The sequence below is a fragment of the Klebsiella sp. CSG-1 genome (assembly GCF_056521145.1).
The window spans coordinates 1-57,671 of record NZ_JBWNLD010000004.1; the positions used below are offsets into that span (position 1 = coordinate 1).

At 56.1% G+C, this 57,671-nt stretch carries 50 protein-coding genes, 4 pseudogenes and 1 riboswitch (1 of these 55 running past the window's edge); of the genes and pseudogenes, 16 read left to right on the forward strand and 38 right to left on the reverse strand.

What is annotated here, in order from left to right:
- Positions 1–391: 391 nt before the first annotated feature.
- Entirely contained in the window at positions 392–1,408 is a 1,017-nt protein-coding gene (locus tag AC007G_RS11020) for an alpha/beta hydrolase (RefSeq protein ID WP_208324748.1), read from the reverse strand.
- Positions 1,409–1,580: 172 nt separating this feature from the next.
- Positions 1,581–2,420, reverse strand: coding sequence for an SDR family oxidoreductase (locus AC007G_RS11025; protein ID WP_032696187.1), 840 nt, complete (start codon positions 2,418–2,420; stop codon positions 1,581–1,583).
- A 382-nt stretch (positions 2,421–2,802) separates the two neighbouring features.
- Between AC007G_RS11025 and AC007G_RS11030 the strand changes: the two genes are divergently transcribed.
- Positions 2,803–3,156, forward strand: a complete 354-nt coding sequence (locus AC007G_RS11030) for a winged helix-turn-helix transcriptional regulator (protein WP_032696367.1) — start codon at positions 2,803–2,805, stop codon at positions 3,154–3,156.
- Positions 3,157–3,393: 237 nt separating this feature from the next.
- Here AC007G_RS11030 and AC007G_RS11035 read toward each other — a convergent pair whose 3' ends face one another.
- From AC007G_RS11035 to AC007G_RS11060, 6 genes are all read right to left on the reverse strand, one after another.
- Positions 3,394–4,122 carry an SDR family NAD(P)-dependent oxidoreductase gene (locus AC007G_RS11035; RefSeq protein WP_047664899.1) on the reverse strand — a complete coding sequence of 243 codons (729 nt, stop codon included), beginning with the start codon at positions 4,120–4,122 and terminating at the stop codon, positions 3,394–3,396.
- A gap of 148 nt (positions 4,123–4,270) precedes the next feature.
- Positions 4,271–4,720: a YhbP family protein gene (locus tag AC007G_RS11040; protein ID WP_032699839.1), complete on the reverse strand. Its 450-nt coding sequence runs from the start codon at positions 4,718–4,720 to the stop codon at positions 4,271–4,273.
- A 9-nt stretch (positions 4,721–4,729) separates the two neighbouring features.
- Positions 4,730–5,317, reverse strand: a complete 588-nt coding sequence (gene idi, locus AC007G_RS11045) for an isopentenyl-diphosphate Delta-isomerase (RefSeq protein ID WP_132467476.1) — start codon at positions 5,315–5,317, stop codon at positions 4,730–4,732.
- A 52-nt stretch (positions 5,318–5,369) separates the two neighbouring features.
- Positions 5,370–6,086, reverse strand: a complete 717-nt coding sequence (locus tag AC007G_RS11050) for a DUF554 domain-containing protein (protein ID WP_032696191.1) — start codon at positions 6,084–6,086, stop codon at positions 5,370–5,372.
- 9 nt (positions 6,087–6,095) lie between these two features.
- Positions 6,096–6,704 (reverse strand): UbiX family flavin prenyltransferase, encoded by a 609-nt coding sequence (locus AC007G_RS11055; RefSeq protein ID WP_032687711.1) that lies wholly within the window; start codon positions 6,702–6,704, stop codon positions 6,096–6,098.
- An 11-nt stretch (positions 6,705–6,715) separates the two neighbouring features.
- A complete protein-coding gene (locus AC007G_RS11060) occupies positions 6,716–8,209 on the reverse strand; it encodes a UbiD family decarboxylase (RefSeq protein ID WP_032687712.1) in 1,494 nt (497 codons plus the stop codon).
- A 264-nt stretch (positions 8,210–8,473) separates the two neighbouring features.
- Here AC007G_RS11060 and AC007G_RS11065 point away from each other — a divergent pair, with 264 nt between their 5' ends.
- From AC007G_RS11065 to AC007G_RS11075, 3 genes and pseudogenes are all read left to right on the forward strand, one after another.
- On the forward strand, positions 8,474–9,373 hold the full coding sequence (locus AC007G_RS11065) for a LysR family transcriptional regulator (RefSeq protein ID WP_032687713.1): 900 nt from the start codon (positions 8,474–8,476) through the stop codon (positions 9,371–9,373).
- A 38-nt stretch (positions 9,374–9,411) separates the two neighbouring features.
- Positions 9,412–9,561, forward strand: a pseudogene (locus AC007G_RS11070) (ubiquinol oxidase subunit II); the annotation flags it as partial.
- A gap of 47 nt (positions 9,562–9,608) precedes the next feature.
- Positions 9,609–9,716, forward strand: a complete 108-nt coding sequence (locus tag AC007G_RS11075; protein WP_376768087.1) for a DUF2474 family protein — start codon at positions 9,609–9,611, stop codon at positions 9,714–9,716.
- Positions 9,717–9,787: 71 nt separating this feature from the next.
- Here the strand turns inward: AC007G_RS11075 and AC007G_RS11080 are convergent, their stop codons facing one another.
- Together AC007G_RS11080 and AC007G_RS11085 are read right to left on the reverse strand one after the other, a co-directional pair.
- A complete protein-coding gene (locus AC007G_RS11080) occupies positions 9,788–10,357 on the reverse strand; it encodes an HdeD family acid-resistance protein (protein ID WP_032687714.1) in 570 nt (189 codons plus the stop codon).
- Between the two features lie 369 nt (positions 10,358–10,726).
- Positions 10,727–11,872, reverse strand: a complete 1,146-nt coding sequence (locus AC007G_RS11085; protein WP_158491140.1) for a mechanosensitive ion channel family protein — start codon at positions 11,870–11,872, stop codon at positions 10,727–10,729.
- A 108-nt stretch (positions 11,873–11,980) separates the two neighbouring features.
- Between AC007G_RS11085 and AC007G_RS11090 the strand changes: the two are divergent.
- Positions 11,981–12,391: pseudogene (locus tag AC007G_RS11090) on the forward strand (sigma-70 family RNA polymerase sigma factor); the annotation flags it as partial.
- Between the two features lie 116 nt (positions 12,392–12,507).
- Here the strand turns inward: AC007G_RS11090 and ivy are convergent.
- Positions 12,508–12,954, reverse strand: a complete 447-nt coding sequence (gene ivy, locus AC007G_RS11095) for an Ivy family C-type lysozyme inhibitor (protein ID WP_131055467.1) — start codon at positions 12,952–12,954, stop codon at positions 12,508–12,510.
- A 440-nt stretch (positions 12,955–13,394) separates the two neighbouring features.
- Here ivy and AC007G_RS11100 point away from each other — a divergent pair, with 440 nt between their 5' ends.
- Positions 13,395–15,830, forward strand: coding sequence for a glucose/quinate/shikimate family membrane-bound PQQ-dependent dehydrogenase (locus tag AC007G_RS11100; RefSeq protein WP_142630648.1), 2,436 nt, complete (start codon positions 13,395–13,397; stop codon positions 15,828–15,830).
- 261 nt (positions 15,831–16,091) lie between these two features.
- Here the strand turns inward: AC007G_RS11100 and AC007G_RS11105 are convergent, their stop codons facing one another.
- From AC007G_RS11105 to AC007G_RS11125, 5 genes are all read right to left on the reverse strand, one after another.
- Positions 16,092–16,481, reverse strand: a complete 390-nt coding sequence (locus AC007G_RS11105) for a VOC family protein (protein WP_032687717.1) — start codon at positions 16,479–16,481, stop codon at positions 16,092–16,094.
- Between the two features lies 1 nt (position 16,482).
- Complete coding sequence (fucP, locus tag AC007G_RS11110; protein ID WP_142630647.1) at positions 16,483–17,817, reverse strand: L-fucose:H+ symporter permease; 1,335 nt, start codon at positions 17,815–17,817, stop codon at positions 16,483–16,485.
- 36 nt (positions 17,818–17,853) lie between these two features.
- Positions 17,854–18,795 (reverse strand): ribokinase, encoded by a 942-nt coding sequence (locus tag AC007G_RS11115; RefSeq protein ID WP_047664895.1) that lies wholly within the window; start codon positions 18,793–18,795, stop codon positions 17,854–17,856.
- A gap of 11 nt (positions 18,796–18,806) precedes the next feature.
- A complete protein-coding gene (alsE, locus tag AC007G_RS11120; RefSeq protein ID WP_142630646.1) occupies positions 18,807–19,496 on the reverse strand; it encodes a D-allulose 6-phosphate 3-epimerase in 690 nt (229 codons plus the stop codon).
- Between the two features lie 121 nt (positions 19,497–19,617).
- Positions 19,618–20,418 (reverse strand): DeoR/GlpR family DNA-binding transcription regulator, encoded by an 801-nt coding sequence (locus AC007G_RS11125; RefSeq protein ID WP_142630645.1) that lies wholly within the window; start codon positions 20,416–20,418, stop codon positions 19,618–19,620.
- Between the two features lie 401 nt (positions 20,419–20,819).
- On the opposite strand from AC007G_RS11125, the gene deoC reads away from it, so the two are divergent.
- The 3 genes from deoC to AC007G_RS11140 all read left to right on the forward strand — a co-directional run bounded on the left by deoC (position 20,820) and on the right by AC007G_RS11140 (position 23,934).
- The gene (gene deoC / locus AC007G_RS11130; protein ID WP_046852505.1) at positions 20,820–21,533 is read left to right on the forward strand and encodes a deoxyribose-phosphate aldolase; all 714 of its coding nucleotides are present in this window, start codon (positions 20,820–20,822) and stop codon (positions 21,531–21,533) included.
- Between the two features lie 54 nt (positions 21,534–21,587).
- The gene (locus AC007G_RS11135; protein WP_447823149.1) at positions 21,588–23,093 is read left to right on the forward strand and encodes a xylulokinase; all 1,506 of its coding nucleotides are present in this window, start codon (positions 21,588–21,590) and stop codon (positions 23,091–23,093) included.
- A gap of 67 nt (positions 23,094–23,160) precedes the next feature.
- Positions 23,161–23,934: a DeoR/GlpR family DNA-binding transcription regulator gene (locus AC007G_RS11140; RefSeq protein WP_032687725.1), complete on the forward strand. Its 774-nt coding sequence runs from the start codon at positions 23,161–23,163 to the stop codon at positions 23,932–23,934.
- A gap of 75 nt (positions 23,935–24,009) precedes the next feature.
- Here the strand turns inward: AC007G_RS11140 and AC007G_RS11145 are convergent, their stop codons facing one another.
- The 6 genes from AC007G_RS11145 to AC007G_RS11170 all read right to left on the reverse strand — a co-directional run bounded on the left by AC007G_RS11145 (position 24,010) and on the right by AC007G_RS11170 (position 30,103).
- Complete coding sequence (locus AC007G_RS11145) at positions 24,010–24,888, reverse strand: NAD(P)-dependent oxidoreductase (RefSeq protein ID WP_032696201.1); 879 nt, start codon at positions 24,886–24,888, stop codon at positions 24,010–24,012.
- A gap of 260 nt (positions 24,889–25,148) precedes the next feature.
- The gene (locus AC007G_RS11150; protein WP_142630643.1) at positions 25,149–25,865 is read right to left on the reverse strand and encodes an ABC transporter ATP-binding protein; all 717 of its coding nucleotides are present in this window, start codon (positions 25,863–25,865) and stop codon (positions 25,149–25,151) included.
- The gene (locus tag AC007G_RS11155) at positions 25,862–26,737 is read right to left on the reverse strand and encodes an ABC transporter ATP-binding protein (RefSeq protein WP_142630642.1); all 876 of its coding nucleotides are present in this window, start codon (positions 26,735–26,737) and stop codon (positions 25,862–25,864) included. Before AC007G_RS11155 ends, AC007G_RS11150 begins: the two co-directional genes overlap by 4 nt.
- Complete coding sequence (gene livM / locus AC007G_RS11160) at positions 26,734–28,020, reverse strand: high-affinity branched-chain amino acid ABC transporter permease LivM (protein WP_032696203.1); 1,287 nt, start codon at positions 28,018–28,020, stop codon at positions 26,734–26,736. The genes AC007G_RS11155 and livM overlap by 4 nt, the downstream gene beginning before the upstream one ends.
- Before the next feature lie 10 nt (positions 28,021–28,030).
- The gene (locus AC007G_RS11165) at positions 28,031–28,945 is read right to left on the reverse strand and encodes an ABC transporter permease subunit (protein ID WP_142630641.1); all 915 of its coding nucleotides are present in this window, start codon (positions 28,943–28,945) and stop codon (positions 28,031–28,033) included.
- Between the two features lie 99 nt (positions 28,946–29,044).
- A complete protein-coding gene (locus tag AC007G_RS11170; RefSeq protein WP_185935635.1) occupies positions 29,045–30,103 on the reverse strand; it encodes a branched-chain amino acid ABC transporter substrate-binding protein in 1,059 nt (352 codons plus the stop codon).
- 712 nt (positions 30,104–30,815) lie between these two features.
- On the opposite strand from AC007G_RS11170, the gene AC007G_RS11175 reads away from it, so the two are divergent.
- Positions 30,816–32,222, forward strand: a complete 1,407-nt coding sequence (locus tag AC007G_RS11175; RefSeq protein WP_032699891.1) for a glycoside hydrolase family 10-like protein — start codon at positions 30,816–30,818, stop codon at positions 32,220–32,222.
- Here AC007G_RS11175 and AC007G_RS11180 read toward each other — a convergent pair.
- The 10 genes from AC007G_RS11180 to AC007G_RS11225 all read right to left on the reverse strand — a co-directional run bounded on the left by AC007G_RS11180 (position 32,155) and on the right by AC007G_RS11225 (position 41,626).
- Positions 32,155–33,486: a type II toxin-antitoxin system HipA family toxin gene (locus AC007G_RS11180; RefSeq protein WP_046852509.1), complete on the reverse strand. Its 1,332-nt coding sequence runs from the start codon at positions 33,484–33,486 to the stop codon at positions 32,155–32,157. The genes AC007G_RS11175 and AC007G_RS11180 overlap by 68 nt on opposite strands.
- Positions 33,486–33,758, reverse strand: a complete 273-nt coding sequence (hipB, locus tag AC007G_RS11185) for a type II toxin-antitoxin system antitoxin HipB (protein WP_032696205.1) — start codon at positions 33,756–33,758, stop codon at positions 33,486–33,488. Before hipB ends, AC007G_RS11180 begins: the two co-directional genes overlap by 1 nt.
- Before the next feature lie 203 nt (positions 33,759–33,961).
- Positions 33,962–34,516: an RNA polymerase sigma factor gene (locus AC007G_RS11190; protein WP_133959562.1), complete on the reverse strand. Its 555-nt coding sequence runs from the start codon at positions 34,514–34,516 to the stop codon at positions 33,962–33,964.
- 5 nt (positions 34,517–34,521) lie between these two features.
- Positions 34,522–34,947 carry a hypothetical protein gene (locus AC007G_RS11195; protein WP_032687741.1) on the reverse strand — a complete coding sequence of 142 codons (426 nt, stop codon included), beginning with the start codon at positions 34,945–34,947 and terminating at the stop codon, positions 34,522–34,524.
- A gap of 132 nt (positions 34,948–35,079) precedes the next feature.
- Positions 35,080–36,033: a hypothetical protein gene (locus AC007G_RS11200; RefSeq protein WP_112150610.1), complete on the reverse strand. Its 954-nt coding sequence runs from the start codon at positions 36,031–36,033 to the stop codon at positions 35,080–35,082.
- A gap of 215 nt (positions 36,034–36,248) precedes the next feature.
- Complete coding sequence (locus AC007G_RS11205) at positions 36,249–36,881, reverse strand: class I SAM-dependent DNA methyltransferase (RefSeq protein ID WP_032699859.1); 633 nt, start codon at positions 36,879–36,881, stop codon at positions 36,249–36,251.
- 19 nt (positions 36,882–36,900) lie between these two features.
- Positions 36,901–38,142: a GGDEF domain-containing protein gene (locus AC007G_RS11210; RefSeq protein WP_142630639.1), complete on the reverse strand. Its 1,242-nt coding sequence runs from the start codon at positions 38,140–38,142 to the stop codon at positions 36,901–36,903.
- Between the two features lie 220 nt (positions 38,143–38,362).
- Entirely contained in the window at positions 38,363–39,469 is a 1,107-nt protein-coding gene (locus AC007G_RS11215; protein WP_032687746.1) for a DUF4056 domain-containing protein, read from the reverse strand.
- A gap of 52 nt (positions 39,470–39,521) precedes the next feature.
- Positions 39,522–40,481 (reverse strand): porin family protein, encoded by a 960-nt coding sequence (locus AC007G_RS11220; RefSeq protein WP_032687747.1) that lies wholly within the window; start codon positions 40,479–40,481, stop codon positions 39,522–39,524.
- A gap of 17 nt (positions 40,482–40,498) precedes the next feature.
- Complete coding sequence (locus tag AC007G_RS11225; protein WP_142630638.1) at positions 40,499–41,626, reverse strand: BamA/TamA family outer membrane protein; 1,128 nt, start codon at positions 41,624–41,626, stop codon at positions 40,499–40,501.
- A 293-nt stretch (positions 41,627–41,919) separates the two neighbouring features.
- Positions 41,920–42,021, forward strand: a riboswitch (TPP riboswitch).
- Positions 42,022–42,087: 66 nt separating this feature from the next.
- Between AC007G_RS11225 and AC007G_RS11230 the strand changes: the two genes are divergently transcribed.
- The 6 genes from AC007G_RS11230 to AC007G_RS11255 all read left to right on the forward strand — a co-directional run bounded on the left by AC007G_RS11230 (position 42,088) and on the right by AC007G_RS11255 (position 48,370).
- Positions 42,088–42,780, forward strand: a complete 693-nt coding sequence (locus tag AC007G_RS11230) for a TenA family protein (protein ID WP_032696212.1) — start codon at positions 42,088–42,090, stop codon at positions 42,778–42,780.
- The gene (locus AC007G_RS11235) at positions 42,777–43,505 is read left to right on the forward strand and encodes an ABC transporter ATP-binding protein (RefSeq protein ID WP_142630637.1); all 729 of its coding nucleotides are present in this window, start codon (positions 42,777–42,779) and stop codon (positions 43,503–43,505) included. The genes AC007G_RS11230 and AC007G_RS11235 overlap by 4 nt, the downstream gene beginning before the upstream one ends.
- Positions 43,502–44,242, forward strand: coding sequence for an ABC transporter permease (locus AC007G_RS11240; RefSeq protein WP_032687751.1), 741 nt, complete (start codon positions 43,502–43,504; stop codon positions 44,240–44,242). The genes AC007G_RS11235 and AC007G_RS11240 overlap by 4 nt, the downstream gene beginning before the upstream one ends.
- Positions 44,243–44,251: 9 nt before the next feature.
- Positions 44,252–45,187, forward strand: coding sequence for an ABC transporter substrate-binding protein (locus AC007G_RS11245; protein WP_032687753.1), 936 nt, complete (start codon positions 44,252–44,254; stop codon positions 45,185–45,187).
- Between the two features lie 306 nt (positions 45,188–45,493).
- The gene (locus AC007G_RS11250; protein ID WP_015584344.1) at positions 45,494–46,879 is read left to right on the forward strand and encodes a diaminobutyrate--2-oxoglutarate transaminase; all 1,386 of its coding nucleotides are present in this window, start codon (positions 45,494–45,496) and stop codon (positions 46,877–46,879) included.
- A gap of 9 nt (positions 46,880–46,888) precedes the next feature.
- Positions 46,889–48,370, forward strand: a complete 1,482-nt coding sequence (locus tag AC007G_RS11255) for a pyridoxal phosphate-dependent decarboxylase family protein (protein WP_162180095.1) — start codon at positions 46,889–46,891, stop codon at positions 48,368–48,370.
- Positions 48,371–48,593: 223 nt separating this feature from the next.
- Here AC007G_RS11255 and AC007G_RS11260 read toward each other — a convergent pair.
- The 6 genes and pseudogenes from AC007G_RS11260 to uca form a co-directional block, all read right to left on the reverse strand.
- A pseudogene (locus AC007G_RS11260) lies at positions 48,594–48,707 on the reverse strand (cytochrome c biogenesis protein DipZ); the annotation flags it as partial.
- A gap of 1 nt (position 48,708) precedes the next feature.
- Positions 48,709–49,251 (reverse strand): annotated as a pseudogene (locus tag AC007G_RS11265) (alpha/beta fold hydrolase); the annotation flags it as partial.
- Positions 49,252–49,412: 161 nt separating this feature from the next.
- Positions 49,413–50,177, reverse strand: coding sequence for a glutamine amidotransferase (locus AC007G_RS11270; protein WP_099973197.1), 765 nt, complete (start codon positions 50,175–50,177; stop codon positions 49,413–49,415).
- Positions 50,178–50,351: 174 nt separating this feature from the next.
- Positions 50,352–52,274, reverse strand: coding sequence for a penicillin-binding protein 2 (gene mrdA, locus AC007G_RS11275; protein ID WP_166673299.1), 1,923 nt, complete (start codon positions 52,272–52,274; stop codon positions 50,352–50,354).
- Between the two features lie 222 nt (positions 52,275–52,496).
- Positions 52,497–54,296 (reverse strand): allophanate hydrolase, encoded by a 1,800-nt coding sequence (gene atzF, locus AC007G_RS11280; RefSeq protein ID WP_142630636.1) that lies wholly within the window; start codon positions 54,294–54,296, stop codon positions 52,497–52,499.
- Positions 54,293–57,671, reverse strand: the 3' portion of a protein-coding gene (gene uca / locus AC007G_RS11285) for an urea carboxylase (RefSeq protein WP_180888510.1). Its footprint extends 227 nt past the window's final position; 3,379 of the gene's 3,606 nt are visible here — the last part of the coding sequence; the start codon falls outside the window, past its right edge — the gene reads right to left on this strand; its stop codon occupies positions 54,293–54,295. Before uca ends, atzF begins: the two co-directional genes overlap by 4 nt.

Sequence of the window (57,671 nt, forward strand, 5' to 3'; positions counted from 1 at the left end):
AATCGTTTCATTTGAATCAGTTCCTGAAGCGAACATTCAGAACACTCAACAAGCCCAGTGGAGGCCGCAAGACATTTCAACCGTTAGGCGAACCAACCAGACTCAGCACATCCAGATTCTGCGAGAACAAGGATGCCCACAAATCACTGGATTCTGCCTTAATCCATGTTGGTGCGCATAATGTATATTATGTTAAATGGTATCTGGAGGACACTGAGTGCATCACCACACGTAGACCTGCCTCGGTCATATACATCCCCTTCCTTCAATTAGTTATCACAGGTTTCCATTATCTTCAGGAGCTCAGGCGCCAGCATGCTTTGCTGCCGGGCACCTGAAACGAAATCTTTGCCGCGGTGTTCACGTACCTGGCTTAAAACCGTTAAGAGAGTTAACGCTTCAGATGTTTCTCGAGAAACTGGAAAACTTGATCCAAATTCTCTTTCGCCTCAAATTCGGCTGTACCGTGTCCTGCTCCCTGGAGCTGAACGTAGGTAACTTTATCTTCACCAATCACGGCTTGTAACGCTTTCGCAAAATTTTCGCTTTGTTGGGTTGGCACGATTGGATCTTCCGAACCGTTCATCAGGAAAAATGGCACGCTATCCTTTGAAATATAGCTTTGTGGATTAGCAAATCTAACTAAATGAGGAATTTTACTGATTTGCATCCCCATATATTGTGACTCGCCCGAATCCGCAGCATTGTGAATTTGCAACGACTTTTTACCACTTTCCTTGAATTGGGCGTCCATAGCACTAAAGTCGGTCGGGCCAAAGAAACTGACTACGGCATTCACGCGGCTGCTTTGCTTTGCATTGCCCAGGCTTAAATCTTCCAGCACAGGGATGCCTGCCGTTGTACCAAGCATTGAGGCTAAATTGGCCCCTGCAGAATCGCCCCACGCCACCACCCGATGAGGATCTAAGCCATATTTTTCCGCATTCGCTTTTATAAAACGCACCGCGGCCTTAACATCGTATACTGCCGCAGGGAAAGTCGCCTCGCCAGCCAGGCGATAGTTGATTGACACGACGGCGTAGCCGCGTTTTAGCCCTGTCATCGGAGCATCTACTTCGCTAGTGCCTTTATCGCCGAAAATGAAACCACCGCCGTGAATGGCGATGATAACCGGATATGGCGCCTTGCCTTCACTGGGTAAGTAAATATCTAACTTTTGTGCGTTTGACTGAGTCGCATAAGGTATATCAAGCCATTTATAAGTAACCCCCTGCGTGTTCACCCGAGGCATTTTGCTCATCATTTCACGCAATGAATCCATATTGGCAGACTGTTCTCTTGCCATAACATTCATACTCCCAAACGCTAATATCCCAACGGTAAACAAGGTCGCTAACTTTTTCATTGCATTGTTTCTCAATTTTACCACCTGTAATCGTTGTTCCATGTTGCCTCCTTTTTTATATTTGGAGCTGGTCATCAGGATAATCAGCTGTTGGCAACCGGTAATTTTTTTGGAAAAGTCAGAGGGAGGCGCCCAAATACGGACTTCGAGTCGTGTATTACCAGTGACATTCAAACAATAAAAAAAGGCGTGCAGAACACGCCTGAAAATAAAATTAAAGCGCTGCTTTTACCGCTACGGCTAAATCTTGTGTTGGGCGACCGAGCAAACGAGAAAGTGTTTTGTCGGTTGAGAATAAGGCCCCTTTTGAGGCATCAACATCCGCCTGAGCAAGTAAGTGTGCCAGTCCTTCTGGCAAACCTGCATTTAACAACGCGCTTTCGTAATCTGCAGCGGGAATATCCACGTAAGGGATCTCTTTACCCGCTTGTTTGCTGATTTCTGCTGCTAATTCTGTAAGGGTGTAAGCGTTGTCACCTGCCAGTTCGTAAGTTTGGTTATCGTGCCCTTCGCCGAATGCCACATTTGCTGCGGCTTCCGCATAATCAGCACGCAATGCTGAAGCAATTTTTCCATCTTTTGCCGAACCGTAAAATGCATTTAATGCTAATGCCGCTGGCACAGAAGCGGTATAGTTTTCGGTGTACCAGCCGTTACGTAAAATAGTATAGGTTAACCCTGATGCTTTTAAGGCCTGCTCGGTAGCAATGTGTTCATCTGCTAATAAGCCAACGGTATTTCCACTGGTTGCACCGAGCAAACTGGTGTAGATAATATGCCTTACACCCGCTTTTTTCGCCGATTCGATCACGTTTTTATGTTGTACTTCACGCTGGCCTACCTCGCTACTTGAGACTAAAAGTAGTGTGTCCACACCCTGCAGGGCCTCTACTTGACCTTCAACTTTTGAATAATCAAATGCCCGCGCTTCCGCCCCTGAAATTTTTGCCGGGTTACGTACCAGGGCGATCGCATTTGCCCCTTTTTCTTGCAGTTTTGCCAGAGCGATTGCGCCGAATTGACCTGTTGCACCTGTTACTGCGATAGTTTTCATTATGTATTCCTTTGAAAAGTATGTTGAATTTCGACCATGGTTGCCGAATCGTTCGGCCTTGATGTGATTCATTATAGGTTAAAACTTACTTTTAGGAAGTACGTACAAAAATGTAAGTATGTGATTAAGTTATCATTATTTTTTAACTTATTGATTTTTAAATAAAATAAAAGTGAGTTTGTTTTATATGAAGCGGAGAAATAGCATCATCAACAGCCCGATCTGGCAATTTTTTTGCATTTTTGGTTGTAGGAGAGACTTAAATTCACTAAACTTACTTTTAGTAAGTGTTTATGTTAAATAGGTTCTATAAATGCACGATCGGCTGGATCAAACTGCGTTGCGCGAGAAAATTCCTGAAGAATTTTTTGTAGAAGACAGAATGCTGGGCAATGTGTTGCTTTCACAATGTCCTTCCCGTGAAATTTTGCACCAAATAACGGGCAAATGGGGATTGCTTGTAATGTTAGTGCTGAAAAATGGCACGAAACGCTTTGGCGAACTTCGCCGGGAGGTGCAAGGCGTGAGCGAACGAATGTTGACCCAAACGCTACAACAGCTTGAAGAAAATAAAATGTTGCTGCGAAAATCGTTCAACACCGTCCCGCCCCACGTTGAATATACCCTCACGCCACTTGGCGAAGAGGCTGCGGGTAAAATTAAAGAACTCGTGGATTGGCTACAATTTAATATTGGAGATATTCTGGTTAATAAAATGACATTAGAGAAGCAGTAAGATCTGCAATGCTTCCCGGCGAGGCCTTGATTTGGCGTCATTCTGTTAAGGCCCCCTCACCGCTATTTTTTCACGGCGGCTTCAAATTATTCGGCAAAGATTAATCCTTGAGTAACGCGTCGGCCGTCGCTGGAAAGAACCGCTTCCGGCAGCGTCACACCGCCGGACTTGAACGCGATATGCGCTGATATTGCTCAGGGAACGCCAGGGCTCCCGTTCTAACACTAGCCAGAAAAATTAACCGAGCATGATCCCGCCATCCACCGCTAGCTGCTGTCCGGTCACAAAATCATTTTTCATCAGGAACAAATAGGCAGACGCCAGCTCGTCAATTTCAGCCGTACGCCCCAGTGGAATAACGCTGGCGAAATGCTGGCGGGTATTATCCACTTGCTCTCTGGACTGTTCTCGCCAGAAAGGGGTAACGGTCCAGGTGGGCGCGACCGCATTAACCCTCCCCTCAGGCGCCATTTCCGCTGCCAGCCCCTGCACCAGTGCCTGGATACCGAGATTACCAACATAGCTCGCACAGGCATGCTGCGCCCGGCCACCGGTACCGGATGTAAAGATCAGCGAACCACCGGAACGGAGCTTCTTGGCAGCCAGCTTCCCGATCACTACGTTGGTAAGAAATTTAGAGTGAATGACATGCTCGATAGTCTCCATGCTTGCTGCCAGAAAACCGCCGCCCATGGCGTCTCCAACCATCGAAACCAGATGATCAAATGGCGCAAGCTTAGCGAAGCAGGCTTGCAATGCATCATGATCGTGGGCATCGCAAGCTAGCGTTTCACACACCTTTATATTCTGCGCTTTCAGCATAGCGCGCGCCTCATCCAGCCGTTGTTGGCTACGCCCCATCAGAGTCAGTCTGGCTCCTTCCAGGCCAGCGCGCTGTGCTATCGCAAAGCCGATACCAGAACTTCCGCCAACGATCAGCAAATGTTTATTCTGCAATTCCGCCATGTTTATTCCTTTTCATTCGTTAATGCTTCGACAGCAGCCTGCTGCTATCAGCGTATCATTCGCGCCATGAGCGCCGTTGACGCCCACCGCCCCAATCACTTCATGACCAGACCCTTTCGTGCGTACAGGTTGTCATCCGCTCTCCTCTCTAATTTGCTGATGAAGAGGGATCGCCGTCGCGTCGCCAGGACAGTTTTTTGCCGAAGCCAAGCCTATTATCAGTGAATTTCATCTCATCAATGTCGATGGCCCACACCGGGGCGGACATGACGCGTGCTGCCGGAAAGCGTTGGTAATAGCGTTTACGGGCGTCCTCGCCCTCCTGACTTTGCAACAGGCGAAGTTCGCCACGAAATTGCAGGCCGCGAATGTGGATAACCGTCTGCGACTGGTCGCTGACGGTACCCGCGACCAGAGTCCGTTTACCCGCCATCCGACCATGTCGTGACGCGGGACTGGTTAAAAGGTAAAAAGCGACTGCGCCGGGGTCAAAGACATAGAAAGCGTTGGCGCACCACAGCGATACGCCGTCGCTAACGCAGTACGCCACGACATGCTGAACCTTCAGCCACTCGCTGATGCGAGAGAATATCTCCATGGCTTTTCCTTATGCCGTTAGCACCGGCGAGTAAGCGGACAGCTGCGAAGCATATTGCCTGAACCGGTCAATATTCCCAGGCGCACACAGTTGCATCACCAGCCATGGACTAAACAGTTCAGGGAGGCTGTCCACGGCCGCGCTAAGTGCCGCAAGCGGCACCCAACGAGCATCCATAACTTCGCTCTGACGAAGCGTAAGCGATGTGGTGACCCGGGCGGCATAGACCGGACAATATTCATTTTCAACAATGCCTGACGGATCGGTCGCACAGTAACCGAAGGTCTCGTCAACGAGCGTAATCCCCTCCACCTCTACCCCAACTTCATAGCGGCAGCGTCGGCGAATTGCGCTCTCGAATGACTCCTGCCACTGCGGGTGGCCGCAGACTGAGTTGGTCCATACGCCAGGCCAGGCTTTCTTATCAAGCGAACGTCGCGTCAGCAGGCAGTCGCCGTCGGAGTTGAATAGCCATGTTGAGAACGCGAGATGCCGCGGGGTGTGCTCATGATGAGCGACCCGTTTCTGTAACGTGCCGACAGGGTTCTGTTCCTCGTCCAGCAATACAACATGTTCATAAGCAGAGCGTAATGTCATTGTTTCACCTCAAGCAGCACAATGCCCGGCATACGCCGGGCAACGGCAGGCGCTAACCAATGAGATGGGCCCATAGCCAGGAGAATGGCATCACCAACACCAGCGCGGGTAGCATGTTGGCGACCGGGAACATCTTGATATTGCAGATACGTAAACCGGTCGCAACCATTAACAGGCCGCCGGCACAGGAGAAATCCGCCATCATATCCGCCGAGAGCAGCGGCAGGATCATCGTGGCCAGCATCGCGAGCGCCACCTGGATAACTATCAGCGGTAAACCGATAGTCATCACCGCAAACCCCAGCATGGTGGCGAAAATCCCGGCGGTGAAGAGATCGAGGACCGTCTTGATATAGAGAATCGACGGGTCGCCGGTCATGCCTTCATGCATAGCGCCGAAAATACCCGTACCGCTGGCGCAAAACAGTACAAGGATCGCCACAAACTTCTCGGTGAACGCCTCCTGGGTTAATCCCTTCACCGGCGGTAAAAAAGCGTTGATAACTGAACGGGTGGAACCGGCCACCTTGCCGATGCCTCTTTCGACATAAAGGATTTCACCAATAGCGGTGCCGATGATCATCGCCAGTACGACGGCAGGCATAAACGTCACTTTAATGACCAGATTGATCCCAAGGCCAACCGAACATAGCCCAAAAATAAGCGGTAGCGAGGTTTTTACCCTCTCCGAAATAGCACTGCTGGCAAGGGCGCCGAGCAGGCCGCCCACGATGACAGCGCCACCGTTAACATAGGGTCCAATTAACATATTATTTCCTCAGAGCGTGACAGGAACGACGCTCTCCGGCTGTGCGGGTAGCCCCTCTTCCCCCCAACGAGGAATGGCGCGGACATCCAGGCCGAACAGATCCAGCGCGCGCGCCACGCTATGAGTGATAATCTCATCCGGGGTCTGCGGGCGTTGATAGAGCGCGGGCACCGGTGGAAAGATGATCCCTCCCATCTCCGTCACCAGCTGCATATTACGTATGTGGCTCAGGTTGAGCGGCGTCTCACGCGCCATCAGCACCAGTCGGCGGCGCTCCTTGAGGACCACATCTGCCGCGCGCGTAAGCAGATTGTCCGTCATACTGTGGGCAATACAGCCAAGCGAGCGCATGGAACAAGGAGCTACGAGCATGCCAAGCGTCTTAAACGAGCCGCTGGAGATCGCGGCGCCCAGATTACCAGGAGAATGGACCACATCCGCCATCGCCGTGACATCCGCAAGCCGATAGTCCGTTTCCAGTTCGCAGGTTTTTTCCGCGCCTTTCGACATGACAAGATGCACTTCAAGCCCGCGGCCCTGAAGTAACTCCAGCGCCCTGACGCCATACTGAAAACCCGACGCGCCGCTGATGCCGACGATAATGCGTTGTGTGGCCATGCTTTACTCCTTTATTCGAAATCCGGCAGAAAACGTTTCACGTCCACTTCTTTAAAATGAGAACGTTCAAAATGCGCTTTCAGATGGAACGGCACGGTACAGTCGAAAATCGTTTTGCATGACATACCGTCCTGGGTAATTGACGGGCTGTAACCTGCCGCCTGGGACGGGTCGAGCGGATGACAACGTACGCCAGGAATAAAGAGAGTATCCACATCCCCCTGATACCGGGTCTGCATTGCCCACATCACGTCATCGCTGTCAAAAATGTCCACATCCTCGTCGACCAGAATCACATGCTTGAGCTCCGGGAAAGCGGAGAAAGCAAGTAGCGCAGCCTGGCGCTGGCGCCCTTCGTCAGTAGGCGCTGATTTTTTAAACTGCATGATCGCCAGCAGCTTACCGCCGCCTGCCGAGTGGGCGAAAACGTTCAGCAGTTTGCCCGGCATTGCGCGCTCAACCATTTCCAGAATGCTCGCTTCGGTCGGGATACCGGCCATGTTGACGTGCTCTTCGCCGGGACCCACTGTCGTCCGCCAGATTGGATTGCGGCGATGAGTGACGGCTTTGACCTTGATAACAGGCAGCGCCGCTTTGGCTTCGCCGGTATAGCCCGGGAATTCCGGCATGGCTTTACCGGTGTTGGTATTCTGATCTTCACGTACCCGAACATGGGGCAATAGTTCACCTTCAATAACAATTTCCGCATGGGCGATAGCGCGTTCATTGATGGTTTTACACTTCACCATTTCCACCGCATGACCGCGCAGGGAGCCTGCGATACTCAGTTCATCAAAACCCAGCGGCGTGGTAGGCGGTTCAAAACAGGCGGCTACTTCAATTGCCGGGTCAACGCCGATGCTGATAGAGATCGGCAATGGCTTGCCTGCGGCTTCCGCTTTCATGCGGAACGCGTCTATATGGCGTCCCGGCGTCAGCCACATGGATAGCTCATCCCGGCTCTGAATACACAGGCGGTGAATGGTAATATCCGACTCACCGGTTTGTGGATCGGAGGCGTAACATAACCCCATGGTAATATACGGGCCGGCATCCTCTTCGGTATTGGTCGGCGCGGGAAGCAGCGTACGAAGGTCAAAGTCAGGTTGGTCAGCATAGTGCACCACTTCCTGACAGATGGCGTTCCCCTCGACCAGAATCGGATCGATTGGCGTCTGTACCGAGTTTTTCAGCAGCTGGCCCAGTTTTTCCGGCGCGCAGTTCAGAAATTGGCCGACGCGTTTACGTGAGCCGTTGATACCGATAGCCACCCGGGTCTGTGGAAAACCTTTAATGGTATTGAACATCATCACCGGGCCGTTTTTACGCGTCGGACGCTCGCAGGTGCCGCCCGCGCCCACATAGCGATAAACCCCGGACAACTCCGCCTGCGGATCGACTTCGACGCTGGTTTCGACATATTCACCTGGCGTACGCTGCAGCAGTTCCAGCGCGGAGCGCAAATCATGGATGGTGTTTTCTTTTTCTGGAGGGATATTTTCCATCAGTAAAACCTCTTATGCATAATAAATGTTGCGGTGCAAAAAATATAAAACATTAATAATATGATGGACAAATACCATTTATGTCATAACGGCCACACTAAAATGGTATGCATTATTTTAATTAACATTAAATGGATATTTGTTTAACAAAAAAGACAATGGCATACGCTCTGTAATTATATCCCTGTGCGACTTAAGTTTATTGACATCCCGCCCTAACCCTCCTATAACTCGCAAAGCAGTGACTATCAAGGTAAGTATCAGATGGACTTAAAACGCATAAAGTATTTCTGCAAAGTCATCGAGCACGGCTCGATCAGCGAGGCTGCGCGCCAGTTGAATATGGCCCAGCCGCCGCTCAGTAAGCGCATTCAGGAGCTGGAGGACGAGCTTGGCGCGCAGCTGCTGGTCCGCAGCAGAAACGGCGTGGAAATAACCACTGCCGGTAATTACTTTTATCACCGCGCATGCCAGATCCTCAATCAGCTTGAAGATACCGTTCGGGAGACGGTAAAAATAGCCCAGCGGGAAAATGCTTTTATCCGTATAGGACTGACTCATTTATTTCAATCTTATTTCCAGCCGCTTATTCTGGAGTTATATCGCCGCAATCCAGATATTGAATTACGTATTACCGTTTCGGACTCCAGTAATTTAGAATCTTTTCTTCATGATGGTCTCATTGATATCGCTTTTATGCAGCGGCCGCACCCGGATGACGCTTTTCAGTGCCATGAATTTCCTCCGGTAGCAACGGTGGCGGTGATTAATAAAAAAATATTACCGGTTGCGCCGCACGAACCGCTGGCGATATCGCAGCTGGCGTCAATGCCGCTGGTTCTGCTAAGGCGCTACGAGGGGACAGGAATATACGAGAAATTTGTCGACCTGTTTTCGGAAAACGGGAAATATCCTAACATTATCATGCATATCACCCAGCCTAAAGCGATCATTGATTGTCTGGAATCGGGTCTGGAAGCGGTCTCGCTGTTACCCGCTTCCGAGGTGGATGCCCGACGTCTGGAAAAGTGTTTCGTCATTCCACTGGCCCCTTCCCCTGATATTTTCTTTCCGGCAATGGTCAAAATGTCGGCAATGTCAGAGATTAGCGAGATAACGGATATCCTGCGTGACGGCCTGATCATGGGTCAGCCCACCGCCTAAGCCGTTTTGCGGAAAAATATTCTTCACCCGTCCGCAGCGCCTATAACCGCCGGGCAAGCGATGGTCCCTTTATGCTGACCCTCGGGTTGATTTTCCCTGGTTTTACCGACCTCGGGATTAGCATCTGGCCAAATATGACTCCGCCGTCGATCTCTGTCTGGCTGGCCGCCTCTCCGCGGCAAAATCAAACCTGATGAGGCTACCATTGAGGCATACATTAACGGAGAACACGGCTATGAACAGCAAAAACGAGACGCCTCGTCTGTTCTGGAAAAAGCGGATGTGGATGGTCATTATCAGGGCGGCCAGCGTGCTGGCGCCAGGAGTAGTGGCGATGCTGTAAGCTGCTGATGGCCGCCGCCGGTAAGAACAGACCGGGCTACCCAGCTGGCCCGGTCTTTTTACCCGCCGCGCTTAACCGCGTTTAAACAGGCGGGCGGCCTGGAACAAGCCGAAAGAACTCACCAGCATCTCAATCCCCACAATTGCGGTAACCAGCGTCACCGAAGCTTCCGGCCCTGAACCGATCAGCGTCCAGGCGATGACCAGATCGAGAATACCGATGACAAACTGCAGCCAGTTTCCCGGTAGCCCGCGATGTACATACCCCGCGACCAGGCGCGCGATACCGCCAAAAGCAAACAGCACCGCCAGATAAACGGCCAGCGCCAGAATCCCCGCCAGCGGGCTGGTGATAAAAACATAGCCAAAGAGTAGATAGGCGATACCGAGCAGAATACCGCCGATCGTGGGCCAGGTGTTTTGCGCACGGTTGGCAAACATACCAACAACTAATCCCGCGCCGCTCAGCATTAGCAGGACGCCGACGAAAATGCTCAGTACGGTCCCGGTGGCAAATGGATTGATCAGGCACATCAGTCCGCCAACCAGTAACAGGAAGGCAACGACCAGCAAAACCCCGCGCTGTTTTTTGAGGATCTCTTCACTCAGAAGTTGAGGAGTACGACGGTCAAAATTTAGCATAATGTATCTCCATGATTGGCTCTCCCTATCCGCTGGCCGCCTCGGAATGAGGGGCCGAAGAGCGTGGTTATGTCAGATTAAAATAACGATCGGGTTGATATGTATCGGTGGTAAAGGTTTCTGTCGGGTCATATGCAAAAAATTACGTTCGATGGCGTTGCTGATAACGTTGAGCGGCAGGTCGTTAGGATCGATGCCAAAATTTTTTAACGTCCTTAAACAAGACTTCTTTTTATATTACTGACCCGATGACCGGTGCGCCGGGCCTGTTTTGCGCCCCCGGCAAGCGGGCATTTCACCCTCCTGACTTGCCGCAGGTGAAATCAGCTTTAAGCGTAGCAGAAGGAGTAATAACGGGATGCTATGCGCTCATGAAAGCTGATGGATCTTCAGATCAAACAACGAGATGATGCCCATCAGGTGAGAAAAGATCTCACTCTGTAGTTGCTCATAGGCGACCCACTCGGTTTGGCTGGCAAAGGCATAGAACTCGACCGGCAAACCGTAGGTGGTGGACGGTAGCTGTCTGACCATCAGCGTCATGTCCGTTCTGATAGCTGGATGCTGCGCCAGCCAGGCTTTAGCGTATTCCTGAAACAATTCGATATTGGTTTTCGCCGCTGAGTCAGCGGCCATCAGCGACGCTAATGCGTCATGATTAACGATTGCCTGTTTCCCCTCAGGGGTCAGGATGCGTACCGTGGCGATATCGACATTAATCGTACGCTGGATGCGCCTGGCGCCATGCTCCACCATATAGCGCCAGTTTTTAAACGAGCCGGAAACCAGGGTATAGGTCGGAATAGTGGTGATGGTATTGTCAAAATTAAGCACCTTGACCGTCGTCAGCCCGATATCCTGGACGGAGCCATTGGCGCCGAGGGAATCCAGTTCAATCCAGTCCCCCGGCTGCAGCATATCATTCGCGGCAAGCTGTATCCCGGCGACCAGCCCCAGGAGCGGGTCTTTAAAGACCAATAACAGCACTGCCGCAATGGCGCTTAAGCCACTGAACAGAATGAGCGGTGATTTATCAACCAGCAACGAAATAAGTAAAATACTATAAATCACCGCCCCCGCCAGCTTGAGGCTTTGCTGAAGGCCGTGATAAGGCAAGCCCTTAAACTGAAGGTTTGTTTTGAGTAAATCGCAGATAACATCAATAAAGGCATAAAATGCGAGCAGCGCAAATGTCAGGGTCCAGATCCGCGCGCCGGTCAGGATCCACGCCAGTATTTCATGGTGTGGGTTGGCAATGAATGACAGCTGGGCGGCCAGCACTGCCCCTTGCAGGGTTAATACCATACGATGAAAGAAGTGATGATGGGTAACGATCGTCAGTTTTGATGTTTTTTTCTTCGCGACTTTGCGATCGAGATATGGCAAAACCAGGTAGTGGGCCACGCAGTGTAAAAGAATAAAGATGGCAATTACCCGCAGCACCGGTATATCGCTATTCAATACCATGTCGTGCAAATGCTGGTATAAATCATTATCCCTAAAATAGTACATCATAATTTTCTGCTTATTTCCGACTATATATTTTGCTAGTGGCGTGATTTTAGCGCAAGGCCCCGCCCGGCGAAACCGGCCCGTCTCCGCGACCATCGCAGATGGCAAACGGAAGGCAACATCGGGCTGATGAAAGCCGTACGCCGCTTCGACCCGGACGTCGGGGTCAGGCTGGTGTCGTTCGCCGTACACGGGATCAAGGCCGAGATCCACGAGTACATGCTGCGTAACTGGCGCATCGTCAAAGTGGCGACGACTAAAGCCCAGCGCAAACTTTTCTTTAATCTGAGAAAAGCCAGGCAGCGCCCTGGCAGGTTCAATCATGATGAAATAGAGATGGTCGCCCGAGAGCTGGGTGTCTCAGCGAAAGATGTCCAGGAGATTATCCGCGCGCGCTGGCTGGATGAGGACAATAAAGCCACGCTGCACGAACTGGCGGAACGCTACGGGATATCGGCGGAACGGGTGCGTCCGCTGGAGCAAAATGCGATGAAAAAGTTACGCATCGCCGTTGAAGCATGACGAGGCGACCTTGCCTGTCGCTGAGGCACCGGCCGCCCGCGAAAAACCGGTGGCAGGCGCCTGCTCAGCCAGCGACGACAACAGCCCCGTCGCAGATTGCCCTTTAAGCCAGCGGATTATTTAAAGTGAAAACTTTCCGGATGGTTATCCAGACTGCCGCTCAGCGCGGCAAACAGCACCGTTTTACCGTCTATCGATAGCTCATCGGGAACATTCAGCCAGCTGAGTTTCTGCTCGGCGCCGTCCTCAGCGCTCACGGAAAAGACGCCGGTCATTTTTTTTGCCTCCTGAGAATAGAGCACCGCAATACTTTGTGACGCACAGTCATGCGGTTTGCAGGACTGGAGAACGACATAGCGGACGCCGCCAATGGTCACGTTCTGCGCCTGCGATGAGGTTCCCCCCTGGGTAACCCACTCTGGTAGCGAGTGGTGTTGCGTCATCTGCGCAAACAGGGCCTGAGTCTGCGTATTTTTCGCCAGATCGCTGACCGTTAATTCACTCCCGGCGCAGGCGGAAAAAGCCATGACGGACAGTAACGAGATAATCAGATTGTTCTTCATTCAATGAACTCCATTTCTGTTCAATACGATGCGATTACCGCAACCACGGTAATTAAAGCATATCCCGCGCCGGGGACAAGTCCGCTTAACTTTTGTATAAACACCGGCGCAAACGAACAGGCGTCATCTCCCCTCTCAACCGTTGTATCTTCTGGCCTCTGAGATCCCGCCGACATCATATGTGGACCATTCGGTTAACTGAAGCTGGTTTCAGGTTTTTTCCCAGCGATCCGATGGTTTGAAAAAAGCTTTTTAACGACGATTGTACAAATTTGTTAAAAAAATGGTTTAAAAAGCATGAGTAGTTAACATTGATCTGAACCAGGTGGTACAATTGCCTGCTGAATGATTATGCTGAGGTCGTTGTACTTCTTTCTACAGAAGAGATCTGCCCGCATGACCCTGTAACAACTATCACGCTTTTTTCGGAGAGTTCCTGCATGTCTGAATTACACGACCGGCCGAGCCCTGTGCTCAGGATATGGTGCTGTATATTAGGGGTGGCGCTAAGTCTTAGCGGCCTGTTCTTTGCCATTGAAGGGGGAAAACTGATTTCTCTCGGCGGTAGCTGGTATTTTCTTATTGCCGGCATAGTGATGCTCTTCTCTGCCGTCCAGTATTTCCGCAGTAAATCCTCTGCTGTGGTGTGGTTCATTCTGGTTTTTCTGGGGACGCTGATTTGGGCGTTGTTTGATGCCGGCTGGGATTTCTGGCCGCTGGTCTCCCGTCTGATGGTCCCCACCGGCTTTATGCTGTTTGGCTTTGCCACCTGGCCCGCGCTGCGTCAGTGCGAAGGCAAGAGCAGCTTCAGCAAACCGTCTTATGCCCTCGCGGTCGTATTAGCCGCCGGCATGCTGGGCGCCTTCGTACAAATGTTCCAGCCGCACCCGACCGTCGCCTTCAAAGGGGAAGAGCTGCCGCTGATCCCGGTTGAGCCAAATAAAGCGCAAAAAAACTGGGAAAACTACGGTAATACCCCCGGCGGTGACCGCTTCGTCGCACTCGATCAGATTAACCGTAACAACGTCAAAGACCTGAAGGTCGCCTGGACTTTCCATACCGGCGATATTCCGATCAGCCCTGGCGGGAACGGCGCGGAAGATCAGCAAACGCCGCTGCAGGTGGGTGATAAAGTTTTCCTTTGTACTCCGCATAACAACGTGATTGCCGTTGATGCAAACAGCGGTAAGCAGATCTGGAAACGTGAAATCAACGCCCAATCTCAGGTATGGAACCGCTGCCGCGGTCTGGCTTATTTCGATGCCACCAAACCTATCGTTCAGCCTGACGTGCCGGGTTCCACCCCGGTACCCCTGCCGACTTTGGCCGCCGGTGACACCTGTCAGCGTCGTATCCTGATGAACACCATCGATGCCCGCCTGGTCGCTATTAACGCGGATAACGGTGAGTTTTGCTCCGCCTTTGGTAATAACGGCATCGTTGACCTGAAAGCCGGTCTGGGTGACGCCAGCGATCCGAAATATCAGCTGACCTCTGCCCCGACCCTCGCCGGAACCACCGTTGTGGTGGGCGGCCGTGTCGCCGATAACGTGCAAACCGATATGCCTGGCGGCGTTATTCGTGGCTTCGACGTCATCACCGGTCAGATGCGTTGGGCTTTCGACCCGGGCAACCAGGATCCTACGGCCAAACTGCAGGAAGGCCAGACCTACGTCCGCAGTACGCCTAACTCATGGGCCCCGATGTCTTACGATCCGGCGATGAATACCGTGTTCATGCCGATGGGTAGCTCATCCGTTGACCTGTGGGGGGCCAACCGTACTGCGCTCAACCACAAATACGGCGCGTCCGTGCTGGCCGTCGATGCGACTACCGGTAAAGAGAAGTGGGTTTACCAGACGGTTCATAACGACCTGTGGGACTTCGACCTGCCGATGCAGCCCAGCCTGATCGACTTCCCGATGAAGGATGGCACCACCAAACCGGCGGTGGTAATTGGCGCGAAAACCGGACAGATCTTTGTGCTCGACCGTCTGACCGGTAAGCCGCTGACCGAAGTCAAAGAACTGCCGGTCAAAACCCGCACGATTCCGAACGAACAGTATTCTAAAACGCAGCCGTTCTCCGTCGGCATGCCATCGATTGGCAATGAAAAGCTGAGCGAATCGGATATGTGGGGCGCAACGCCGTTCGACCAGCTGATGTGCCGTATCAGCTTTAAATCGATGCGTTATGATGGTCTGTTCACCGCGCCGGATACCGATAAGTCCCTGAGCTTCCCGGGTTCATTGGGTGGCATGAACTGGGGCAGTATGTCTATTGACCCCAATAATCAGTACCTGTTCGTCAACGACATGCGTCTTGGCCTGTGGGTGCAGATGATCAAGCAGGACAACAACCGGGCGGCAGCCAGTAACGGCGGCGAGTCGGTCAACACCGGGATGGGTGCCGTACCGCTGAAAGGCACGCCATATGGCGTAAATAAAGACCGCTTCATGTCTCCGCTGGGGATCCCATGCCAGAAACCGCCTTTCGGTACGCTGTCGGCTATCGATCTGAAGACCCAGAAAATCGTCTGGCAGGTTCCGGCCGGTACGGTACAGGATACCGGACCGTTTGGTATCAAAATGCGTGTTCAGATGCCGGTTGGCATGCCTACGCTGGGCGGTACGCTGGCGACTCAGGGCGGACTGGTGTTTATTGCCGGGACTCAGGACTATTACCTGCGCGCCTTCGATACCTCGAGCGGCAAAGAAGTGTGGAAAGCCCGTCTGCCGGTAGGCAGCGGCGGTACGCCGATGAGCTATGTCTCACCGACAACCGGTAAACAGTACATTCTGATCTCGGCAGGCGGCGCCCGCCAGTCTCCGGATCGTGGGGATTACGTGATTGCCTACGCGCTGGACAATAAATAAGTCTCAGTCTGGCGTAAATGAATACCTGCTCCGGCGCTATCCGCCGGAGCTTTTTTTTACCCGTCTCACCGGATGCGTCCCGTAGGTTGTGACATTTCGGCGGGTGGAAAATAAATCAGGCAGGTTATTTAACCTGCCTGAATGCTTTGCTAAGGCGCCAGCAGACTGACTTGCCGACCCAGGTCATCGGTGCGCCCTGCCCACCAACCGGTAGACGGCCCTTTAACCCTATTGTTATCAAAGGCGTGCGCGAAGTGAGTATTACGCCAGAGACTGGTCAAACTCGAGACGTTCGCCATCCGGGCCACGAATCAGCAGGAACCGGACCTTCTCTTCCTCGACCGGCCCTTCATCCAGCGGATAACCTAACGTCGTGAGCATCGTCATGACCGCAGCAAGATCGCTGACTTCCAGCGCGATATGGTCTATCCCGCAGCGAGCGCGATCGAAGGCGAGGCCATTGGGTAGCTGGTACAGCTCCAGTACCACCCCACCCATTTCGATAAACGCGACTTCAATATTCCCGCTCGCCGAGGGTTTGCTAAAACGGCGCTGCAGCACAAAGCCGAGGGACTGATAAAAGGCCAACGAGCGCACGATATCCTGCACCTGGTAGCCGATATGAGCTAAATTACGTATCAGGTCACGCATTTTATACTCCTTTACGCACGCACCAAAAGCCATAGAAAGCGACATACACAAAGCATAACAACGGCACCATAAAGGCGATTTGCATATTGCCGCCGTTGAGATCGGAGATAATTCCCATCGCTAACGGAATCACCGCCCCGCCGATGATCGACATCACCACAATGGAACCGGCGGTTTGCGTATCTTTGCCCATCCCTTTAATCACCAGACCAAAGTTGGTTGGCCAGCACGGAGCCATGCAGAAGCTCACCAGTATCAGCGCATAGACCGCTAACATCGAGTGGCTGAAGACCGCAACCAGCAGCAGCACCGTCGCCACTGATGCAAACGCTCCCAGCAGCGCCGCGGGATTCAGACGATTCATCAGCCAGGTGGCGATACCTTTACCGATGGCATAGATAACCAGTGAGGCCAGCAGCCAGTAGGTGGCGGAGTGCTCGCTGGTCCCATGCTGAACAAGCTGTACGAAACGAATAGTGAAACTCCAGACGCCAACCTGCGCCCCGACGTAGAGAAACTGCGACAGGACACCCAGCCGAAAACGCGGCAGCGCAAAGAGACGTTTCAGCGTCGGCCCCATACTCTCGCCTGGCGTCTGCTGCTGCTGAGATTGTTCCCCCTTGCAGGACGGGAACTTAATAAAGACAAAAACCAGCGCCAGCACAACCAGCACCGAACCAATAATCAGATAAGGTCCGACGACCTGACTCACCATCTGATGCCGCGCCGCTTCTGCCATCTCAGCGGGCATGGCCAGCAGTTGTTCGTGACTCGGATCGTGTTCGCCGAAGACCATCATCTGACCGATAAGGACGCCGGAAATTACCCCCAGAGAGTTAAAAATCTGCGAGAAGTTAATGCGCTGCGTTGAAGACTGTATCGGTCCCAGCAGACTGGAATAGGTATTGGCGGATGTTTCAAGAAAAGAGAGGCCGCAGGCAATCACACCCAGGCAGGCAAGGAAAGCGCCATACGTCATAATTTGAGCCGCGGGCACAAACAGAAAGCAGCCCAGCGCGTACAGGCATAAGCCAATCACGATCGCCACTTTATAGGAGTAGCGTTTGATCAGCGCGGCGGCGGGCAGCGCCACAAAGAAGTAGCCAAGGAAAAAAATCGACTGTACCAATGCCGTTTGGGTATCGGTCAGATCGAAGCCCTTTTTAAACTGGGCAATCAGAATGTCATTCAGGTTACCTGCCATACCCCAGAGGGCAAACAGGCAGCATACCAGTAAAAACTGTAGCCAGGGGGTATGCGCCAGATAGGCGCTGGTATCCAGCTTTTCGTGGTGAACCGCATCTTTCTCCACTTTGTCAGTAATCAGCGTACTCATGGTCTATCCTCGTTATCGTTTTTTTACAGTAGGGTTTCAGGCCACTTCAACATCAGAAGTGGCATGGACAAGACGTTCCAGAGCTTCTTCATAATCGGGCAAAGATGAGGCGCCGCGCCTTTCGACGCTGACCGCGGCATAGGCCGCCGCAAACCGGGTGGCCTCATGGAGCGCATCGCCGCAGGCAAGGCGGGCAGCAAGTGCCCCATTGAAGGCATCGCCTGCTCCTGTGGTATCACAGGGCTGAGAGGGGAAACACGGGATATGGGTTTTCACGCCCTGTTCACTCAGTAAAGCGCCGTTCGCCCCGAGGGTGATGATGACGTTTTTCGCTCCGCGCGAGTGCAACACCTCGGCCGCCTGTTCGGCGCCAGGCAGATCGTCTACCCGACATCCGGTCATCAGCCAGGCTTCCGTGGCATTGGGGGTCAGTAAATCCACGTTGCTGAGAAAGACATCGTCGACCGGTTGCCAGGGGGCGGGATTGAGTACCACGAAGGCGCCGGAGGCCCTGCCTGCGGCAACCACCTGTTCAATAGCAGAGAGATTATTCTCCAGCTGAACCAGCACCACATCGGCGCAGCCGATCGCCGGAATGCAACCGGCAATTTCATCATCGGTCACCGTCATGTTGGCGCCAGGATCGACGGCAATCATGTTTTCAGCATCATCGCCTGCGACATAGATAAGCGCGTTACCGGTGGGGACCTCATCGGTCACCAGTAAGGTGACGGCATTAAATCCCACGGTCTTGAGATGCCGGCGCGCGAAGTGGCCAAAAGTATCTTCACCAATCTTGCCGATATAGTGGACATTGGCACCGGCCTTCAGCGCCGCCGTCGCCTGATTTGCGCCTTTGCCACCGGCGCTGGTCATACTCCCGGAAGCGACCAGGGATTCGCCAGGAACCGGAAAGCGTTCAACCCGGGCAACCATATCGCAGTTAAATGAACCAAATACACAGACTTTGCCTGACATTGCTCTCTCCTTTATGCGTGGGCCGGGGAATGACTCGCCTCGTCAAGATCCTGGATCAGCGTGTCCCAGGCCTGAGCAAGTGATACATCCGGGCGGAATAAACCGCTGCTTCCCAAAATCAGCACCTGGGCGCCTGCCTCAAGCAATTTCCGGTAGGTCTGGCGGTTACATGAGCCATCAACCTCGATAAGAAAGCTGAGTCCACGCTGTTGCTTGAGCTGCTGAAGCCGGGCGATTTTTTCGACCATTTCAGGAATAAAAGGCTGACCGGCATAGCCGGGATCCACGGTCATGATGGTGACTTTATCGAGCAGGTGTAGGTAGTGGCTGAGCGTTTCCAGCGGCGTGGCGGGATTCAGCACCATACCGACCTGTTTGCCGGCCTGGCGTACGGTATTGATCACGCGGAAGGCTTCACGACTGATGGTTTCAGGGTGAACGGAAATGGCGTCCGCTCCGGCGTCCAACAAGGCCGGGATAAACGCCATCGGCTCTTCGACCATCAGATGAACATCGACAGGTAAAGTGGTCCAGGGGCGAATTTGTGCCACGAAGCTGGTTGAGAGCGCCAGGTTTTTGACATAGTGGCCATCCATCACATCAACATGCAATCTGTCCGCTTTGCTGTTCAAAAAGTTCAGCTGGTCGCTCAGCTGCATCATGTCCATACACATGAGTGAGGGGGAAATGTAATAACGCATAATGCCTCTCTGTTTCGGTATTAATTCCGGTCATTCGCTGATTTCAGGCAAAGTCTGGCCCCACCGCACGGTGCGGTGTGTCGACAATGCATAGATTCACCGTCACGACGTGACGGTACACTCAGGCAATTTGTGTGCTGACGTTATGCCAGGTCATCTCTTTTTCGAGCAGCGGATCATCAAATGCTTCGGTTATCAAGCAATCCAGTTCTCCCAGACCGCCGATCCTTGCCACCCCCAGCCGTCCCAGCTTGCTGCTGTCGATCAGCGCCACGACCCGACGGGCTGCCATCATCATTTGCTTTACCTGGGCGGCATGAGCGTCCGTTCCGGCATACAGACCGCTGTCGCGCTCCAGCCCCTGACACGAGAAGAAAAACGTATCGATGGCATATTCGCGCAGCATGCGTCCCGTCATTTCGCCGAAGAAAGCCTCCTCGGTCGGTGAAAAATCACCGCCTAGACCAATCAGGTGTAAGGAGCGACGGCTCATCAGCGCCTGCAGAATAGCGACAGACGGCGTGATAACCGTTAACGCCATCTCGGGTATCTGGCGTGCCATAAACCAGCTGGTACTGCTGCTGTCCAGGAGAATGGTGTCCCCAGGCTGTAGCAGCTGCAGCGCTTTGCGGCCAAGACGCATTTTGGCTTCGCTATGCCGCAATGTACGTTGCTGAAAGCTCCCTTGCCCATCCTGGATCGGTAGACCAGACGGGAGCCCCCTGGGAGTGGGCGGTGGGTTTTCGACCAACAGCGCCCCGCCGTGACTGCGGTTTAAAATACCTTTTCGCTCCAGTTCACTGAGATCCCGACGTACCGTTTCACGAGAAACCCGGGTTGCTTGCGCAATCTCATCGACCCGCATGACACCATGTTGGCCTAACAACTCGACAATTAAGCGATGACGTTCCAGCGGTAACATAACTCTCTCTCCTGCAGTGCCTGATAAGATTACCTTGCCCGTCGATGGGGTGCTGCGACCGTGAAAACGTCCAGCAAAGATGGCGGTGCCCTCGTCACTTCATGTGATGAAAATCACATTTCTCCCCCTTCCAGCGACGTTTTTTCCCTCTTTTGACCGCCATCCGGTCACAAACAAAAGCAAACAAAAACCCATCCCCCTTTGCTTTTGTGCCCGTTTATGACCGTTTGTGACTGTGTGATCATCGTGTCTTCCTGTACCGCCCTGTTAATTAAAAGCAAATGAAAATAAAAAAATGCTTATTTGATCACATTATTTTCATTTAATGCGTTTTCTAATGTAAAAACGTGAGTATAAATCGTTAAATGAAAACAACTGAAAACAGATAACAGGATCAGACTATGAATGAGACCACTCGCCGTTTTGCCCGCTTAATTGACCTCAGCGCCGTCCAGGCGACCAGTACGGAAGCAGATATTCGTGCCTGTGCGGAACTGGCTACCCGCTACAACATCATTTCGGTGCATGTGCTGCCCTGCTGGACACGCTTTCTCAGTACGTTACTGCCGCAACAGGGACGGGGCGATATCATGATTGGCGGCCCGGTTGGCTTCCCTGGCGGTGGCCACACAACCGATATTAAGGTCCAGGAAGTCCGCCAGCTTATTGCTGACGGTGCCCGGGAAGTGGATATGGTGGTGAATATCGGCAAAGTATTGTCCGGGGATTATGACTATGTGCGCCAGGATTTGCGGCGGGTTGTTGAAGCCGCGGCGCCGGTACCGGCAAAAGTGATCCTCGAAACCCACTATCTCAATGAGGAACAGATCTGTCGGGTTTGCGATATTGCCGTTGAGGTGGGGATGAAGTGGGTGAAAACGTCCACCGGCTGGGCCCCTACCGGTGCGACCCCGGAAAAGGTCAGCATCATCGCCGGACAGCTGAAAGGTTGCATCGACATCAAAGGCGCGGGGGGAATTCGCGATCTGGATACCGTGCGCGAGCTCTACCGGCTTGGCGTCCGCCGCTTCGGTATGAGTCTGGGGGCGGTGACCACCGTGCTGGCCCAACTGGAACAAAATCCGGACCTCTTCCCTGAACTGAACGCCTGTTAAAACCTGCGCCTGCGGGCCCTGAGGGCCCGCCTTATGATGTCACCGGAGTCAGTGATGAAAAATAAAATATTAACCATTGATGTCGGCACCGGGAGTACCCGCGCCGCCATCCTGAGGGCCGATGGTTCTCTCGTGGGGTTTGCGCAGCGGGAATATGAGCAAACGACCCCTCGTGCAGGCTGGTCGGAACAGGCACCTTCTTTGTGGTGGCAATCTGTCTGCGACTGTATCCGCGAAGTTCTGTATCGTTTCCCCGATGTCCGCTCGCAGATCGCCGCGATAGGCGCCTGCGGACAAATGCATGGCACCGTACTGCTGGATAGCGCGGGTCAACTCGTCGAAGACAAAGCGCTGTTGTGGAATGACAAACGGAGCCAGCCGCAGGTCGACGCTTTTATTGTTCGCGAAGATGCGGAACGTTGGCTGCGCCATCTGAATAATCCCCCGGCAGCCGCCTGGCCTGCCTTTAAGCTGGCGTGGTGGCGGGAACATTATCCTCAGAGCGCGGCTCGCATCGCGAAGATATTAATGCCGAAGGATTTCATTAACTTCATGCTGACCGGCGCCATCGCCACCGATTACAGCGAGGCTTCCTGCTACTTTCTGATGGACAGCGAAAGCCGCAGCTGGTCGCCACAGGCGCTGGAATTGTTTGGCCTGAGACGGGAGCAGTTACCGGATCTGAAACTGTCCAGCGAGGTGATCGGCGAGGTTACCCGTGAGGCTTCGACGCTGACCGGCCTGCCCGCAGGGATCCCGGTGGTCGCCGGGACGTCAGATATGGCGGCCACCCTGCTGGGTTCCGGCGTATATCAGCCAGGAACGGCATCCGATTCTACGGGAACCTCCACGCTGATCACGGTGGTATCGCCGCAACCGTTGTTGCATTCACGAGTCAATAACCTGCATCTGGCAAACCAGGTCTGGGGCGGGTTTACCCTCCTCGATGCCGGCGGCGATGCGGTACGCTGGGCGCGCCAGGCTCTGGCAGAAAACCACATTACACACCCGGAACTGCTGCAGCTGGCGGCCGAAGTCCCCGCCGGTGCGGAAGGATTATTGTTTTTGCCCTACTTAACCGGTGAACGCATGGCGGATCACACCAATTCGCGCGCGCAGTTCTTCGGCCTGCAGCGTAAGCATGGCCGCGGACATTTATTGCGGGCGGTTCTGGAAGGGGTCGCGTTCGCTTCGGCGCGTAATCTTCGCCAGTTACGCCAGTGCGGGCAGCATCCCGAGCAGATGATCGCCTCAGGGGGTGGCGCACGCAGTCGGCTGTGGCTGGAAATCAAAGCGGCTGCGTACAATCTTCCCATTATATCGACGCGCAATCCGGAGAATGGCGTCACCGGATGCGCTATTATTGCCGGCGTTGGCATCGGGATGTATGCGGATTTTGCCGATGGCGTTCGGCATACGGTGCAGTTCGACGAACCGGTGATGCCTGACCGGCGTCTGCAGGAATATTATCAGTCCTGTAGCGAACTTTTTGATACGCTTTACCAACAATCCGCGCCATTATACGATCGCCTGGATGCGTTAAGTCGCGGGCCAACCTGAAGGTGAGCCTTGCGGCCGCGGCCGGAATTTTCTCGCTGAAGGTGACATCGTCCGTAAGAGAGGCACAATGTTTGCAGAAGAACGACAGGAAAAGTTACTCAGTATTCTCCGGGAAAAACGCAAGGTTGCGGTTTCCGAGATGTGTGAAGTGTTCAATGTGTCTGGCGCAACCATTCGTGCCGATCTCCGTCAGTTGGAAGAGGCCGGGATGCTGACCCGCACCCACGGCGGCGCCGTGCTGCGCACCCGGGCCAGTTTTGAGCAAGCCTCCGATATGCGGGAAGTCGTCAATCTGACCGCGAAAGAGCGTATTGGCCAACGCGCCGCGGCGCTGGTAGAAGATGGCGATATCATCGTGCTGGATACCGGCACCACCACGCTGCATATCGCCCGTCATATCCGCGATCGGCAGAATGTCACCGTGGTGACGAATGATTATCAGATTGCCCGTGAACTGGAGGCCAGCCCCACTATTCAGATCATCCTGCTGGGGGGGATCGTCAAAAAAGGCTACCACTGCGTGGTGTCCATCAACGGACGTTCTATTCTCGATACGCTTAATGTGGATAAGGCCTTTATGGGGGCCAACTCGCTCTCCGTCAAGCACGGCGCCTGTGTGGCCGATATTATGCTGGCGGAAACGAAACGCGGCATGGTGGAACATGCCAGTCAGGTGATTGTGGTGTGTGACTCCAGCAAGCTCAATAATACCTCGCTGGCGCAGTTCGCCCCGGCGGAACGTATCGATACTCTGGTAATTGACCGTCTCCCTGACGATGCGCAAGCGTATCAGACCGCCGGGATCCAGATTATTACACTGGATGAAGATGCCCTTCCCTGAACATCCCTCCACTGGGCCTACGTTAAGAGCGCGGCAGTATCACGCCACCTTCACATCGACCTCTGCACTTCGCGCTTAGTACCCGCTTGTCGGCTGTCCCGCCAGCCAGGCATACACCGATGCCAGGTCACGATCGGCATACCCCTCATCGGCGGCTTCATCCCAGCAGTCGGCGATAGTGGCCAGGATCGGCAACGGCGTATCTTCCGCCGCGTCGAGCGCCAGCCGGGCATCTTTCAGCGCATGGCTGAGCTGCATCTGCGGAGTAAAATCATTCGCCGCGATCATCTCCAGCTTGGCTTTCACATAAGGTGCCGCCAGCGGGCCACCGTCAAGCGCGCCCCAGAATGCTTCTGGAGTAAAACCTAATTTCGCCGCCAGTAACGTACTTTCTGCCACCCCTTCCATCATGGTGATCAGCCAGGCGTTCAGTACCAGCTTCATTTTCTGACTGTTGCCGGCGTCGCCAAACCATTGTGTGCCGCGCGCAATCGCGGCAAAGACGCTCTCGGCCTTCACGCCTCGCTGACGATCCCCGCTGGCAAGCACCAGAATTTGCGCATTCTCCGCCGGTTTTTTGGTTCCCGACACCGGCGCATCAAGGTAGACCATCGATGGGCGAAGCGATGCCAGCAGGTCAACGGCCTCCCGTGTTTCTTCGACGCCAATCGTCCCCATCTGGCAAAAAACGGCGTCTGGCTGGCAAACCGGAGCCATTTCGCGGATCGCATTCCGGGTTGCTTCACCATCGGTCAGTACCGACAGAATCACCTCCGCCGACGCCGCGGCCTGTTGAGGGGTCGCGTGACGGATTAATCCGCTGGCTATCAAATCCTCACCCCGCTCAGGGGTACGGTTCCAGCCGTGAACGGTGAAGCCTTTTTTTAACAGATTGCTGGCAAAAGCATGCCCCATAGCACCGAGCCCAATAACGGCAACAACCGGTAAGTTCATTCCATTTCTCCCGCGTTAATTTCGCACCTGCATAGCGTCCCGGGCGGCGAACCGTCCGTCCAGGTGACGTCGGTAGCGCGCTAACCGGGTAAAGTGCATTCAGTATGCCCGTATCGGCGGAATAAAGGCCAGCACGTTTATCGTCTTTATCCTGCAGAAATCAGTGGCTTGCCCTGGCGAGAAAAACAAACGCCGGCGGGAAATGGCCGGCGGATGGGAACGGGTTGCTTTTAATGGTTAAACAGTGACGCTGTCACTTATCAGACCACGCCGAGATAGGCATTTCTCACCTCCGGGTTGTTCAGCAGCTCCCTGCCCGTTCCGCTTAATTGAATCTGGCCATTCACCATGACGTAGGCGCGGTCAGACAACTTCAGCGCATGATGCGCATTTTGTTCCACCAGAAACAGCGTCATACCCTGCTGCGTCAGCTCTCGCAGGATCTGGAATATCTGTTTGACCACCAGCGGCGCCAGTCCAAGACTGGGCTCATCCAGCAGTAACAGTTTTGGCCGGCTCATCAAGGCGCGGGCAATGGCCAGCATCTGCTGCTCGCCCCCCGATAACGTCATGGCGCGTTGCGCCCGTCGCTCTTCAAGACGAGGAAAAAGCTGATACATTCGCGCTTTGTCCTCATTCTGAAAGCGGCTGCCCACGGGAATGGTCCCCATCAGCAGGTTTTCTTCCACCGTCATATCGGCAAAAATCCGTCGCCCTTCCGGCGCCTGGGCAATACCGTTACTGGCAATAAAATGGGTAGACCGTCGGCTGATATCCTCGCCGCGATAGCGAATCTCTCCTGCGGCGATGCGTGGCTGGCCAAAAATAGACATTAACAGCGTGGACTTCCCGGCGCCGTTGGCGCCGATCAGCGCCACCGTCTCCCCTTCATTCACCGTTAAGGAGACCTGTTTCAACGCCTGGATCTGGCCATAGAACACATCCACCTGACGAAATTCAAGCAACGGTTGGCTCATTCGGCAAGCTCCTCTTCATCCGTCCCCAGATAGGCCGCGATCACGCTGGTATTTGACTGAATCTCCTTCGGTTTGCCGCGGGCGATCACATCGCCATGATCGAGCACGATCACGTGATCGGAAATCTCCATCACCATCCCCATGTCATGTTCAATCAACAATACCGTCACGCCGTGATACTGGCGCAGGAAGCGGATAATCTTGCTCAGCGCCTGGGTCTCAACGGGGTTAAGTCCCGCCGCCGGTTCATCCAGACAGATCATCTCTGGCCCGGTACACATCGCGCGGGCAATCTCCAGCCGCCGCTGCTGCCCGTAGGAGAGCGTTCCCGCCAGCAGGTTAGCGCAATCCGCCATACCGACCACCTCCAGCCAGTAGAAGGCCCGATCCAGCGCCCGGTTTTCGGCGTTTCGATACCCGCGGGTATTTATGATCCCGGCGAGTAAATTACGATTTACCTGCATATGCTGGGCCACCAGCAGATTTTCAATCACCGACATCTCACGAAACAGCCGGATATTCTGAAAGGTTCGTGCCAGCCCCGCCCGGTTAACCAGATGCGTCCCACCGAACATTTTGTAATACAGCCGCGATCCCAGCGCGGCTGGATGGAGAAAATCCGTCGGATGAAGCTTTTGTCCCAGTACCTGAATCACGTCGGTGATCCGCGAACGGGCATGCAGCCTGATCGCCCCGCCGGTTGCCCGATAAAACCCGGTCAGACAGTTAAACACCGTGGTTTTCCCCGCGCCATTAGGGCCAATCAGCGCGGTAATCGACCCTCTTTTGACCTCAAGATTGACATCATTGAGCGCTTTAATGCCGCCAAAATGCATCATCAGATGCTCAACCTGCAAAATATTGTCATTCATGGCGCCACTCCCTTCCGTACCGCCACCCCCGTACGACTGGTACGCACCAGCCCACGCGGCCGCCAGATCATCATCAGCACCATCAGTACGCCAAACAGCAGCACCCGATATTCGTCGAACCCCCTGAGCAATTCCGGGGCCACCGTCAGGACAAACGCTGCCAGCACCACCCCCAGCGTCGAGCCCATTCCCCCCAATACCACGATGGCCAGAATCAGCGCCGACTCAAAAAAGGTAAACGAGGTCGGGTTAACAAACCCCTGATAGGTGGCAAAAAAGACCCCGGCAATTCCTGCCGTAGAGGCTCCCAGCATAAACGCCGAGAGCTTCACCAGCACATGGTTCAGCCCCATAGCCCGACAGGCTATCTCATCTTCACGCAGCGCCTCCCATGCGCGGCCGATAGGCATTCGCGTCAGCCGGTGCTTAATAAACAGCACCAGCAGGACCACCAGGCAAAGCACGGCGTAGATAAAGATAAATTTGAGGTTGGGGTTATAGCTGATGTGCAGAAACTCGTGGATCGGCACCCCGCCGTCTTTTGCCCGCCGGCCAAACTCGAGGCCGAACAGCGTCGGCGCCGGGACGGATACCCCATTCGGTCCGCCGGTAAAACTGACCCAGTTATTCAGCACCAGACGGATAATTTCACCAAAGCCGAGGGTGACAATCGCCAGATAATCGCCATGCATTCGCAGCACCGGAAATCCCAGCAGCGCACCGGCCAGCGCCGCCATAATGGCGCCTGTCGGCAGCATTGCCCAGAATCCCAGCCCCAGATACTGATAACCCAACGCCAGCCCGTAGGCGCCAATGGCATAAAAGGCCACATAGCCCAGATCGAGCAGGCCCGCCAGCCCGACCACAATATTCAGCCCCAGTCCCAGCAGGACATAAATCAGCCCAAGAATCGCGACCGTCAGCAGATATTTCGTGGCGATGATCGGGAACAGGATGGCGAGGAGCGCCAGCAGCGGAATGACCCAGCGCAGCCGCGATCGATAACCGGCGGGTCTCACGTATACACCATCATTCGTTCCTTCAAAGCGGGCGAGGAACTGGCGACCGCTGCGACTTTGCAGCATCAGACTGAGCAGCAGTCGCCCGATCATCACGATGCCAACCAGTATCAACACCCGCTGGGTTGACAGATTGTAACTGTAACCTTTCAGCACAATGCCCACGATCGGGCCAAATACGATCAGCGCACACAATCCGGCCAGGATGCTGTCGATCAGGCAGCGCCTGATATCCACTCCTGGCTTACGGGACACTTCAGCCATGTTTGACCCCTTAAACCTTGGCAACCATCGGGCGACCCAGCAGCCCTTGCGGGCGGAAAATAAGGATCGCCACCAGCAGCGCGAAGGAAAAAACATCTTTATAATCCGAGTTCACCAGCCCGGCGAACTGCGCTTCGGCTACTCCCAGCAGTAAACCGCCGAGCATCGCGCCGGGTAGCGAGCCGATCCCCCCCAGCACGGCGGCAGTAAAGGCTTTGATGCCGATGATAAAACCGATATAGAAATCAAAAGTGCCGTAGTTCATGGTCACCAGCACCCCAGCCAGACCGGCCATCGTCGCGCCAATGACAAAAACCAGCGAGATCACCCGATCGGTATTAATCCCAAGGATGGCGGCCATTCGTCGATCCTGCTGCGTCGCCCGGCAGATACGACCGAGCCGGGTATGCTGGATTATCCAGGTCAGGACGATCATGCCTACCAGCGCCGCGACGAGGATAAAGATTTTGGTCCAGGTGATTTGCACGATGCCGTCGCCAACCTCAAAACGCAGTACGCCGGAGAGCAGCGTCGGGATCCCCTGTTGATTGGGACCCTGGCTGATTTGTACGTAGTTCTGCAGAATAAGCGACATACCGATAGCCGAAATCAGCGGTGCCAGGCGGGTTGAGTTGCGCAACGGCCGGTAGGCGATACGTTCGATAGTCCAGCCGTAGACCCCGGTCACCACAATGGTGAAGACCAGCGTGCCGAAGATCAGCAAAGGAAAGGAGTGAATCCCAAATCCGGAGAGCAACGCCAGCCCGATAGCGCACAGATAGGCCGAAATCATGTACACCTCGCCGTGAGCGAAGTTAATCATGCCGATGATGCCGTACACCATGGTATAGCCGATGGCGATTAATCCATATACGGCGCCTAGCGTCAGCCCATTGATCAATTGTTGTAGAAAGAACGCTTCCATAGACACCATCCTGCCGGTAAACGGGCAGCGAACAGCCTGGCGCACCGCCGCTGCCTTTTCGCGAATAGCCCCTTGTGAAGGGGCGGGAAGTTCTGGCGGTTAGAGCTGGTGATATTTGCCTTTATCATCCCACTTATAAACCACGTAATCCGATACCTTCAGATCGCCCTTGCCATCCCAGGCTTTTTTGCCCATCACGGTATCGACGCTGTGGTTTTTCAGCCATTCGCTGGCTTTGGTGTTATCGGCTCCGATGGCATTATAGGCTGCGGCGATCGCCTGGATCGACGCGTAGGCATACAGGGTATAGCCTTCCGGTTCGAAACCGCTGGCGCGGAATTTTTCAATGACGGCTTTCCCTTCCGCAATGGTGCGCGGATCCTGACCGAAGGTCATCAGCACGCCGTCAGTGAACTGCGGGCCGCCGGCAGCGGTCACCAGCTCTTCCGTCACGATACAATCGCCGGAGAAGAATTTCGCCTGTACCCCCTGTTCCCTCATCTGACGAACCAGCGGGCCGGCTTCCGGATGGCAGCCGCCGAAATAGACCACGTCAGGCTTCAGCGCGCCAATTTTGGTCACCAGCGCGTTGAAGTCCTTCTCGCCTCGGGATAGCCCCTCGTACAGCACCTCTTTCGTCCCGCGTTTCGCCAGCGCGGCGCGGGTGGCATCCGCCAGCCCCTGGCCATAGGTATCTTTATCGTGGATCACGGCGATTTTCTTCGCCTTTAGCACATCCAGCATATAGTTCGCCGCAATAGCTCCCTGCTGGTCGTCGCGACCGCACATGCGGAACATATCTTTCATCCCGCGTTCGGTGATTTGCGGGTTCGTCGAGCCCGGGGTGATCGTCAGAATACCGGCCTCGTCATAGACCTCTGAGGCAGGCATGGTGGATGACGAACAGAAATGCCCCACCACGGCGGAGACGCCGGACTCATCGACCAGACGGTTCGCCACGGCGACCGCCTGTTTGGGTTCACAGGCATCGTCCCCCTGAACCAGCACAATTTTTTCGCCTTTAATTCCTCCCGCCGCATTAATATCCGCCGCCGCTTGCGAGGCCCCTTTCCAGTACTGGGCGCCATAAGTCGCATTCGGCCCGGTAAACGGTCCGGCAACACCAATCTTCACATCCGCCTGTGCGTAAAATGCCATGCTCATACAACCCGCAATCGCAAAATGAAGAGTCAACTTTTTAAGTTTCAGAGACATTCGATATTCCTCAGCGATTTATAGCCTTGCGCCCTGTAATGGCGCGGAAAATATCAATTACTGTTTGGTTTGCCGAAGGCTGACACTGTGCCGTCACGGCCGGGGTGGAAGAAGCAAAAATCCCGCCAGGGAGAAATGGCGCGTCAGATCGCTTAGTGATGGATGGCAATAACGCGTGATAACAACGTTACCGCCTCCGGCTGACGTGCATTTCTGTACGAGTCAGGAGGTCTGTTGCCATCACGTGGCGAGTCGGGAACTGCGGCGTCCATATCGACCAGCGAGCTAAACATAGTTGCTCTTTGCACTCGTTGCGCACTGCCCTGGTGCAAAAGTGCGAAAATGATCATGAGAGTGAATAATTTTGTTGCGGTATTGTGAACAATATAACAAGACGTGCGAGAAGCGGCGCGTTAACGGGGATTCCGCGCTATGGACTCATAGCCCACTCTTATGATTTCCATCGTGCAGGCGGAGCTCACTTCCGGGAAAAGGAGGCGATAACGACCCGACGCTGTCGCGGCGTAGTTAACCGCCAGGGGCCGCCCTGCCAACATAACAGCAGGTCAGACGCGGGGAATACACACACTGATTGACTTGAATTCGAATCGTAGGAGAATGCATCTTCACGCAACGGCCTATAACGATGACGAATATGATTTTCTGCTCTCGTAGCGTCCCTGTTTTCTTTAAAGCGACCCTGTCCGCCGCGGCGGTGGCCGCCGCGCTGCTGTTGGTTAGCTGTTCCGGCAAACCGCCCGCCTCTCTGGTGACCCCGCTTCCCCCGGCGCTGAAACAGCCCCATTTACCCAAAACCCATGAGCCGGTACGCGGCGTCTGGCTGACAACGGTGTCTCGTCTTGACTGGCCGCCTGTCGCCTCGGTGACGATTGGCGACCCAGCAGTTCGTATCCGCCAGCAGCAGCAAGCGTTGACCGATAAACTGGATAAGCTGCAAAGCCTCGGCATCAATACCGTCTTCTTCCAGGTCAAACCGGATGGCACCGCGCTGTGGCCGTCAAAAATTTTGCCCTGGTCCGATATGCTGACCGGCCATATCGGCCAGGATCCGGGCTACGACCCGCTCCAGTTTATGCTCGATGAGGCCCATAAACGCGGTATGCGGGTCCATGCCTGGTTTAACCCCTATCGCGTTTCTGTGAACACCCGGCCAAAAACCGTCAGCGAACTCAACGGGACTCTCTCGCAGATCCCCGCCAGCGTTTTCGTGCTGCATCGTGACTGGATTCGTACCGCCGGCGACCGCTTTGTCCTCGACCCGGGGATTCCGGAAGTGCGCGACTGGATAACCAGCATCGTTGCCGAAGTGGTGGAACACTACCCGGTTGACGGCGTGCAGTTTGATGATTATTTCTACACCGAATCGCCGGGTTCAGCGCTGAACGACACCCAGACCTACCGGAGATATGGCCAGGGATACGCCTCCAAAGCGGACTGGCGGCGACACAATACCCAGCAGCTGATTGCCCAGGTGTCACGCACCATCAAACAGCTCAATCCCGATATTGAGTTTGGCGTCAGTCCTGCGGGCGTCTGGCGTAACCGATCACACGATCCGGCAGGTTCCGATACCCGCGGCGCGGCGGCGTATGATGAGTCTTACGCCGACACCCGCAGTTGGGTTCAACAGGGCCTGCTTGACTACATCGCCCCCCAGCTGTACTGGCCCTTTGCCCGTGATGCGGCCCGCTATGATGTGCTCGCTAAATGGTGGGCCGACGTGGTGAAACCGACCGGTACCCGGCTGTATATCGGCGTGGCGCTGTATAAAATTGGCGAGCCGTCGAAAAATGAGCCCGACTGGATGGTCAACGGCGGCGTTCCGGAACTGAAGAAGCAGCTGGATTTGAACGAATCGATGCCGCAAATCCAGGGGACGATTCTGTTCCGGGAGAACTATCTCAACCAGCCGCAAACTCAGCAGGCGGTGAACTACCTGAAAAGCCGCTGGGGAAGTCGCGCCGGGCCTTCGCTCAGCCCGACGGTAACGCCGCCATTGCGTTCTGCAAGCGTGAATGGACCCACAGTAAGCGATCGGTGATCGCCTCATACACCGGTGGTGAAAAGTCATGCGGTAAAGTTTCCTTTACCGCAGCAACCGCGTGGGGAACGTTATCGACAAAATAGCGCAGAATCTCCAGCATCTGCTCCTCGGCAAACCCCACCTCTTTCGCCGTGGCGAGGAAGTGACGCGGATAGAGCGTCTGGATCTCCGTTTTGCGCCCTTTACTGGCCTTCAGGCTCATTGACAGCCGGAGATCGCTCAGGTGCAGCCCCTTCCCGCCAAGCAGCGGAAACGCGGAGATAATGTCGTAGAATGGGGTTAAACGATAGCTGCCGCCCGGCTGGAGGAAGATCGAGAAGTTTTTCGCGTGGCCATCGGTTGCGCCAATCAGCCACTGGAACACCATAAACTTCATAAAGTTATAGCGATCCTCGAGCGCCTCGCTGGATCCAACCAGAAAAGCCATAATCGCCCGAATGCCCGGCCCGCCGTCGGACTCATACTTAATCGATGACGGAATACCGAAGGCCTGACACAGATCTTCCTGCGGTAAACGCAGCAGCACCGTCTTCTCCTGCGCCCAACGACGGTCGAAACGCTCAACCGCCAGCGCCCTGATGCTGGCGGTCTGGATAATGCTGGCGCGCGGAACGGCAAAACCCAACGCCCGGGCCAGCGCCAGACACAAATATTCGTTATCTACGCTTTCGCTGAGATCCAGCACCGCATCCGGCTGTTTGATCTCGCCGATAGGCAGTTTAATGATATGGGTGGTCGGCGTGGTCCCCGTCGGTATACACCACTGCTCGCCGATTTTCAGCAGCGCGGTTTTCTCCTGGGCCCCGGCCACCGAGATCCTGAAATCATCGTGTTCGTTGACCATCCCGAGCGGTATATCCGACTGGTAGGCCGTCAGCAGCGCATCCAGGGCGTGGCTATCCAGCGCCTCCCAGCTCAAAGCTCCCCGGGTTGCGTTTTCCCCTGGCGGGAGTAACGTGACCGCCCCGACGCTGTCGCGTCCGATCTCGGCCAGCAGATCAAAAGGCTGCTTTGAACGCGCCTGATAGCGCTTAACAATGCGGTCCCGCACCCGCGGGCTGTCCGGCAGCAGGTTGTCAAAATAGTTAAACACCGCATCGTCGGTGATGTTACCGTACTGCAGCGGGAGCGACAGAGAGAGCGGCCTGGCGCGAGGATTGCGCATCCACGCCTCTTCATAGCGAAAGAGATGGGCGCCGTTCGCCTGCTTGATAAGTTCGCCGACTCGCTCATTGTTCATCCATGTCACGAGAGTAGCCATTACCAGTCCAGATCCTGTGGGTTATCACTGCTATCGTTGGTATCCGGCGCATTTTTTTCGCAAATCGCCATCGACAGTTCCAGTGACTGTAAAATTTTAAACACCGTGGTTAACGTCGTTTTCTCGGGATGATTTTCAAAGTTAGAGACGGTAGCCTGTTTAATCCCCATACGCTGAGCCAGATCGCTCTGCGTCCACTGGTTTTTCTGGCGCACCAGCTTGAGATAGTTTGCCAGCTGAACCGGGCTGTATATTCCTGGTGAAGGGCTCATCATGTCTCCTTATCCTCTTCTGCGGATAAAACACTATTTATACCCTGTCGGGGATAATGTCAACCCGGTCACTCAGCGGCAACGTCATGTTATCCCCATCAAGGGATAAATATAAAAATATCCCCTGATGGGGATATTTCAGCTGTGTTTTGCTTTGATCAGACGAGCAGCGTGGGGGAAAAGCACGGTACCGGACGGCGGGCTCAGCCGTCGACCAGCTCATCGTAGAAGGTCCGCAGACGCGAACGAAGATAGAGAACGGCTTTATGTTTGCGCGAGAGCAGCGCCTGTTCGCTGGCACCGCACTCTTCAGCCAGCGCCCTGTAGCTATAGCCTTGCAGTTCGGTCTTCTCAAAGACCTCGCGCTGGGCGGCCGGCAGTTCGGAGAGCGCCTGATTCAGCGCATCCCAGAGCAGCGCTTTCAGATACTCCTCTTCCGGCGTTTGCGGTACGCCAAACAGCGTTTCTGAGAGCTCATCCTCCGGCAGATCGTCGTCCGGGTTCACGTAGCCCGATAAGGGCAGCTCGCGCTTTTTTCGCGCCCGATCGGTCATCTCGTTACGTGCCGCACGAAACAGCCAGGCCGCCACGTTCTCTACCGGCTGTTCCACGGTCATCAGCTGACAGGTGACTTCCTGCAGAATATCATCCGCATCGTCGCGCACCGGTGTCCGCCCGCGGATAAACGCTCTCAGCCGTGAGCGACAGGCGTTGATTGCCGATAGCAACAGCGACTCCCCGCCTGGCCCTGTTTTCATCTGACTCACTCGTCTGGCGTCGTTTTGACCGCGTCGTTTTGCGGCGGGGTGTTCTCCTCCCGACGTTCGCGCCAGCCGCAAGGCCCACGCGGGTCGCGAGGCGCGCGATGGTGGAAGCGCTGAATAAACTCTTCGCGCTGTTCCGGGCTCATCTTCATCCAGCGTTCATGCATCCGGCGACGCATCCCGAACATGCCGGGGCGAAAACCCAGGCCACCAAACAGAATACGCGATAGTGCCAGAATACCTAACGCCTGCCAGAAACCGATACTCTTGACGCCAAGAATGGCCGGCAGCAGCGCATTCCACAGCGACATCACCAGCAGCCCAAGAATCGCGATCAGCACCACGCCGATAATCAGCGGTTTAGCCATTCGATGATGGCCGAACCGGCGATCGCGCGCATAGCCGTGCATTCCAAAATCTCTCATCTGTGTGACCTCATTAACGTAGTAAAAAGTAACCTTGTGCCGAGGTAGACGAATGAGCGGCGGGAATATTGCTAAAAAAATAAAAAAAAAGCGGCATGTTGCGCAGTTCGATGGCAGTCAGCGCAAACGCGGTTAAAAGCTCATTGCTAAACCGACGCCATAGCCCCGGGTATTATCCCCGAACATATAGCGGGCGACGAGACGCGTGCGGCTGATGAACACGGGATACTGGCTGCTGTCGAGCTCCAGCCCGCCCCCCAGAGAACTAAGACCGTTAAACCCAAGCTGCCCGCGCTGATCGCCCAGATATTCGGTATGCGCGCCTTCCAGCACGTAGCGCACCGGGCTTTTCAACAGCGTCCAGTCGGAAATGGGCGCGCGGCGGCGCAGATACAGCCCAATGTTTTCGGCACTGGACTGTCCGCTGACGGCTTCCGGCGTGCTGCCAAAGGTTTGCAGGCTCATGCCGGAATAGCGCAGTTCAACATCGATATCCTGCTCTTTGGAGAACAGTTCGTAATCCAGCATCAGCGAACCGCCGAGCCCGTAGGCATTGAGCCGTCCGCCGTCAAGAAATTTAAAATCCGCATTCCGCTTCTGCTCAATCAGCCGGCTGCCGATCCGCACGTCGCTGGCCATGGTCCCCAGCATAAAGTTAAAAATGGGCCGCAGGACCAGCGTACCGCCCCACCTATCGGTATACAGATTGAAGTCCCAGCCGATGCCGCCGGTACCGGTCAGACTGTTCCACTTCGCCGGAATATTGCGGCTGTCATCGCCGTTGCTCAGCACAAACTGCGGATCGTAGCGACTGTAGCCCAGCGTCCCTTCTAAATAGATCGGATAACGTTTACTCAGGGTCGCACCGCCGCCGAACTGGGTAATCGACAGCTGATTTTTCTCGTTGCTGCCGGAACCGATATTGAGGTCGCTGGCGGTGACATCGGGGACGACGGTGTAGCTCATCAGCATCAGCACGGCATCGGCGCGCTGTTTTAAATGGCTACCGTCAAGGGCAAAACAGGCCGGACTGACCAGCAATAAGGTCGCAGACAGAGTGCAGGCACATGGCAAAGAAACCGTCATTTCTTATTTGAAACCTCACCCGAAGATCAAAGGGTTACCCGAAACGCCCGGGCTGATAATGAAATACTGACCTGACGAAAACAGCGGATCGGTATGATAGTTCAGTATAGTGATAGTTTGATATCCATCCTGACGCGTCAACGCGCGGATCGACGCATTTTCTGGCCCGACCATCAGTCGCCCGCGCTCTCAGGCGCGCGTTGCAGGACAGCGGTTCAGGCGCTTTTTTCCGCCAGCCAGACCGTGCGCCCACCGCAGTGCGGGTCGTTGACAACATGCTTCAGTAGTGCAAAACCGTGGGTTTCCAGCTGCCGGCGATACGCTTCCGGCGCCAGACTGGCGTGATAGAGCGCCTCCCCCTCAAACTGCCCGATAGCTTCCCCATCGTGGTTACCACTGGTAAACATCAGCGGCGCGTGCGCACGGGCATGGGCCGCAAAGCGGGCAAACATCGCGCGCTGGGCGTCGCGGGTCAGATGGAAGAAGCTGTCCCACGCCAGCAGCGCGTCAAACTGCTGACCCAGCGCCAGGGTGCGCATATCCGCCACCGTCCACTGCTGATGCGCAAAATCCTGGCGGCAGCGGGCAATCATCGCCGGAGAGGAATCGATGCCGGTCAGCCGATACCCCCGGCGGATAAAGTAGGCCGCGACAGGCGTTCCGTTGCCGCAGCCAATATCGAGAATATGGCCGCCGGGTCTCACCCGCGCAAGAAACGTATCCAGCCAGGGTTGTTCAAACAAGTGGGTTGAACGCAGTTCCGCCCAGCGTCGGGCATGGCGCTCATACAGATCGATGATCTTCTCAGCGCACGGATTATCGAGGGGGGAAGGTTCCGGGGATGGCATAGGTTGTGGCTCCAGGTTTTTAATATTTTTCGACCAGATGAAGCTTTACCTGGTTTCGCCCTTCTTTCTTCGCGGCATACAGCGCTTTATCGACGCGATTAAACAGCTGATCGATCTCTTCACCCTCCTGATGTTCCGCGACGCCGATACTGACCGTCACCGTCCCGGCGTGCTCGGGGATATGATAACAGCTGACCGCGTGGCGAATCGCTTCCGCCATCGCCAGTGCCGGCGCGATTGTCGCACCGGGGAGAAATAATAAAAATTCCTCTCCTCCCCAGCGATAGATCTGGTCCTGAATTCTGGCGGCGGATTCAAGAATTCGGGAAATAGCCAGCAGCACCTCATCGCCTTTTTGGTGTCCGTAGCTATCATTAATCGCTTTAAAATTATCGACATCAACCAGCAGCAGGCAAAAACCGTCAGCATGAAATAACGAGGAATCAACAATACGATAAAACTCGCGTCGGTTAAGTAATCCGGTTAAAGGATCGTGAGTGGCCGCAAATTCAAGTTCTTCCTTCAGATTCACCTCTTCAGTAATGTCATGAATAATACACAGCATCAACCGTATATGGTTCAGCACCACCGGCCCGGCATAGGTCTGAACATAGCGGAGAGAACCATCGGACAGAATATGGGTAAAATTAAGCGGCTTGTGGCCGCCGGGTAAGCTTGCCACGCTGCGCATAACGGGAAGCACGTCCCTTCCCAGGGTATTGATCTGCCAGGTATGGCGAGTGCGCATCTCATCGGCCGTGTAGTTATAAAACCGCAGCGCGGCGATATTCGCATCAATAATTCGCCCGTCCTGTTCAGGGTCGATCAACAGCATCGGGGCGGAACTGGTCATAAAAAAGCGCGAGAAGAAACTATTGCTGCGCCGTTTGTAGGTATGCGCGGGGAGCGCCTTAAACGAGTCATTTTGCTGCAGGATCTTTACGGCTTCGAACAGAATTAATGTGTCATATTCTGCGGATTTAATCAGCGTGGTTTTACAATAAATCGGACTCAGACCTTCCGGGGTTTGAATGGTCCACACTTCAAATACTTCAGCAATATTTTTGAAGTAATACAGATAATTCTGCAGGCTGCGTTGCGGACAGCTGGAGAGCGTGCCTTTGCGCATTTCATCCAGCGACATCGCTCCACTCAGGGTTCTGGAGGCCTGATTACTGTAGACGACGGCTTCTTTAAAAGGATGAACCACCCAGACAGGGGTGCTTAGTAAATCAAAAATCATTAACTCTTTTAATAACATGCGGCCCTCCAGCGAACAGGCACCCCGCTTCTGAACGACGCTCTCATCGCCAATCTGGCCCAACGGCGTAAGCTAATGAAATGATGTCGAAAGTTCAGGCATGAGATCAAGACGCCGGAAGTATAGTTCCTTTTTGATTATGGAAAGTGTACCGGGAAAGCAAAACGGCGCTGCCGCGGACAGAAGCCAGGCATTCTCCCCGGCGCTCGCCGTTGCTGAATTATTTCTCGATACGCTCAAGCTGGGTTTGATCCGCCCGTTCGGCGCGATCGGCCAGTCCCTGGAACTGCCCGGGAGTATAGAAGGTCTCCGGTACCGGCAGCATCTGCATGTCCTGCCCCGGATGAATTTGCAACTGTCCAAGCGCGGGGAGCGAAAAGCCGTCCACCGTCTGCGGCAGGGTTAACCGCCAGGGCGTCGTCCTCTCGAACGGGACCGGCGTCGGCAGCCGATCGTCGCTCATATCGTAATTGCGTTTGAGCACCAGAAATTTATCCGGAACCCGCCGCTGGCTATTCCACCAGTCGCCATCCAGCTTGCGGAACATGCTTTCCGTTTCGCTGCGCGGAGCCACCATCAGTTTTACCAGCACCTTTTTCAGCGCGGCTTCCATTGCCTGGTTATAGTCGTCAACCGAACCGGCATGGCCGTGCAAAATGACGCTGATGGCCAGCCGGGCGCCCAGCAGATTAGAGTAGAGATCTTCCGGGGAAAAGGCGGAGATTTCCTCCGAAAACCCCGGAACTGACTGGAAGCCATTCCACTGCGCAATTTCATGCCATTGCGCAAGCTCATAGGCCAGACGGCCTGCGAGCCAGGCGGCAATCTCATAGCGCCGGGACAGAGCGGCCGGCGGCATAAAAGCATTGAGCTGGATCCGTCTGATGCCCAGCTCCTCGCTGTAGAAAATGCGCCCCGCTTGTCCAAGATGCGGGTAAATACGGGAGAAGAGATAAAAAGTATTATCCGCGGTATCGCGCACGTGGGCGATATCGATAAACCCGCCGCGACGGGTATAGATCAGCCCGTTTTCTTCTTCACTCAGTCCGACGAGGTTTTTTACCGCCCCCAGCGCGCTGTCGTTGTAGCGATGTTTACCCAGCGTATCGAGCGTCAGGACATTACCAATTTGATAGACCGGGATCGGCACCCCAATCGCTCTGACATGCAGGTCATAGCCAAACGCACAGCACGGACGCAGCGCTTCCGGCGGCGCCAGATGGCTGACCACCGGTTTGACCCGGGGAGCGGGAACGACCGGTAAGAGCGGATCCTTCGCGCACACCGAGAACGCGGCCGCCAGTAAAAATAACAAGCCATGACGCATCAACATTGTCTCCAGGACATAAACGGACGCTCGCAGGCGGCATCTTGCGAGGTTAAAAACGGTATTCTCCGGCGACAAAGAAGCTATTACGTTCGTTAAAACCAAACTCGGTTAACACGTTAAAGTTCTGCGTAATTTCATATTGCGCCCCCACCAGCATGTTCCACGGTGAAGAGAGCCGCTGCTTCACGTCAAACTTGCCCTGATCGTCTTTATTGACCGCGGCAATGAGCGGCTGGAGTTCCGGCGGCATATGCAGATCGGAGAGATTGCCTTTGAACTCCTGCTGCACGTTCTGGTACATACTGCCCACCCAGATACTTAAGTTTGACGGGCCGGCGATGCCTTGTAAATTAAAGCGATAGCCAATGCGCGGCGACACGGTGGTGGCCGAGATTTTACCGTCAAGGATATCGAAGTCGGTACGGGTGTAGTTGGTATCGATCAGGCCGAACCAGTTGCCATAGCCGCCGGCGAGGGTAAACCCGGTTCCCCAGGTGGTGCCTTTAAAATCGAGCGCAAAATCAATATCCTGCAGCTGTCCGTTTTCATGAAGTCGATGTACGGATCCGGCAATTATTCGGTCGATCCCGGTATATTTTGAGGGATCGGCGTCAACCGACACTTTTGATAGCGACGATCCGCTGGTATGCCCGGCGATGCCGTAGATATTTAAAAAAGGAAACACCCACATATCCAGACGCAGGTTCTCGGTCTTGCTCTTCTGTCGCGTATGTCCCGCATCGATGGCGAACATATCGCCCGGTATCGGATGATTTCCGAGCTTCAGTCCGGAAAAAGAGATACTGTCGACCAGGATATCCTGGCGAATATTCATATAGCTTAAATTAACCCCGAACGGCAGCGGGATCGAATATCCACGCGCCCTTGCCTCATCACCCCAAATCGGAAAATAGCTGTCGTTACTGCTGCCGGAACTGTCGGTCGTGCTGGCCCCCCAGGCGGTGCCCGACGTTAACAACAACGTAAGTACGATTTTAGTCCATCTCATTTTTTTCTCATCTGACCTTAAAGTCCGGAACCCACATTAAAATAAAGCGCCTGTTCATGTTCGCTGAAGGCGATATCAATCCCCGTCTGTAATCCATACTGGCGCGCTATCAGGTAGCGAAACCCGGTCCCCCACGCCACGTCGGTTTGCTCCCACAGAGAATGGGCTTCGTCAGCGGCGCTGCCGATACCGACAAACCCTTGCAGGATCCAGCGCGGCTGAAATTCCCAGGCAAGCTGAGTCTGCGCCGTACTGACATAATCGCCCTGATAGCGGTAACGAGAAATCCCGCGTAATTCGATATACGGGCGAGCCATTGGCGTCAGGCGCTTATCATGGTGGGTCAACGACTGGTAGTTGCCAGCCACGGCGAGCGTCAGCGTGCGACTCAGTGGGATGTAGTATTTCCCATCTACAGAAAACTGATCGTAATGATAGTCGCCACCAAGCAATGAACGGAAAAATCGATACTCGCTTTGTACCGATAACCCCTTCTTAGGGTAGAAAAAATTATCCGTAGTGTCATATTCCGCCACCACGCCCAGCGCCGATGACGCGCTCTCCTGACCCAGCACCTGCTGCCAGACCCGATTAACGACCGGGTTATCGGCGGAAACCTCGGTTTTCGCATACACCTGAGAGGCGCCGACAAATATCGGCGTGTCGCCGATGCGAAACAGCAGTTTTTGCAGACCGCCATAGCCGCGGGTCTGCGAGTGGATAGCGGTATTTTTATTAAAACTGCTCAATCCGTCGGAATAGATATCCAGTTTAATATTGGCGTAGCCCAGCAGCACCAGATAGCGAATACGGTCATTATTCCAGGTATGCCGGTGGCCGCCGCCGACGAACCAGGTCCCGTTCTGCGTTCCGCCGCCGCCAAAAGCGGTGATCGGCGGCGGAATAAAATTATCGCCATCCCGCGTCCCTTTACCGTGCAAAAAGAGACCAAACAGCCCCCCGCCATAGCCCACCGCCGGCTCGGTTATCGCCATCGGCACCGGCAGGAATCCGTACGGGTTATCCTGCAGATAGCGGCTCATATCCAGCATGCCATCTTCGGGATCGAACAGTTCGGCGCAAGCGGCGGGAAGGGAAAGTGGCACGAGGAGCGCCAGCAATATGGTCGGTAGCGAAAACGTCATGCACTCTCCGGCGTCGTGATGGGTTCTGAATGCCCATGTAGCTGAAGAATAATGGGTTTCATGGTAATAAAAAATATATCCTATGGTGCCATGAACGACCAATTTTCGGTCGGCGGTTTTTTTTAATTCTGGACAAATTAGCCAGCGAAAAGGGCATAGAAAGCCAATTATCAGCAGCAAAATTATGCCGGCGCTGAGTATTTAGCCACCTGGATGAGTGACAGTGTCACATAACCTGGCGCGAATTCGCCCGCGGCCGGGATTGTAATCAAAAAGTGAATGCCGTATAACATGGCGCAACCGAGGGGTGTCCCGTGAGGGCTGAGATGGCGTAAGCCGAACCCTTTGAACCTGATCTGGGTCATGCCAGCGAAGGGACGGGTCGGCAATTTTGCCAGTTTACCGCCATTGCCTGTTCATACTTCCGCACACCCGGATCTCCCCCGCAATCAGGAGGTCCTGTGATTCTGCCGATCTTTACCCAGGGTATTTATGGTCGTCTGCGCCAGCAGGCGGGATGCGACTGGGAACAATACGTTGCCCATCCTTTTCTCCGCCAGCTTGCCGAGGGTACCCTGCCCGAACGCGCCTTCCGCCGCTATCTGACTCAGGACTACCTGTTCCTGATCCACTTTGCCCGTAGCTATGCCCTGTTGGTCAGCAAACTGCGCACGCTCCCGGAGATGCGCGCCGCGGCCGCCTCAATGAACGCGATTCTTGGCGAACTGCCGCTGCACGTCGGCTATTGCGCGGGCTGGGGGCTGGACGAAGCGACAATGGCCGCCGAAAGCGAAGCGCCGGAGACGGTGAACTATACCCGCTACGTGCTGGATATCGGTCACTCCGGCGATGCGCTCGATCTGCTGGTGGCGCTGATGCCCTGCGTGGCAGGCTATGCGGAAATCGGCCTCGGATTGCTCGACAATCCGGCCACCCGACTCACCGACAACCCCTATGCCTCCTGGATCCGTAACTACGGCGATGCGGGCTATCTTGACGGCGTCACGGCGGCAATCGATCTGCTGGAGCGCGTCTGGCAGCAGCGCGGCGCCGAATCGCGCGTCGCAGAGCTGAGCGCCATCTTCACCACGGCCACCCGTCTGGAAGCCAACTTCTGGCAGATGGGACTGAATGCCGCGGCGGTCGCTCAGTGACGGCTCCGACTATTGCGGTGCGGGAATTAAGCCTGCGCTTCGGCTCGCGGGTCATTTTTGACAAGTTGTCGTTTGATATTCCCGCTGGCGAGTGGATTTCGCTGCTGGGGGCCAGCGGTGCCGGAAAAACCAGCCTGCTGCGAATTATCGCCGGACTGGCCGCCCCCACCCACGGTCAGGTTCAGGCCAGCGACGGTCTCCCGCTGGCCCCTCGTCTGGCCTGGATGGGGCAAAAGGATCTGCTCTATCCGTGGCTAAGCGTGCGCGACAACGTGGCGCTTGGCGCCCGCCTGCGTGGAGAGCGCGTCGATCGGCAGCGGGTTGCGACGCTATTAGAGCAGGTGGGTCTCAGCCACTGCGCCGACGATCGTCCGGCGTCGCTCTCCGGCGGCATGCGTCAGCGTGCGGCGCTGGCGCGCACGCTGTATGAAGATCGGCCGATCGTGTTAATGGATGAGCCTTTTTCTGCGCTGGACACCCTCACCCGCACGCGTATCCAGACCCTGGCAGCGGAACTGTTGACTCAGCGTACGGTGGTGCTGATTACCCACGACCCGATGGAAGCCTGCCGGCTCAGTCATCGCCTGCTGGTGCTCTCGCCGCCGCCAGGCGGCATTGATGACGCCCATCATCTGGCGGGGATACCGCCGCGGGCGCCGGACGATCCGGCGCTGCTGAAGGGACAAGCCGCGCTACTGCAACAGCTGATGAGGGCCAACGGATGAGAGGGAAACTTTTCCGCGGCGGCGTCGTGTTCTGCGGCCTGCTGATATTTTGGTGGCTGCTCAGTCGCAGCGGTATCCCTGCATTCCTGCTGCCGTCGCCATCGGCGGTGGCTGCCGCCCTGTGGAACAACCGCAGCTGGCTGGGCTGGCACACGCTGGTTACCTTGAGCGAGATCCTCAGTGGCCTGACGCTCGGGGTGCTGCTCGGCGTGGTGTTGGCCCTGTGCATGATGATCTCGCCGCGCCTACAGCGCTGGCTGATGCCGCTGGTGCTGACCAGCCAGGCGATTCCGGTTTTCGCCCTCGCCCCGCTGCTGGTGCTGTGGTTTGGCTTCGGGATGAGCGCCAAAGTGATGATGGCGGTTCTGGTGATTTTCTTCCCCGTGACGTCGGCATTTTTTGACGGCCTGCGGCGGGTCAATCACGACTACCTCGATCTGGCCCGTACGATGGGCGCCTCGTCAGGAGCGCAGCTCCGACATGTTCGCCTGATGGCCGCCCTGCCGGCGCTGGGTTCCGGCCTGCGCATGGCCGCTGCCGTGGCGCCAATCGGCGCGATCATCGGCGAATGGGTCGGTTCCGCCGAAGGACTGGGCTATGTGATGCTCAATGCGAACGCGCGCATGCAAACCGATGTCTGCTTTGCGGCGCTGTTTATTTTAGTACTGCTGACCATTCTGCTATGGCTGGCAGTGGATGCTCTATTACACCGGCTGATCAACTGGACACCGGAATAAGGAATAATCATGCGTAAACCCGTTTTCACCGCCATCACATTAACCGCGCTTATCAGCGGACAGGCGATGGCCAACGAGAAGCTGACCCTGGTGCTGGACTGGTACATTAACCCGGACCATGCGCCGATTATGGTGGCGGAACAGATTGGCGCCTTTAAAGCGCAAGGACTGGACGTTAAGATCGTCCCGCCGTCTGACCCGGCCCTGCCGCCGCGTCTGGTGGCCGCCGGTCAGGCGGATCTGGCTATCACCTATCAGCCGCAGGTGCACTTTTTCGCCGATGAGGGGCTGCCGCTGGTGCGGGTCGGTACCTTGATTAACTCGCCGTTGAACACGGTCATCGCCCTGGATAAAAGCATCAAAACCCCTGCTGACCTGAAAGGCAAAAAAGTCGGCTATTCGGTCAGCGGTATCGAGCAGGCTACGCTGGCGACGATGGCGCAACATGCCCATATCGATCCGCAAAGCATCAAACTGATTAACGTCAATTTCCAGTTGACCAGCGCCCTGTTGGCCGGCCAGGTTGACGCGGTGATTGGCGGCTATCGTAATATTGAAGCGCTGGAGCTCAAGCTGCAGGGTAAAGACCCGCAGGTGATGAATGTCGAAGATTTCGGCGTTCCGGCCTACGACGAGCTGGTGATTGTCGCCAATCGCGATGAAATTCACGCGGCCAAAATCAAAAAGTTCCTCGTCGCGCTGCAGGAGGGAGTGACCTATCTGCGAGCGCATCCGCAGGAAACCTGGCAGGCTTTTGCCGCCGCTCATCCGGAGCTGAATACCGAACTGAACCAGCAGGCCTGGCAGCAGACGGCCCCCCTGTTTGCCGGCAATCCCGCGGCGCTGGATAAGGCCCGCTACGAGGCTTATGAACAGTTTTTATATAACAACAAGTTGGTTAAAAAAATCACACCTTTAACTCATTATGCGGTCGAACTGCATTGAGTAACCATACTGCTGACGGAAGAATTTCCGTCAGCTACTTTAGCGAAGCGGTAATAAAACCCGGCGGTTTCCCTCACTAAGAATTACACTTTTAATGGTTTTATAACACTTTAAATAAATCATATAAATCAATGCATTACCATTGGTTTGCGTTGTGTAAAAATAACGTAAAAATACCTCAATAAATAAAACATTGAATGACGATTTAAAAAGCCATATATTGTGCGCGCTTTATGAATGGCGATTCATTTTCTAAAACCAATTATTCAACCAGTGTTCAACCGTAACGCTGGTTGTGGGAGTGATATGATGACGGATAAAGTCCGTATTGATACTTTAAGTGCAGATTTATTGGACGCGAACAACGAAACCTTTTTGGCCCGTCAGGCTGAATTCGAATCGAACGTCAGGAGTTACCCGCGCAAGCTGCCTCTGGCTATCGCAAAAGCGGAAGGCGTGTGGTTAACCGATGCGGATAACAAACAGTACCTGGATTGCCTTGCCGGCGCGGGTACCCTCGCTCTTGGTCACAACCACCCTGATGTGCTGCAAAGCATCCAAAGTGTCATTACCAGCGGCTTGCCGTTACATACCCTCGATCTGACTACCCCGTTAAAAGATCGCTTCTCCGAATACCTGCTCTCATTACTGCCGGGAGAAGGTAAAGAATATTGCCTGCAGTTCACCGGCCCGTCCGGCGCTGACGCCGTAGAAGCGGCGCTGAAGCTGGCGAAAAAATACACCGGCCGTTCTTCGGTTATTAGCTTCTCCGGTGGCTACCACGGTATGACCCACGGCGCGCTGTCGGTAACCGGCAACCTGTCACCGAAAGAAGCGGTCAATGGCATGATGCCCGAAGTGCAGTTTATGCCCTATCCGCATCAGTACCGCTGCCCGCTGGGTATCGGCGGCGAAGCGGGCGTGAAAGCGCTGACCTACTACTTCGAAAACCTGATCAATGACGTGGAAAGCGGCGTGCGTAAACCGGCGGCGGTGATCCTCGAAGCCGTTCAGGGCGAAGGCGGCGTGAACCCGGCTCCGGTTGAGTGGTTGCAGCGCATCCGCAAAGTGACTCAGGAACACGGCATTCTGCTGATCATCGACGAAGTTCAGGCTGGCTTTGCCCGTACCGGTAAGCTGTTTGCCTTCGAACACGCCGGCATTGAGCCGGACATTATCGTGATGTCGAAAGCCGTCGGCGGCGGTCTGCCGCTGGCCGTTCTGGGTATCAAGAAGCAGTTTGATGCCTGGGAACCGGGCCACCATACCGGCACCTTCCGCGGCAACCAGCTGGCGATGGCCACCGGCTTGACCACCCTGCGTCACCTGAAAGATAACGATATTGCTGGCAAAGTGGCCGCGCAGGGCGAATGGCTGAAAGGCAAACTGGCCGATATGCAGAAGCGTTTCCCGGTCATGGGTCACATTCGCGGTCTGGGTCTGATGATCGGGATTGAGATCGTCAACCCGAACGGCGAGCAGGATCATATGGGCTGCTACCCGGCTGACGGCGCGCTGTCCGCCCTGCTGCAGAAGAAATGTTTCGAAGCGGGCCTGATCCTCGAACGCGGTGGCCGCGGCGGCTGCGTCCTGCGTCTGCTGCCGTCGCTGCTGATCAGCAACGCCGAGCTGGAAATTTTCCTCGACAAATTTGAACAGGCCATGCTGGCCGCCGGTGTCAAACCGGTCTGAGTGGAGCGAGTGACCGCAATGTCCAAATTGAATCCGATTCTTGCTGCTTCGCCGCAAAGTATTGAGGCTTATCAGCAGGCGATCGCCCAGACCAGCCAGGCCGTCGCGCAATGGTTGCAGCAGCCTGAGATGTATCAAGGTAAAAGCGTCGCCGAACTGCGCGAGCGCATTACCCTTGAGTTCACCGAGCAGGGTCTGGGTAACCAGGCGGCGATTGAACGTGCGATCGAGTACTTCCTGAAAGACAGCCTGTCGGTACATCACCCGCAGTGCGTGGCGCATCTGCACTGTCCGAGCCTGGTGGTTAGCCAGGCGGCGGAAGTGCTGATTAACGCCACCAACCAGAGCATGGACTCCTGGGACCAAAGCCCGTCGGCGACCATCATTGAGATGAAGCTGATCGAATGGCTGCGTGCTCAGGTCGGTTACCCGGCCGGCGACGCCGGCGTCTTCACCAGCGGCGGCACCCAAAGCAACCTGATGGGGCTGATGCTGGCGCGCGATGCCTTCTTCGCTCGTCAGGGGCACTCCATCCAGCAGGACGGTCTGCCGGGTGACGTGCGTCAGTATAAAGTACTGTGCTCTGAAAATGCCCACTTCTCAGTGCAGAAGAACATGGCGCTGATGGGCCTCGGCTACCGCGCAGTGACGCTGGTGAAAACCGACGAATTTGCGCGGATGGACGTCGCTGACCTGAAAGCGAAAATCGCCGAAGCGCAGGCTAACGGCGAGCAGATCATGGCGATCGTCGCCACCGCCGGCACTACCGACGCGGGCGCTATCGACCCACTGCGTGCTATCGCCGGCGTGGCGGCGGAACATCAGATCTGGCTGCACGTGGATGCGGCATGGGGCGGCGCGCTGCTGCTCTCTGAGCAGTACCGCGACTATCTGGACGGCATTGAGTGCGTGGACTCCATTACCCTGGACTTCCACAAACAGTTCTTCCAGACCATCAGCTGCGGCGCGTTCCTGTTAAAAGACGCGCGCCACTACGAGCTGATGCGCTACCAGGCGGCCTATCTGAACTCCGAGTTCGATGAAGAACACGGCGTGCCGAATCTGGTCTCCAAATCGCTGCAGACCACCCGCCGCTTCGATGCCCTGAAGCTGTGGATGGGTCTGGAAGCGCTGGGCCAGAAACAGTACGCGGAGATCATCGATCATGGCGTGACCATGGCGAAAAACGTCGCGCAATACGTTACATCTCAGCCGACGCTGGAGCTGGTCATGCAGCCGCAGCTGGCGAGCGTGCTGTTCCGCTCTCGTCCGGCGCAGATGGCCGGCAGCGATGATGCCGCTATCGCCCTGCTCAACCAACGCGTCGGGGATGCGCTGCTCGATTCCGGTCGGGCAAACGTCGGGGTGACCGAGCACAACGGCATGACCTGCCTGAAGCTGACGCTGCTGAACCCGATCGTGACGCTTGAGGACGTGAAGGTACTGCTGAATCTGGTGGAGCGCACCGCGCAGGAATTGCTGGCGAAGTAACATCCTTGAGCGGGACGGTAGTTGACTGCCGCCCCGCTCAACACTCTTTGTGGCGAAACTTGCTGAAAAAAGCCGATAACTGACCTTATCGGCTTTTTTATCTCGCTCTGCGGACCAGAAATAAGTGACACTGTCACGATTAAATTACTGACCGGGCTACTGATGAGCTGTCAGGCCATCCTCTGACCGCTGCAACGCAGCGCCAGCGCGACTTTTACCCCACTCAGGCTCTCGCCTCTTGTAACAGCTGCTGGATCATTTTCTCCTGCTGCACATAGTCCCCTTCGCCAAAAGCGGTGTAGCGTAGCTTGCACTTTGCATCAGCAGGCCAATACTGAGGAGAGTTCCGCCTGCGGCGGCAGCGGTTTGGCGCCGATGTGCTGGCTGCCAATCAGATACCCGCTCACCGAAACCAGTGATTTAACCCGCTCCGGCCACAGCGCCGCCATGATATCGGCCGTACGCGCCCCCCAGTCAAACCCGGCCACATCGGCCCGTTTTATCTGCAAGGCGTCCATCAGGTGAAGAATATCTGCCGCCATGGCCGAGGGCTGTCCGTTGCGCGGCGTATTTGCAGAGAGAAAACGGGTGGTACCATAGCCACGCAGATACGGCACGATGACGCGGAATCCTTGCTTTGCTAACGCTGGCGCGACCGCCGCATAGCTATGAATGTCATATGGCCAGCCGTGCAGCAGGATAACCGGCTGACCGTCACGCGGACCGATATCGACATAGCCGATATTCAGGTCGCCGGCCTGAATCTGTTGAACATGATCGAATGCACTGGCATCGTCCGCCGCGCAAACGCCGGCTGACCACAGAGCTGACAGCGCCAGCATCAGCGCGCTACCGTTACGGACCCGAGATAATCTGTTCATAAAGCCACCTGTTAACTGAAAGAGAAGAGAGGACGCAGACAGTTAACCAGCGTTTTGTATATGGCATATGCGCAGAAAGGCGGGGTTTTGTATCGCAATGTATTGCTCCCCCTGCAGATACATTGGGATACAGACGGAAGGACCACTGTGCGGGCTAACGCCTACGTTAAGCCCTCAGCGGCCTCATAGGCGTGGGGAACGTCCGGCTCCAGATAGTTGGCCACGAAGCGGGTTAATATTCCCGCCGCGACCGGACATGCCTCCACTTGATCCAGCAGTTGCCGGGGATCGATTCCCTCTCTCCGTAGTACCTCATCACGATAGTGGATCAATGAACGCGCAATTTCAGGGGTAAATTCCGGATGGAACTGCGTGGACAGCGCATGGCGGGTATAGCGCACTATCTGGTGGGGATCGTGCGCTGATGCGGCCAGCACCGTCGCATTCGGCGGCAGCCTGACGACCGTTTGCAGATGGCTGAGGTGCGCAGGGAAATGGGCCGGCCGGTCGCTTAACAGCGGGTCCGTTCGTCCGGCAGCGGAAAGCGTAATCGCCTTGCATCCCGTTTCGCGTCCTGCCGGATGATACGCCACCTCGCCGCCGAGCGCGTCGGCCATCAGCTGATGACCGTAGCAGATACCAAATAACGGCATCTCCACCGCCATAGCCGAACGGATCCACGCGGCGGTTTTCTCGCTCCACGCCAGCCGATCGGTGACCATCGCCCACGAGCCGGTCATCACCGCCACGGTCTGGCTATCCGGAGCGGGCAGCGTTTCCCCCGCATAGACACGCACGGTGGCGATCTGCTGACGCCAGGGCGCAAGCAGCCGACCAAACCACAGCGGAAGATCGCCATGTTCGGCCTCAATTTCCGCCGGCGGCGCGCCGGTCTGCACAATAAGAAGTTTGTTTCTCAACGCCATAGCCCGTTACCCTTCGATGCTTTCTACAGTCCTTTCACTATGGAGAAAGGCGGCTGTTTCGACAAATAACCAATCTCTATGAGTGACACCCTGCGGGAATAAGCGCTGCAGAGCAAAGAAGAGCAAAAGTAAACCTCGCCCGGCCAGCACAACGCCGGGCGATACTCTCCTGCTCTACTGCGCGTCGGCGCTGTCTATCTGCGGAACGCTGGCTTCAGCCCCTTGCGCAATATCAGGCGCGTTGGCCGGATCAAAGATGTGGTCAAGGATAGCGCGCGCCGTTGGCCCGGCGACAACGCCGTCGCCGCCGCCGTTTTCCAGAATCAGCGCCATCGCCACCTTTGGATGCTGATACGGAGCAAACAAGGTATAGAAGATATGATCGCGTAATCTGACCGGGATCATCTTCGCATTGTAGGTCTGATTCTCCTTCAGACTGAAGACCTGCGAAGTACCGGACTTCGCGGCAATCTGATACGGCGCGGTATGAAACAGTTTATAACCGGTGCCGTTAGGCAAGTTAGCCATGCCGTACATCCCGTTGCGCACGATGCCCCAGTACGGCGATTTCGGATCGCCCACCTGCGGCGTATTGTTCGGCGGCTGATAGCGCTCAACCTTATTGCCGCGCTTCATGGAATAGAGCAGATGGGGATTTTTTACCTTGCCGTTGTTGAGCAGCGTCGTCAGCGCCTTCACCATCTGGACAGGCGTAGCGATCCAGTAGCCCTGGCCGATCCCGACCGAAATGGTGTCCCCCTGATACCACGGCTTTTTATGCACCTTCTGCTTCCACTCGCGGCTCGGCAACACCCCGGCATACTCTTCATTCAAATCAATCCCGGTCAACTGCCCGTAGCCAAACTTGCTCAGCCAGCTGTGAATGCGGTCAATGCCCATTTCAAAGGCCACCTGATAGAAGAAGGTGTCCGCCGACTCCTCAATCGCCTTGGTCACGTTCAGCATCCCATGCCCGGTTTTCAGCCAGTCGCGATAGCGGCGCTGGGTACCGGGTAGCGTCCAGGTCGGCGCACCGAAAAAGGTCGTGGTAGGGGTAATCACGCCAGCGGAAAGTGCCGACAGCGCCATATAGGGTTTCACCGTCGATGCCGGCGGATAGAGCCCCTGGGTCACGCGGTTAATCAGCGGGCGGTCCGGGTTATCGAGCAGAGAACGGTAGGCCTTATAGCCAATCCCTTTCACAAACGGATTCGGGTCATAGCTGGGACTGGAGACCATCGCCAGCACCCCGCCGTCGCGCGGATCGACCGCCACCACCGCCGCACGCTGCCCCTTCAGCACCCCTTCAATGTACTGCTGCAGGTGCAGATCCAGCGTCAGGTAGATATCCTTCCCGGCCACCGGCGGCACCTCTTTCAGCAAACGCACCACGCGACCATGGTTATCGACTTCCACCTCCTGATAGCCGGTGGTGCCGTGGAGCTCTTTTTCGTAATAGCCTTCAATACCCTGCTTGCCGATATTATGGTCGGCGGCATAGTTCTCCGCCTCGCCGTTTTTGGCCAGCCGTTGCAGGTCGCTGTCGTTGATTTTCGATACATAGCCGACCACGTGCGCCAGCTGGGCACCGTAGGGGTAGTCGCGCTGCTGGTAGCTCTCCACCGTTACGCCTGGAAAACGAAACTCGTTCACCGCAAAGCGTGCCACTTCAACATCGCTCAGGGCCGACTTCAGGGTCACCTGCTTGTAGCGACCGTTGTGGTGCATATCATCGCGGAAACTGGCGATATCATCGGGGGTCAAATCCACTATCGGGGTCAATGCGTTCAGCAACGCGGTCATATCGGAAATTTTGCTCGGGATCACCTGCAGGCGGTAGAGGGTGATGTTCTGTACCAGCGGGATACCGTTGCGATCGAAAATAAGCCCACGGTCTGGCGCGATAGGCAGCATTTTAATGTCATTCTGATTCGATCGGGTCTGATAGAAATCGTGCTGCTTAACCTGTAAACGGTAGAGGTTAAAAATCAGCACGCCAAAGCAGACCACCACCAGTAGAAACGCGATCGCGGCACGACGAATAAACAGCATCTCTTCCGCTGAGTGATCGCGAATTTCATCTCTCAATAGGGTCATTAGCGGCAATTCACTTGAGTTTGAATAAAGGGCGAAAAAAAGAAAAAGCGCAGCAGAATAGCGTTATCGAGGCGCCAGCCCTACAGAAAGGTTGCTAATGATTTAGCAGAAATGTTTCAGCATGTTAGATGCCCGGACAGGCGCTAGCCCCCACCAGGGGATGAAATGGGTGTGACATTGTCACAAAATGGCCTCTGTCCGCTGAAGACAGAGGCCCTGGGGTCAGCCGCGGGTTAGCCAGGCCCGCCAGCCTCCGTAGGCGGTAATGTCGGTGGCCCCCTGCAGACCGTATCCTTCGCAGATAAAACCGCTCAACCAGCGTCCGTCGGACAGTTCGACTTTGCCTAGCCCCAGCGGTGCGGGAATGGCCGCCAGCAGTGAGCCCAGCTCAGACGAAGGCAGCTCCCAGACCTCCACGGCGATGGCCGCGCCGTCGTTGTCGTCACGCACCATCCCCGGACGGCGCCCGTCGGCCAGCGCATACAGCCGATAGCGCGGGGCGCTGTGCATGGCCGTCAGCAGACGCCCGCCCCGCTCCCGCAGTTGCCCGTTCAACGCCAGGCCGTCAAGATGGGCGCCGCAGACCACCAGCGGCATGCGATCGTGGCTGCCGGTGGCCGCAGGCAAGGCAGCGTCCAGCTGGCTCCCGCCGACCAGCGGTAGTGGCTGCACGCGCTGGAAAGCGTCGGCCACTCCGAGAAGGTACTGGTCGGTGAAGGCCCGGCCGAACAGGGTGACGCCGGAGGGCAAACCGTTTGCCAGAAAACCGACCGGCACATTCACCGCCGCATAATCCAGCAGGTTCATAAAGTTGGTGTAGTAGCCGAGATCGGCATTGCGCTGCACCGGCTCGGCCTCCAGTTCAGCCAGCGTTACCGGACGCGGACAGGTCGGGGTCAGGACGCAATCCAGCGTTTCAAGGATCGCGTCACACTGCGCCTTATACGCCTGCAGCTGGTACATTGCCCTGAAGGTCGCCACCGCGTCGGTACCCGGCGCTTTCGCCAGCACGTCGCGAATCACCGGCAATACCGCCTCCGGCTGCTGCTCGATTAGCGCGCCCACCACCGCATACCGTTCCGCCACCCACGGGCCGTCGTACAGCAGGCGCGCGGCGGCAAGAAACGGCGTCATATCGAGGTTGACCGGTACGCCGCCAAGGGCAATGAGCCGCGCTTTGGCCTGCATAAACAGCGCCTCGCTCTGCGCACAGCCAAGGAAATTCAGCGTCTGCGGCACGCCGAAGCGAAATCCCGGCGTCGGGACGCCGAAGGCCTGACGGCTGTTCCACTGCGGGTTGCGGCGACTGTAGGCGTCTCGCGGATCCGGCCGTGCGGTCAGGGCCAGCAGCCGACTGGCCTCGTCGGCGGTGGCAGTAAAGAATGTCGTACAGTCGAGGGTCCGACAGGCCGGCACCACCCCGGCGGTAGAGATCAGCCCCTTGCTGGCCTTCAGCCCCATCAGGTTATTCAGTGAAGCCGGGACTCGTCCGCTGCCGGCGGTGTCCGTTCCGAGGGCGAAGCTGGCCACCCCGAGCGCCACAGCCAGCGCTGAACCGGCGCTGGATCCGCCGGAGGGATAATCCGCATGATAAGCGTTACGACAGCGGCCGTAGGGCGAACGCGTTCCGTTCAGGCCGGTGGCAAACTGATCGAGATTGGTTTTGCCGACCGGAATAGCGCCGAGGGCAATCAGCTGGGCCACGACAGTGGCATCCTCAGTCGCGGTGCGGGCAAAGGCCGGACAGGCAGCGGTGGTGGCAATGCCCGCAAGATCGATATTATCTTTGATGGCGAACGGCACGCCGTACAGCGGTAGCGTCTCCGGCGCAACCGTATCCAGCGCCGCCAGCCAGGGCTCCTGCTCCTCCGCCGTCAGTATATGAATAAACAGCTGATACTCCGGATTCAGCGCAAGCGCCTTCTGGCGGAGATCGGCCAGCAGCGCCCGCGGGGTCAATTCGCCGCGGCGGTAAGCCTCTGCGAGGGTCGCAAGGCGTAAATCAAAGGTTGGCTGACTCATACGTTCTCCTCCAGGATCACCGCCACACGTTGCCCGGCGCGTACCGACGCCCCCGGCTGAACATTCATCTGTTGCACCACGCCGTCGCACGGCGCCAACAGCGGGATCTCCATTTTCATTGACTCCAGCACCACCAGAACGTCGCCGGCGCGAACATGACTCCCCGCGGCGGCCTGCACTTGCCACAGATTGCCGGAGATCGGACTCTCCACGCCCTGCTGTCCGCGCTGCAGCGGCGCCTCGTCACCCGCGTCAGCCGCTACCTCCTGGCTATCGAAATGCGCCTGGCCGCTGGCTATCCAGCGCTCGCGTTCCTCATTGAAGGCGCGCTGCTGATGCTGGCGAAAAGCGTCGATACTTACCGCTTCCCGCTGCAGAAACTGCTGGTACTCCGCCAGCCGCAGGGTACTGTGCTCAATGCGCAGCGGATAGCGGCCAAGCGGGAAATCGCGGCGGTTCTGTTGCAGTTCATCGGCAGAAACCGGGTAGAAACGCAGCTGGTCGAAGACGCGCAGCAGCCAGGGTTTACCGGAGAAGTCGGCGACCTCGTGATAGCGATTCCACATCTGCAACGTACGGCCGACAAACTGGTAGCCCCCGGGACCTTCCATACCATAGACGCACAGATAGGCTCCGCCGATCCCCACCGAGTTTTCCGCCGTCCAGGTACGCGCCGGATTGTATTTGGTGGTCACCAGTCGATGACGCGGATCGAGCGGCGTCGCCACCGGCGCGCCAAGATAGACATCGCCCAGCCCCATCACCAGATAGCTGGCGTCGAACACCGTCTGCCATACCGCCTGTTCGTCAGGTAAGTCGTTAATCCGGCGGATAAATTCGAGGTTGCTCGGGCACCATGGCGCGTCGCGCCGCACGGTCGTCATGTATTTATCGATAGCCGTGCGGCAGGCCGGGTCGTCCCACGACAGCGGTAGATGTACCACCCGGGTCGGAACCTGCAGATCGTCGCTGACGCACACCGCCGCCCACTCCACGCTCACCCAACTCAACAGCGCGTCAAGCGTCAGGGTTTCCGGCTGGAAATGAATTTGCAAAGAACGAATACCCGGCGTCAGGTCAATTACCCCCGGTCGGGAGCGGCTCTCCAGCGCCTGCATCAGAGCATGAATGCGAAAACGCAGCACCAGATCGAGCTCCGCCTCTCCCGCTTCCAGCAGCAGATGGGTATCGCCGGAAAGACGGGCCACCAGACGCTTATCTGCTTCTGCGCAGCTCATCACCACGGGGGAAGTTAACGGCGCGGGCTGCCACGCAACAGGCATCGCCTCAAGCGTCGCCAGCTCATCCCGGTAGCCTGCCGCCAGTCGACGGGCCGTAGACAGATCCACGGCAACAAAACGCACCTTGTCGCCGGCTTTCAGTTGCCCCAGTTGCCAGAGATCGGCTTCAATCACCGTCACCGGGCAGACGAAACCGCCGAGGCTCGGGCCGTCCGGGCCAAGAATAACCGGCATATCGCCGGTAAAATCAACCGCGCCGACGGCATAAGGGTTATCGTGAATATTCGACGGATGCAGCCCCGCGTCGCCGCCGCTCTCGCGGGCCCACAGCGGTTTAGGACCTATCAGCCGCACGCCGGTACGGCTGGAGTTGAAATGCACCTCCCAGTCGGTGGCAAAAAACGTATCAATGTAGTCCGCGGCAAAAAATTCCGGCGCGCCGTGCGGGCCGTAAATCACCCGCAGGGTACGTACGGCCGCCAGCGGCGGTACCAGCACAGCAGGCAGCGCGGCGCCGGTGTCCCCCCTGCCGTCTGGCGCCAGATGCAGAACATCCCCGCTGCGCAACGCGCGTCCGCCATGGCCGCCAAACTGTCCAAGCGTAAAGGTACTTTTGCTGCCCAGATAATCCGGCACCTGAATGCCGCCGCGCAGACAGAGGTAGCTCCTGACCCCCGCCCCTTCGATGGCGCCGATTTTCAGCGTCGCCCCGGCCGGGATACGGAATACACGGTTCATCTCTTGCGCGATACCGTCAAGGGTAACCGGAACGCCGGCGCCGCTCACCACCGCCAGGGCTGCACAATGAAACTTCAGCACTGGCCCGCTGAGGGTGATTTCCAGCGCCGCTTCTCCCGGCGGGTTATCCAGCAGCCGGTTGCCGAGGCGCAGCGCCCGATCGTCCATCGGCCCCGACGGCGGGACGCCCACCGCCCAGTAGCCCAGCCGTCCGGGATAATCCTGGACGCTGGTCTGCGTCCCGGCACTGAGCACCTCGACGGTTGCGGCCCGATAGCTCAGCTGTTCCAGGCAACGGGTCCAGGGCTCACCCTGTACAAAGGGTTCAAAGGCCAGAATCTGCTGGAGGTAGATGCGGTTAGTTTCCACGCCATACAGGCGGGTGTTCGCCAGCGCCTGGGTCAGTTCAGCGATCGCCTCGTCGCGGGTTGGCCGCCAGGCGATCATTTTAGCCAGCATCGGGTCAAAAAAGGGCGGCACGTCGCAACCGGCCTCCACCCAACGGTCGATACGAAGCGTGTCGCCGTCCGCCGGCGGAAAAACCACCTCGGTCAGCAAACCTGGCGAAGGCTGAAACTGACGGCCCGGATCTTCGGCATAAATACGCGCCTGGATAGCGTGGCCCCGTGGTGTCAGGTCGGCCAGCAGCGCAGTGAGCGGCGGTAAATCCCCGGCCGCCAGCGCCACCATCCAGCGTACCAGGTCGACGCCCCACACCTGCTCGGTGACGCCATGCTCAACCTGCAGACGGGTATTGACCTCGAGAAAATAGAAGCGCTGCGCCGCGCTGTCATAGACAAATTCGACCGTCCCGGCGCTGCGATAGCTGACCGCTTTGCCCAGCGCGACCGCCGCCGCGCACAGCGCATCCGCCATCCCCGCCGGTAGGTTCGGCGCCGGGGTTTCTTCCAGCACTTTCTGGTTCCGACGCTGTATTGAGCAGTCGCGCACCCCAAGGGCGATGACCTCGCCCTGCCCGTCGCCGAATATCTGCACTTCCAGATGGCGCGCGCGTTCAATGTATTTTTCGATAAACACGCCCGCATCGCTAAAGTTATTCTGCCCCAGCCGCTGTACGGTCTCAAAGGCGTCCGACAGCTCGCGGGCGTCGCGACAGACGCGCATCCCGATACCGCCGCCCCCGGCGGTGCTTTTTAACATCACCGGGTAGCCGATGGTGTCCGCCGCCCGACACGCTTCGCCGCTGTCGGCCAGCAGACCGGTCCCCTCCAGCAGCGGCACGCCCTGCGCTTTGGCCAGCGCCCGGGCGGTGTGCTTCAGGCCAAACGTGCGTAGCTGAGCGGGAGTCGGGCCGACAAACGCCAGCCCGGCAGCTTCACAAGCCTCGGCGAAGGCAGCGTTTTCCGATAAGAAACCGTAGCCGGGATGAATAGCT

Coding starts and splice junctions, on each gene's coding strand:
- atzF (WP_142630636.1), bottom strand. CDS start 54,296: ATGAGTCAGCCAACCTTTGATTTACGCCTTGCGACCCTCGCAGAGGCT.
- idi (WP_132467476.1), bottom strand. CDS start 5,317: ATGACATTACGCTCTGCTTATGAACATGTTGTATTGCTGGACGAGGAA.
- AC007G_RS11270 (WP_099973197.1), bottom strand. CDS start 50,177: ATGGCGTTGAGAAACAAACTTCTTATTGTGCAGACCGGCGCGCCGCCG.
- deoC (WP_046852505.1), top strand. CDS start 20,820: ATGAATGAGACCACTCGCCGTTTTGCCCGCTTAATTGACCTCAGCGCC.
- AC007G_RS11060 (WP_032687712.1), bottom strand. CDS start 8,209: ATGGAAAATATCCCTCCAGAAAAAGAAAACACCATCCATGATTTGCGC.
- AC007G_RS11055 (WP_032687711.1), bottom strand. CDS start 6,704: ATGGCCACACAACGCATTATCGTCGGCATCAGCGGCGCGTCGGGTTTT.
- AC007G_RS11085 (WP_158491140.1), bottom strand. CDS start 11,872: ATGATGTACTATTTTAGGGATAATGATTTATACCAGCATTTGCACGAC.
- AC007G_RS11215 (WP_032687746.1), bottom strand. CDS start 39,469: ATGCGTCATGGCTTGTTATTTTTACTGGCGGCCGCGTTCTCGGTGTGC.
- AC007G_RS11175 (WP_032699891.1), top strand. CDS start 30,816: ATGATTTTCTGCTCTCGTAGCGTCCCTGTTTTCTTTAAAGCGACCCTG.
- AC007G_RS11240 (WP_032687751.1), top strand. CDS start 43,502: ATGAGAGGGAAACTTTTCCGCGGCGGCGTCGTGTTCTGCGGCCTGCTG.
- AC007G_RS11135 (WP_447823149.1), top strand. CDS start 21,588: ATGAAAAATAAAATATTAACCATTGATGTCGGCACCGGGAGTACCCGC.
- fucP (WP_142630647.1), bottom strand. CDS start 17,817: ATGAGTACGCTGATTACTGACAAAGTGGAGAAAGATGCGGTTCACCAC.
- AC007G_RS11075 (WP_376768087.1), top strand. CDS start 9,609: ATGAACAGCAAAAACGAGACGCCTCGTCTGTTCTGGAAAAAGCGGATG.
- livM (WP_032696203.1), bottom strand. CDS start 28,020: ATGGCTGAAGTGTCCCGTAAGCCAGGAGTGGATATCAGGCGCTGCCTG.
- AC007G_RS11080 (WP_032687714.1), bottom strand. CDS start 10,357: ATGCTAAATTTTGACCGTCGTACTCCTCAACTTCTGAGTGAAGAGATC.
- alsE (WP_142630646.1), bottom strand. CDS start 19,496: ATGCGTTATTACATTTCCCCCTCACTCATGTGTATGGACATGATGCAG.
- AC007G_RS11050 (WP_032696191.1), bottom strand. CDS start 6,086: ATGTTAATTGGACCCTATGTTAACGGTGGCGCTGTCATCGTGGGCGGC.
- AC007G_RS11210 (WP_142630639.1), bottom strand. CDS start 38,142: ATGTTATTAAAAGAGTTAATGATTTTTGATTTACTAAGCACCCCTGTC.
- AC007G_RS11220 (WP_032687747.1), bottom strand. CDS start 40,481: ATGAGATGGACTAAAATCGTACTTACGTTGTTGTTAACGTCGGGCACC.
- AC007G_RS11225 (WP_142630638.1), bottom strand. CDS start 41,626: ATGACGTTTTCGCTACCGACCATATTGCTGGCGCTCCTCGTGCCACTT.
- hipB (WP_032696205.1), bottom strand. CDS start 33,758: ATGAGCCCTTCACCAGGAATATACAGCCCGGTTCAGCTGGCAAACTAT.
- AC007G_RS11140 (WP_032687725.1), top strand. CDS start 23,161: ATGTTTGCAGAAGAACGACAGGAAAAGTTACTCAGTATTCTCCGGGAA.
- AC007G_RS11190 (WP_133959562.1), bottom strand. CDS start 34,516: ATGAAAACAGGGCCAGGCGGGGAGTCGCTGTTGCTATCGGCAATCAAC.
- AC007G_RS11020 (WP_208324748.1), bottom strand. CDS start 1,408: ATGGAACAACGATTACAGGTGGTAAAATTGAGAAACAATGCAATGAAA.
- AC007G_RS11100 (WP_142630648.1), top strand. CDS start 13,395: ATGTCTGAATTACACGACCGGCCGAGCCCTGTGCTCAGGATATGGTGC.
- AC007G_RS11205 (WP_032699859.1), bottom strand. CDS start 36,881: ATGCCATCCCCGGAACCTTCCCCCCTCGATAATCCGTGCGCTGAGAAG.
- AC007G_RS11115 (WP_047664895.1), bottom strand. CDS start 18,795: ATGTCAGGCAAAGTCTGTGTATTTGGTTCATTTAACTGCGATATGGTT.
- AC007G_RS11105 (WP_032687717.1), bottom strand. CDS start 16,481: ATGCGTGACCTGATACGTAATTTAGCTCATATCGGCTACCAGGTGCAG.
- mrdA (WP_166673299.1), bottom strand. CDS start 52,274: ATGACCCTATTGAGAGATGAAATTCGCGATCACTCAGCGGAAGAGATG.
- AC007G_RS11245 (WP_032687753.1), top strand. CDS start 44,252: ATGCGTAAACCCGTTTTCACCGCCATCACATTAACCGCGCTTATCAGC.
- AC007G_RS11125 (WP_142630645.1), bottom strand. CDS start 20,418: ATGTTACCGCTGGAACGTCATCGCTTAATTGTCGAGTTGTTAGGCCAA.
- AC007G_RS11170 (WP_185935635.1), bottom strand. CDS start 30,103: ATGGCATTTTACGCACAGGCGGATGTGAAGATTGGTGTTGCCGGACCG.
- AC007G_RS11180 (WP_046852509.1), bottom strand. CDS start 33,486: ATGGCTACTCTCGTGACATGGATGAACAATGAGCGAGTCGGCGAACTT.
- AC007G_RS11155 (WP_142630642.1), bottom strand. CDS start 26,737: ATGAATGACAATATTTTGCAGGTTGAGCATCTGATGATGCATTTTGGC.
- AC007G_RS11025 (WP_032696187.1), bottom strand. CDS start 2,420: ATGAAAACTATCGCAGTAACAGGTGCAACAGGTCAATTCGGCGCAATC.
- AC007G_RS11150 (WP_142630643.1), bottom strand. CDS start 25,865: ATGAGCCAACCGTTGCTTGAATTTCGTCAGGTGGATGTGTTCTATGGC.
- AC007G_RS11145 (WP_032696201.1), bottom strand. CDS start 24,888: ATGAACTTACCGGTTGTTGCCGTTATTGGGCTCGGTGCTATGGGGCAT.
- AC007G_RS11035 (WP_047664899.1), bottom strand. CDS start 4,122: ATGGCGGAATTGCAGAATAAACATTTGCTGATCGTTGGCGGAAGTTCT.
- ivy (WP_131055467.1), bottom strand. CDS start 12,954: ATGAAGAACAATCTGATTATCTCGTTACTGTCCGTCATGGCTTTTTCC.
- AC007G_RS11040 (WP_032699839.1), bottom strand. CDS start 4,720: ATGGAGATATTCTCTCGCATCAGCGAGTGGCTGAAGGTTCAGCATGTC.
- AC007G_RS11165 (WP_142630641.1), bottom strand. CDS start 28,945: ATGGAAGCGTTCTTTCTACAACAATTGATCAATGGGCTGACGCTAGGC.
- AC007G_RS11195 (WP_032687741.1), bottom strand. CDS start 34,947: ATGAGAGATTTTGGAATGCACGGCTATGCGCGCGATCGCCGGTTCGGC.
- AC007G_RS11250 (WP_015584344.1), top strand. CDS start 45,494: ATGATGACGGATAAAGTCCGTATTGATACTTTAAGTGCAGATTTATTG.
- AC007G_RS11065 (WP_032687713.1), top strand. CDS start 8,474: ATGGACTTAAAACGCATAAAGTATTTCTGCAAAGTCATCGAGCACGGC.
- AC007G_RS11200 (WP_112150610.1), bottom strand. CDS start 36,033: ATGACGGTTTCTTTGCCATGTGCCTGCACTCTGTCTGCGACCTTATTG.
- AC007G_RS11030 (WP_032696367.1), top strand. CDS start 2,803: ATGCTGGGCAATGTGTTGCTTTCACAATGTCCTTCCCGTGAAATTTTG.